Genomic DNA, 57,671 nt, shown 5'->3' with positions numbered 1-57,671 from the left:
AAATTCGGAGACGGCGTAAAATTCGATGGTGATACTTGGATAGATTTACCAAAAACAGGTGTATTTGGAAGAAACGAACGATTCAGTATTAGTGTCTGGGCGAATATACCTTCTGCAATAAAGAATGGAAACATATTTCACAAAGGAGATGGCTCGATTCTCTACAACTGGCGCGGATACCATTTAAAAATTGTAGATAACCAACTCGAGATTTTGCTTGCCCATACTGCGCCTGGCAATTCTATAACCGAAATTACAAAGAAGGAATTCCCTAGAGATCAATGGGTTCACTTCGCTTTCACTTACGATGGTTCTAGCAAAGCTTCTGGACTTAAACTCTATGTGGATGGAGAAGAAATGGAAACCGAGGTAAAAGTCGATCGGCTTTATAAAGATATTTTATTCCGCAGAAGTAACGAACCCTCACTTCAGTTTGGCGCTCGATGGAGAGGAAAAGGAATCAAAGGAGGGATCATAGACGAAGTAAAAGTTTACAACAAGGAACTTACTACCTTAGAAATCAGGCTTTTGAGTGAGCATAAAAGTGTTATTGATATAACTAAAAAAGTCCCATCGGAATTAAATGACGAAGAGAAAAAGCTCCTTAAAGATTATTATGTCGGTGCCGTTTCTAAGGAAGTAGCAAAATCTTATGACGAACTCGTTAAGCAAAGAAAATCATTAGTAGATAGCGTTGAAAATATACAAGAACTTATGGTGATGGAAGAAACTCCAGAACCCGTTCAAGCTTACTTATTAGATCGAGGTGTGTATGATGCACGAACCATTAAGGTTTTCCCAAATACGCCTGAAGCCATCATGCCTATGCCTGAGGAATATCCTAAAAATCGACTCGGCTTTGCCCAATGGTTATTTGATAAGGATCATCCACTCACCGCACGAGTAGCAGTTAACCGTTTCTGGCAAAATTACTTTGGTCGTGGATTGGTAAAAACGAGTGAAGATTTCGGAAACCAAGGAGAAATGCCAAGTCATCCAGAGCTATTAGATTGGTTAGCTTTACATTTTATAGAGTCAGGATGGGATATGAAAGCGCTTCAGAAAATGATCGTGATGTCTAATACCTATAGACAAGAATCATTAGCTAGTCAGGAGATGTTAGAGCGGGATGAAGATAATATTTTACTGGCGCGAGGACCATCACAGCGACTTTCTGGAGAAATGCTTAGAGACAATGTGCTTCTAGCATCTGGTTTGCTGAATGACACCATCGGAGGCAAAAGTGTAAAACCATACCAACCAGCAGGACTCTGGAAAGTGAATGGTGCTGCCTATCAAGAGGACAAAGGAGAAGATTTGTATCGGAGAAGTATGTATACGATATGGAAACGTTCTGTTCCACATCCGACCATAGCAACTTTCGATGCACCTGATCGCTCTTACTGCACCATTTTACGACAAGAAACGAATACGCCGTTACAAGCACTAGTTTTACTCAATGATCCCACATATATAGAAGCTGCTAGAGTGCTCGGCGTTCAGATGCTTTCTGAAAAAGATCCGCTAGAAGGAATCACTAAGGTATTCAGAAAATTGACAGGGAGACTTCCATTAACTGCAGAATTAGATGGACTAAATGCGCTCTATCAAGAAGAATATAATATGATTGCAGAAAATCCTAAAAAAGCAGATGGTTGGCTTAATTCAGGTCAATTTAGGATTTCGTCTGAAGAAGATCGCATCAGAGTTGCAGCTAATGCGGTGGTGGCAAGCACAATTATGAATACGGACGCAATGATTACCAAAAGATAAAATGTATGTGCAATAATCATGAAATAACAAAGTCTAACAATCCTGATCTACAGCAAGTAGAACGTCAGCTGAGTAGACGTAACTTCTTGACTAAGACCTCAATGGGCCTTGGTGCGATTGCATTAAGTTCCTTGCTCAATGCTGAAAAGGCATTTGCGAGTCCTAGCAGTATTCCAAATGGTGAATTACTGCTTCAGAATTATAATAAGAATAGACTTGGCCTTCCACATCATCTCCCAAAAGCTAAGCGTATTGTTTATCTTTTTCAAAGTGGTGGACCTTCTCAATTAGAAATGTTTGAATACAAACCTAAGCTGAGAGATATGTTCGGTCAAGATCTGCCAGCCTCTATTCGAAAAGGTCAACGACTAACCGGAATGAGTGCTGACCAGACTTCCTTTCCGATCGCACCATCAATTATGAATTTCGAGCAATATGGTGAATCAAGGACTTGGGTCAGTGAATTAATGCCTTATACCGCTGAAGTTGTCGATGAACTCTGCTTTATTAAATCAATGCAGACCGATGCGATTAATCACGATCCTGCGATAACCTTTTTACAGACTGGAAACCAGCTCCCAGGCAGACCATCTATAGGTTCTTGGTTAAGTTATGGTTTAGGATCTGATAATGATAATCTGCCTACTTTCATTACGCTGGTCACGAAGAATATGGGAGGTCAGCCTTTGTATTCAAGGTTATGGGGAAATGGATTTTTGCCAACAGAACATCAGGGAGTTCAATTTAGATCGGGAAAAGATCCAGTGCTTTACCTCTCTGATCCTGAAAATTATGATGGTAAGGATCGACGTAGAATGCTGGATTATCTAAATAAACTAAACAACGTACAACACGATACATATGGCGATCCAGAAATCAATGCTCGGATGGCACAGTATGAAATGGCCTTCAGAATGCAAACTTCAGTTCCCGAAGTGACGGACATGTCCGATGAACCGGATTACATCTTCGACTTATATGGAGAAGATAGTCGAGATCCAGGAACCTATGCAGCGAATTGCTTGATGGCAAGAAAGCTACTTGAAAAAGATGTGAAGTTCGTCCAGTTATATCACCAAGGCTGGGATCAGCACGCCGGGTGTCCTGGAGGAGTGAGAGCGCAGTGTAAGCGAACAGACCAAGCCAATGCAGCTTTAATTAAGGACTTGAAGCAACGAGGAATGTTAGAAGATACACTTGTTGTCTGGGGAGGTGAGTTCGGCAGAACAGTGTATTCTCAAGGAGAACTAACGCCTCAGAATTATGGTCGAGATCATCATCCGAAAGCTTTTACGATGTGGATGGCAGGTGCAGGCGTGAAGCCTGGATTTACTTATGGAGAAACAGATGACTTCAGTTACAATGTGGTTAAAGACCCAGTCCATGTTCATGATTTTCATGCAACTTTACTTCATCTTTTCGGGATAGACCACGAAAGGCTGATCTTTAAGCATCAAGGTCGGCGCTTCAGGCTAACCGATGTCCATGGTCATGTGGTTAAGGATTTGCTTGTGTAATGCTAAGGTTTTCTGGATTGGCAGACCGAGTGTAGAAACTGCATGCAATCTATTCTTCTAAATCCGCTATTACGAACTTATTCATTTTTAGAAACGCCTTCATTGCATAAGGTGCTTTGTCTGGATCACTCATCAGTTTCTCCAGAATCGCAGGTACAATTTGCCATGAAATTCCATACTTATCTTTTAACCAACCACATTGACTTGGTGAACCTCCGTCACTTATCAAAGCATCCCAGAACTTATCTATTTCTTCCTGAGTATCACATTGAACTACAAACGAAAAGGCCTCATTAAATTTGAACTTTTGCTCTTCGGAACTACTCATCGCATTGAATATATTACCATTCAGTTTATATTGACCAAATAGGACACTACCCTCCTCCATTGGAGAATCTGCTGGATATGGGACTTCCATTAAAGTCATCGAATTAGGAAAGACACTTTGGTAAAATGACATCGCTTCATTAATCAAGCTTCGCTGTTCATTTGCAAATAAAAACGTCGGTACAATGTTTTGATAGTTATTGATTGGATCTACATCCAATTGCCAAATCACACCGAACTGATCTTTGACCATTGCGTATTTCCTGCACCATCCATAACTTCCTAAAGGCATAATAACCGAACCTCCCTCCATCAACAATGGATACAAACGTTCAATTTCAGCATCGGAACCGCAGTAAACGTAGAGTGAAATAGAATCATTTAACTTAAACATGGGCCCTCCATCCAATAGATGATAAGTTCTACGGCTGATCGAAAGCTGAGTAATTACATCGCTAGAAGAAAGAATCTCAGCATGATTAAAAACACTAGCATAGAATGATGATGCCGCCTTAGCTTGACCGTCAAACCATAAACAAGGAATTATTTCGGATTTCATATCTTTTATTTACTTTGAATAGTAATATAAAAATACTGAATAATTTATGGAATAATCATTATGCTGTTTAATATGAATGATGCTTCAAAAATTGACTATAAATAAAGTTTATAAATTCATGATTGCAGTTTTCACGTGAGTTTCCTCCCCTTTCTCTGTCCAAGCAAAGACAATTTGATTTCTACTCTTCACCATTCTCGGGAAATTTCTAACATGATTTGCGGTCACATTGATCGTCAAAATCTCTCCCCTTATGCCATTAGGACTAACTTGAACAACATTAAGTGCCGTACCATCAGCGGTTTCTTCTTGCCAACTTACCAATGCTTTATTATTAGAAATCATGACCATATCTACGCGGCCTAGAGGATTTCCTCCATCTATTCGTAAAGGCTCAGCAAAATGAGCACCGTTATCATTTGAAAAAGCAACTTTCACTTGTGGTTCTTCCCCACTCATTGTAAACCAAGCCAATCCAACAACTTTTCCAATAGCATCTAGCGAAGGTCCATTCACAGGACAACCTTCTATGCGCCATAGATCATTAAAAACTGGTTTCGGTGTTGTCCACTTTCCATTTACTTTTCGAACCACTGAAATGTCACGGATTTCTTCATCAGACCGATCACGATATGCCACGATGATACCTTCCTCTGTTTCTACGGCAGCAGTCTGGCAACAATCGCATATTCGACTATCCAGTTCCGCTTCCTCTGAAAGATTTCCATTTTGATCAAAAACGGCAGCTCTGAGCGTCATTGCTCCATGCCCTCCATGTCCATGACCACCTTCCTCATGCCCGCCGCCCCCTTTGGTATTCCTTCCATCTAACCAGGTAGCAAAGAATTTCCCATTAGATTGCGGTAACATACTTACAAAACCATGTTCGGCAGAAATACTATCTCGATGTGGAACAAAAGAAGAACTCCAGTTTTCCCCACCGTCTGCAGACTGAGCAATCCGAATATCATAATCATAAGTGCCTTCATCGCTTTTCTGCAACCAATGTGCTGCTAAGTATTTCTCATTTTCACCTCCCACAACGAGAGAAGGGAAATCAGCCCAATTAACAAACCAATTACCTCCTGACGCAATGGTTTTCGGAGCAGACCATTGATCATTTTTAAGCTTTGAAAAAAGCAGGGCATTTGTGGAATCGCTTAAATATTCCACCCAAGAAAGATATACTTCACCTTGATCGGAAACGAAAAGATTAGGTTCACCACCGTTTTTGCTAGGCGAAAGGATTTCATTTACACTCAGTTCTGTAGAAGTAGAGCTATGCTCCTCACATGAAATTAAGAACATCGCAATAATACAAATGCTATAAAAGCTGGATACACTCATACGGTTTCACTTTTGGATTAAAATAGACGTTGCAAATTAAACAATATGAATCCAGTTCTAGAATAAAGCTTCAAGCTATTTAATATAAAACCTACCAACTTTACAAGGACAAAATGACAACGTTTTCTAGAATTTTAACTTTTACTAAATATAGATTTACCGTTGCTTTCAATAATTATTTGTAAATATGCTATAAGTATGTAATTTAAAAGTTGGAATTTTAGCATTAATGCAAAATTAAAAATCAAACCAATCGATCTATGAAAAGAAGGGAAATTCTAAAGTATGCCGCAGTTGCTACTGGAGCTGCACTCTCGGCACCTATCATTCTGTCACTAAATAGCTGCAAACCTGATGATTTTGTAAAAGTAGAGAATTACAAACCTACTTTTTTTAATGATGCTCAGTTCAACACGCTCCAAAGTGTAGTTGACTTTATTCTACCAGAAACGGACAGCCCTTCAGCAAGTGACTTAGGTGTTCATCAAATGATCGATAATATGGTTGGAAATGTCTATACAGAAGAAAATAGAACAAAATATAAGGAGTCCTTTGAAGAACTATATCGTCAATTGACAACAGGAAAAGATTTTGCGAAAGAAAATGAGACTTCGCAGAAAGAGATCATATCTGCATTGAATGGTAAAGCAGTCGAAGCTTTTAGAGAAATCAAACAGCAAAGTGTTGCTTACTATTTAAATACGGAAGAGATCGGAACTAAATTTTTAAATTATCTACCGGTACCAGGAAAATACGAGGGTTGTATTTCATTAGAATCCGTAGGCGGTAAAAAATGGGCAATATGAGTTTTAATCAGAAAGGAAAAGAGGAAAGAACTTACGATGCAATTGTAATTGGATCGGGAATTAGTGGTGGATTTGCTGCTATGGAATTATGCAAGAAAGGACATAAAACGCTAATGCTTGAACGTGGAAGAGATGTTAAGCATGGTGAATACCCGACTGCGAACAAAGATCCATGGGAGTTAGCGAATCAAAATACAGTGACACAAGAAGAAGTAGCGAAACATTATTTTAAGCAAAACAGATTGAGCTGGTGGGTTCACGAGGATAATAAACATTGGATAAATAAAGATGATGAATATCCATATGACGAGGTTTCGAGATTTGATTGGATTCGCGGACATCATGTCGGTGGAAGATCAATCATGTGGGGAAGACATTGCTATAGGTGGAGCGATATTGACTTCGAGGGAAACCTAAAGGATGGTGTTGCAGTTGACTGGCCGATAAGGTATAAGGACATCGAACCATGGTATGATTATGCGGAAACATTTGTTGGTGTAAGTGGTCAAAAAGAAGGTTTAAAGCAAGTTCCTGATGGTAAATTCCTACCACCATTCGAGCTAAATTGTGCAGAGCAACATTTCAGAGAATCCGTTGCCAAGAAATATCCCGATAGAGTGATTACGCCAGGTCGAGTAGCTAATCTTACGCAATACAATCCCGATGTGCACAAAGGTACTCGTGGTCAATGTCAGACAAGAGACCGTTGCGTTCGAGGCTGTCCATTCGGAGCCTATTTCAGTACACTTTCGGCAACGCTGCCTGTTGCGATGGACACTGGGAACTTAAGTTTAAGAGCAGATTCGATTGTAACTGAAATCATTTTCGATACGAAAACGAGAAAGGCAACTGGTGTTAGAGTAAAAGATCGAGTAACCGGTGAAGAGCTAGAGTTTTTTGCAAGAATTATATTTTGTAATGCAAGTACAATTGGAACCACAGCTATCTTGCTGAACAGTCGATCTGAAGAGTTTCCTGATGGCCTTGGTAATTCAAGTGGAGAATTAGGACATAATATGATGGATCATCATTATGGAATGGGAGCTGGAGGAACGTTGCCTGGATTCGAAGACAAATATTACAAAGGACGCAAGCCAATGGGCTTTTATATTCCTAGATTCAGAAACATAGATGAACGCACGCGCCGAAAAGATTATATCCGAGGATTTGGATATCAAGGTGTTGCAAGACGATACAACAACAATCCAGAAGGACTAGTAGGTGCTGATCTGAAGAAAGAGATTTTCAAACCAGGACCATATTACATTTCGATGACTTGCTTTGGAGAATTGCTGCCTTATCATGAAAACCGAATGTGGTTGAATTTTGATAAAACAGACCAACATGGTATGCCTATTATCACCTTCGATGCCAAACTGAGAGAGAACGAGATGAAACTGAGACTTGATGGTGTCAAATGCGCTGAAGAAATGCTAGAAGCTGCAGGATGTACGAATATCAATTCTCACAATGACCCAACCGCTGTAGGAGCTGCCATACATGAAATGGGTACTGCCAGAATGGGACGTGATCCTAAAACCAGTGTGCTCAATAAATGGAACCAGATGCATGATGTCGAAAACCTGTTCATTACGGATGGTTCTTGTATGACGAGTTCAGCAACTCAGAATCCAAGTATCACCTATATGGCGTTAACAGCGAGAGCGGTAGATTATGCGCATAAGCAAGTAGATGCTGGTGTGTTATGATAAAAGCACTGTTAATTATCGATATGCAGAAAGGATCTTTTACAGAAGAGACACCGAGATATGATACTGGTGGAGTATGTGATCGAATCAACTTAATTGCGGAATCGTTCAGGAAGTCAGACTTTCCTGTGATTCACATTCAGCACGATAGCAGTAGATTTAAAAGATTTATACCTGGCACAGAAGAATGGGAAATCATAGATGAAATACACGTAGATCAATGTGACCATAATATTCAGAAAACGGCAAATGATGCATTTTATCATTCTGAATTGGAAACTTTACTATTAAACCATAAGGTGAGCGAGATATACATAACTGGCTGTGCAACTGATTTTTGTGTAGAGTCGACTATACAATCTGCTATCGTTAAAGATTTAAATATTGTTGTCATTCAAGATGGCCATACGACTGCAGATCGACCTCATGCTAATGCCAAAACGGTTATTGACCAATACAATTTTGTATGGTCTAATATGATTCCTACGAAGGGTTCTTTAAAAGTACTTTCAACTGACCAAGTCCTGGAAGCAAATGCAAAATGAAAAATGATCGTAAAAATATTACTGTAATTGTTGTTGATGATCACCAACTGGTGCTCGATGGTATAAACTTAATGCTTAGCCAAAGTGAAGAAATTAAATGCATTAAGACATTTTCCGATGGATACGAAGCATTAGCATTCTTGAAGGACAATCAAGTCGATGTCGTCATTATGGATATCGAAATGCCTAAAATAGACGGCATTAAATTGTGTACTTTAATCAAGGAAGACCACCCCAAGCAAAAAGTCATCGCCCTTTCAATGCTCATTCAGCATAGCATCATTAATCGAATGATAAAAGCCGGAGTCAATGGTTTTTTAATTAAAAACGCAAGTGCTGATGAGCTGAAATTTGCCATCAAAGAAATTCACAAAGGCAATCAGTATTATAGCTCAGAAATTCAAGAAAGAATTGACAAAAACACCTTAGAATTACACAAAGAAGGTATCCGTATTCCTAGCCTTTCAAGGAGAGAAAAAGAGATTGTTAAATTGATAATGGAAGAAAAAAACACAAATGAAATTGCGGATTTGCTATTTATTTCCTCAGGAACAGTAGAAACTCATCGCAGAAATATCATGAACAAGCTGGGCTGTAAAAATACTGCGGGAATGGTCAAATTCGTATTAGAGCACAAATTGCTATAGATCATTTAGGAAATTCAATATTGATACTCGTTCCTTGGTCTATCTGAGAATCAATATTAAGACTTCCGTCCAGAAATTCAACTCGAGATCGAATACCATCTAAGCCGAGTCCCTCACTTCCATTCACTTCTTCTATTCTAAATCCAATTCCATTGTCCTGTATGACAATGTTTACTCGCTCTTCAAAAACATTAATTTGTATCAAAATTTCTGTTGCATGAGCATGTTTTAGTATATTATTCAGCGCTTCTTGAATGATACGGTAAACCATAATTTCACGCTGTTCATCCAGCGAAATAAGATGCCCATTCCATTCATAATCCACCTTTAATTCCGGAGATTGTATTTCATTAACAATATCTGAAATGGCGCTTTGAAGACCATTCAATTCTAGGCCACGAGGAGACATTTTATGCGTAATCCGCCTGACTTCTGTACTAGCTTCGTCCAACAAGCTCTCCACTTTTTTCCCGATATTCATTTGCTCTGGCTCATCAATATCTTTTTGGAGAATTCCAAAGTGAATTTTAGCGCTAGTAAGCAATCCTCCGATACTATCATGTAAATCATGAGCAATCCTTGATCTTTCCGATTCCTGTCCTTCTAGCATAGAGGACATGGACATAATTTTTTGCTCCTGCTCTAGACCTTCAATTTTTTTAGCTGACAATTTTTTGTTGAACCTATTTTTAGACCAATAAAATAAAACACCAAATAATCCAAACCACAAAACCGCTGCAAGCCCACCTAAAAGCAGCTTTCTTTGATAACTTGATTTCGCTAAAGCTTTATCCTTTAATGCAATTTGCTTTTCCTTCTCAGCTGTCTGGTACTTGGTTTCGAATTCTGCAATCTTCGTATTCAAAGCCAGGTTGTCTAAGGAATCCCTCATGGCTCGATAGTCTCCATAATACTTCAGCACATCACCTGCTTTTCCGAGCCTTTCAGCAATGTTATAACGAATCAGGTAGAAGTCCAGCTTACTTTGAATTGTTCCTTTTTTCAAGGTAATTTCTTCATTCTCATTTAATACACTTTCAGCCTTCACATAATCTTTCAGATCATAGTATACGAAAGTTTTATTCACTGCAATACTTGCAGTCATAACGGAGTCACCCATTTCTAAACCTTTAGCTGCAGCCTTGTCATAATAATCCAAAGCAGCCGTTTTATTACCGATTCTCTTTTCTAACAATGCCAAATTCACAAATGATTTCATCAAAAAAACCGGGTTATCTGGTACTAGGTTAATGGCCTCCGTGTAATAATATCTGGCTGAATCAAATTCGTTCTCATGCTTATAATAAATGCCATAACTGGCGAGTACGAATGCTTTTTGCTCATTACTATTAGCGTACTTTAAAGCGTCCTTAGCGTAAACAAAGCTTGTTTTGTAATCATTTTTGTCATTGAACAACTTAGAAATACCATGCAGGCAAATTGAAATGGCTGCAGAGTCGTTATGCTCCTTGAAGGTTTCCAAAGCTTCACTCTTTAGCTTAATGGCCTCCTCATACTTTCCTTGTAGACCATAAATGAGAGAAATCTCATCTTTCAACTTGGCAGCAGCAACTTGGTCACCTAGTTGATCATTCAATTTTTCAGCCGCGGCAAATTGATTCAGCGCTTCTACATAATCATACTTATTTCTATAGTATTGGCCTTTGATAATTCCACTTTGGATAAGCATAGAAGGATCTGCTTGATCTGAGATCATGTTGAGATATATAAGGGTAGAGTCTATATTTTCATTTTTAGCCTTCCTTGCTAATGCTAAAATTTCCGTATCATCTATTTGTCCATTAATAGATGAGAGCAGGAAAATGGAAAAAATAAATGTTGCTAGATATTTCATACGATGAACTTAAGTCAATCTTTTATGGATAATGCTGCAATTTAGCCTTTCGAATGCGTACAATACATCTAGGAAAACTGGTATAGAGATATCAATGTCAATTTATTTAACAGCAAAGTTTATATGTGTAAGCAATTCATTTTCAGCAGTACTTCCTGGATCATTTTTATAGGTTTCAAATGGAAAAATATCCTTTCTAACCTTGAATTCCTTAGATCGTTGCATATTACTCATTGTCGACCATGCATTCCCGAGGTGCCGGTATGGGCCCACGTGTTCTAAAGTGTAAATCTTAGTAGATGGAATCTGTCCCTGTATAAATTCTGCTGGAAGATTAGATGGAATTTCATCTACAAACATTCCAGCGAGATAATGTGCTTGATTCTTAACCATGTCCCATTTCTTATACATCATGAAGACATTAGACATATCGCCGAAGCCATGAAGTTTTTGTATATCTTCTCCCATTTTCGAAGCAGCTGTATCTAGATTCGTCTCTCTCTCAACACCGATATACTTAGATCCGCTAAATTGGTGCTCACCTATAAAATTCAGTTCGGAATGGATCTCCCCATCTTCTACATAATCCTTTAATAAGTTTAATCCGCGTTCATAGTCATTTCCTATAAATGCCATCATCATCTTCTTCATCCAAAACATAAAGAATGGTAGGCTAGAGTCCATATTCCAGGTAACATTCGTATTATTCCCTTCACTATTCAAGGTGAAATTCACCTTGGCATGAGATTTAAAAGGTTTAATAAAGTTTAAATCCAGATCTATGGTTTCATATTCGACTTCATTGATAATTCTCATATCTCCGGAGCCTGTTCGCTTTCCATTCCAATCGTAGGATTTCGCATCTCCAGATACATTTACCACTGTTGCTCGATCCATAATTAACCACGGCGACCATACTACCCAAGTATTCAGGTCATTTATTGTATTAAAAACCTTTTCTACAGGTGCATTTATGAGTATTGATCTGGAAACTGTAAATTTGGGCATAGCGGGAGTTGTTTAGTTCTGTACTAAAATAGTTAAAAATTTACTAAGTGAAAAAAATTAATACAAATCGTTTAATCATTAGAGAAGCTGACATCAGTGATGCGGCGTTTATCTTTAGATTGCTAAATAATCCTACGTGGATAGAACATATCGGTGATCGAAATATTAAGACGCTGGAAGATGCCGAAAAATATATTCAAAACGCGCTGATCAGTTCTTATAAAAATAATGGACACGGTATGTACCTAATCATTGAAAAAGAAACTCAAAAACCGATGGGCCTTTGTGGATTCTTGAAACGCGAAGACTTAGAATTTGTAGATATCGGATTTGCAATACTCCCTGAATTTGCAGGAAAGGGATATACTTATGAAGCAGCAAAGGAAATTATAGAACGGTCTGAATTTAAATCTTTCTATGGAATCACTTCTGAAGAAAATATAGCCTCACAAAAACTGCTCACAAAGCTAGGGTTAAAATTAGTTAAAAAATTTCAATTTGGAAACTATGAAGATGAATCACTGCTCTATTTATATGAACCCAACAAAACACCTAAATCCAATTAATGGAACCAAAATGTTCAATTATTAATTAATCATTGAGATTGAATAGTAATCACGTGATCATAACCAATGACGAAAAGTATGAAATTATTAATTTGGATTTTTTTGCTGTTGCCTATTTTAAGCTTTGGCCAAGAGAATGATTATGTCCGTATAGGCGGGACGAACTTATCACTTGTTCCACCTCAAGGATTTGAGCCAAGTACCAATTTTAAGGGTTTTCAAATGGAAGATAATCCATATGCAATGATCATGGTTGTAGAAATTCCAGGTCCATTTTCTGAAATCAAAAAAGGATTTACCAAAAAAGCTATGGCCGAAAGAGGAATGGAATTAATCAAGAAAGAAAATAGAGCACTTTCCTCCTATGAAGCCAATTATGTAGAAATGGAACAAGAAGCAAATGGTGTTGTTTTTGTTAAATCCATATTGATCTATGGTAATGAAACTCAGACTGTAATTGTGAATGGAATGTGTCTTAAAGAGAATCAAGACTTGTTCCCCTTAATTCAGGATGCAATTTCTACCATAAAGCTTGATGAAACATTAGATGTCGATCCGAGAAGTGAACTCGCATTTACCTTAAATGAAGAGTTAATCAACTTAGAATTTATAGGTGTTGTCGGTAATGGCATGCTTTTTAATCGGGATGGGAACATACCTACTGAAAGTGAAGATCAGCTAAATGTATTCGTAGATAAGTCTTTCGCCACGGTCAATGCTAGTGATAAAGAAGGTTTCTGTCTTCAGCGTCTAAGTCAATATGATGATCCTTATGAGTTAGATAACGATAAAGGCTTAGAAAAGGTGGCAATCGATGGCATACAAGGATATTCTCTTTTTGCCAAAAATGAATTGAATAAAGGAGAAACAATACGTCAAATTATTTTGTTTCCAGAAGACGGAAGTTATTTTATTTTCCATGCTTCCTATCAGGAGGGTTATGAAAATACAGAATCAGATGTCGATCTGTTTTTTAAAAGTTTTAAAGTTAAATAATGAGCAAAGAAGTTAAAATTATGTGTCCTAAATGTGATTGGGAACCCGACGGTGGTTCATGGTGGATGTGTGAATGTGGACATTCATGGAATACCTTCGAAACCACTGGTAGATGCCCCAAGTGTAAAAAGATCTGGCAAGATACGCAGTGCCCTGGACCAGGAGTGCCGAATGGTTGTGGTGAATGGTCTCCACATATCGATTGGTATAGAAACTTAGATGAAAAACTTAGAGCTGAGCTTGAAAAGGCTTTAGAGATTGTAGGTGTAGAGGTCTAGTAAGCAACTTTAATAAAGCATTCCTAATATATCATTTTAGAAAGTGCTGTGAATGAACCACAGATGTGAATTTAATATTAATTATTTGATATAGTTTTGTAACATTTTGCATTACTAATCGTCTGCTTAATATTAGCTTCTAGTATATTTCTAAACGGATCATTAAATGTGTATCTATATAAATCATTATAATCTAAGACTAGTATCCTTGCTTATCCAAGACTTCCCTGAATTCATTATCCAACAAATAAATGGATAAAAGAAATACATTTATCGTCTTGGTATTTTCTGTAACTAATATTCTTTTTCATTTAATATTTTCTTGCAACCTTGAATATCACAGAGATGAACTTTTGTATTTCTCATTAGGAGATCATCTTAGTACAGGATATTACAGTGTTCCTCCTATGATTGGATGGATTGCATTTGTTATGAAGAATCTATTTGGGAATTCTGTATTTGCTGTTCGGTTATTCCCCGCCATTTTATCTGGATTTCTAGTTTACTTAACTGCCTTGTCCGTCAAAGAATTAGGCGGTAAAACCTTTGCTATAATTGTTTCCTGCTTGGGAATCATATTCATGCCTGTGACTTTACGTGCATATCATCTTTTCCAGCCAGTTCACATAGACATTTTCTTCTGGACATTAATTTTATTCCTAACGATTAAGTATTTCAAGTATAAAAACAACACTGTATTGATCTACTTAGGTGTAGTCGTTGGATTATCTGTATTAAACAAGTATTTAGTAGTGCTACTTATTTTATCTCTCTTGCTATCTATATCCTTAACAGATAAAAGAAAGCTATTACAAAATAAATATCTGTACCTAAGTTTTATAATCAGTATCACTATCTTCTTACCCAATTTTTTATGGCAATATAATCATGGGTTCCCTGTCTTTAGTCATATGACGGAACTCAATGAAACTCAGCTTGCAAATGTAGATCGCTGGTATTTTTTATCTGACCAATTATTAATGGGTTTCACATTTAGTATTTTTACTGTAGCTGGCATCTTGTTTTTCCTTAAGAATAAATCTTATCGCTATTTAGGGTTGACATCAATATTTGTCATTGGTACTTTATTATTTCTACGTGGAAAAAGCTATTATACCATAGGAATGTTTCCGATCCTTTTGGCAGGCGGATCAGTCTATATTGAGAAAATTGTTAAAGATTGGCGTCTAAGGACATTATTTATTATTCTTCCAGTTCTGTTAGTACTTCCTATATTACCGCTAGGAGTTCCCATTTTTAAACAAGATGGCTTGGTGAATTTTTTTCAAAAATTAGAAGATAAACATGGGCTGATTATGGGAAGAAGATTTGAAGATGGTTCTATACATAGCTTACCTCAAGACTATGCTGATATGTTAGGTTGGGAAGAACTGGTGATGAAAGTAACTATTGCATTTAATGAAATTCCAGATAAATCACAAGCACTTATATATGCAGAAAATTACGGACAAGCAGGTGCAATCAATATTATTGGTAAGAAATATGATCTTCCGAGTGTAGTCAGTTTTAATGAATCATTTATTTATTGGATTCCAAATCGGCTAGAAAATGATATCAGGTACTTTATCTATGTTAATGATGAATTAGGAGATGATATTCAAGCTTTATTTCAAACAATTGTCCATATAGGAGAAGTGACGAATATACATGCTCGTGAATATGGAACAACCGTATATTTATGTTCAAACCCTAGATCAAGTTTTAGTTTATTTTATAAAGAAATATTAGATCAATTATAAAACTTACTTTAATTCCCTGATCATAATATTCCTAAAATCAATAGGTTGCCCTTCACTTTGTAAGGCAATATGACCTTCTGTAAGTAATTTCCCATCAATCTTAATGCTTGGATCATAGCCATTTGCAACTCCTCCGCCAATTTGTGGTTTAGAGTATTCCAGGACATTTTCACCGTTGATAATATGCGTAATTAGAGAATCACCACGAACGATTAATTCTGCTTTCACCCATTGATCGCCGAAATAAGTATCTGATGATGATTCAATGCAATGTCTAGGATCTAATTCACCTTCGAAAACAATATTCGTTCCTGGTGAACACATATTTCCTGTAGGTCGCTCTTTCCCCCTTTCCATTCCAGCTAGGAATTGCATTTCCACAGAAATCGGCCAGTCTTGTTCCTTAAGCATTGTTTTCGGATCTTGACTATGATACATTACACCACTATTCTTATAAGCATAAGATGGCGTTCCAGGACAAACCTCACCCACAAAACGATATTCCATTATCAAATGAAAATGTGAGTAGGACTTGTTAGTATAAAGATGTGCGAAACGGTTATTAAAATCATCTCCATATTGATCATATCTTACTTTAATCATTCCGTCCTCAGCGCGAAAAGTATCTCCAAAATTATCTCCAGTTTCATAATGATGGATTTTAGTAGTCCAACCATCTAAATCAACCCCGTTAAATAAATCTACCCATTCCGACACTTCATCCATCTTAGGCAGTGTTTTCTGACCAGTACAGGAAAATATTAAGAAACTAAATAATAAAATTGTTCTCATACAAAATTGATTTTATCTTTCATGTTAAATCTAATATATAGAAAATATGCTCCAAGTTAAAAAAACAGATGCCCTAGATCCTGATTTTATTTTTTTAGTGAAAAAACTCGATGAGGATTTAGCAGTAAGAGACGGTGATGACCATGATTTTTATGATCAATTTAATAAAATCGACCAGTTAAAATACACGATGGTAGGTTATGTGGGAGGACTTCCAGTTGCATGTGGAGCAATTAAAGCGTTTGATGAAGACACGATGGAAGTAAAGAGAATGTATGTGAATGTGGAAGCTAGAGGTCAAGGGTATGCAAGTAGAATTCTCAGTGCGTTAGAAGAATGGGCAAAGGAATTAAAGTATAGCAAGTGTATTCTAGAAACAGGGCGCAAACAACCTGAAGCAATAGCACTCTATAAGAAAAACAACTACCTAATTACTGAAAATTATGGACAATATAAAGGCATCGGAAACAGTGTTTGTTTTGAAAAAGCACTTTTATAGATAATTGTACTTTTCCAGCATCTCCATTTTTAATACAATTCACAATTTCCATCAGATCTGATGCATTCTTACTTGCAGAATATACAGTAAAATGCCAACCTTTTATGATGAAAATCGGTTAAATGAATGATCTAAGTCATATTGATCATTAAATCTAAATGATAGCTTTGATTCGGAAATTAACGTAAAATACTCACAGAAATCATTTAATATTGAAAAAAAGTAATCATGGGAGAAATCGAAACAAGTGATCAACAAATAACTTTATTCTACAACTCTAATTCGTCCAGAGCTAAGCAAGCATTGGCATATGCCAAAACCGAAGGCTTGTCAATATTAGAAATAGACATGTTAAAAACGACCCTTTCAGGTACTCAAATTGTAGAATTAGCCGAAAGACTCAAATTAAAAGTGAGCGACTTAGTAAACCAAGAACATCTTGCTTATAAATCGAAATTTGAAAATCATGATTTATCTGATATCGATTGGATTAAGATGATTCGGCATAATCCTGAGATTATGAAGCAACCGATAGCAATTCGCGGAGACGTAACGATCCTTGTGGAAACGCCTACAGATATTATTAAAATATAATAATAGCCTTTCTTCAGATCCCGATAGGTAAAACAAAAAGATATAACTATATTTCTAGTATGAGCAGAGCCGTTTATGTTTCCACCACTGAGCCGGATAGTGGCAAGTCCATCGTTTCGTTGGGTCTGATGCAATCACTATTGCAGAAAGTAGTCAAAGTTGGATATTTCAGACCGATCATTGATGATTTTGAACCTGGCAAAATTGATAATCATATTAATACCATCTGTACCTTCTTTAATCTTGATATCAAATTCGAAGAGGCATACGCCTATACAAGAAGTGAGATTCTCAGCAAAAAAAACGAAGGCAAGGAAAGCGAAATCATCAGTAGAATCATAGAGAAGTACAAAGCACAAGAAGAAAAATATGATTTTGTTCTTGTGGAAGGAACAAGCTTTATTGGCGAAGGCAATCTTATTGAATTTGACATCAATATATTGATTGCTAAAAACTTAGGTATACCTGCAATCATATTAGATTCAGGCGTCGGAAATACCATCTCTGAGCTTGTCGGAAATTTAAAAATAGCTTACGATTCATTCAAGGAGAAAGGTGTCGAAGTATTGTCCGTTATTGCGAATAAAGTAAATCCTCAGGATAGACCTCTTATTTTGTCAAATTTAGAACAAGTTTTCCCATCTGGATTGGTGTTAAGTGCGATTCCCATTAATCCTATTTTAGCGAATCCCTCTATGAAGGAAATCGTTGATGAACTAGATGCGACCATCCTTTTCGGAGGAAACGATCTCAATAATCAAGCTGCCTATTTTAGTGTAGGTGCGATGCAATTACGAAATTACCTCGGCCATTTAAAGGAAGGAAGTGTGGTTATTACACCCGGAGATAGAGCAGATATCATTCTAGGTGCGTTACAAGCAAATATGTCTGCTAACTACCCTACTATATCAGGAATCGTATTAACTGGTGGACTTATCCCAGAAGAAACTATCCTTTTACTAATCGAAGGGCTTAGTGATGTTGTTCCTATTATTTCAGTAAATGGCGGCACCTTCAGTATTACAAATAGAATCGGAGCCATCAAATCGAAAATTTACGCAACGAATATTAAGAAAATTAAAACTTCTATAAAAGACTTTAGTTCTTATGTAGATGTAGATATGCTTACAGACAGTCTTATCAATTTCCAACCTCAAGGAATAACGCCAAGAATGTTTCAGTATAAGCTGCTTAGAAAGGCACAATCCGCAAAGAAACATATCGTATTACCGGAAGGACATGACGAGCGTATTTTATTGGCTACTAAGCAATTGATTGATCTAGACGTGGTAGAAATAACCTTGCTTGGCGATCGAGCGCAAATCGAAAAACAAATATTTGAGTTCGATATCAACTTAGATTTAAGTAAAGTCCATATCATCAATCCGGTGACATCACCTCATTTTAAAGATTATGCCGCTACCCTCTTTGAGCTAAGAAAACACAAGAATGTAAACTTGGCCATGGCCAATGATTTAATGGAAGATGTTTCCTATTTCGGTACGATGATGGTTTATAAAGGTCACGCTGACGGAATGGTTTCTGGAGCTATTCATACAACATTACATACCATAAGACCAGCCTTACAGTTTATTAAAACTAAACCAGGCATTTCAGTGGTCTCTTCCATCTTCTTCATGTGCTTAGAAGATCGTGTTTCGGTATATGGAGACTGTGCAATTAACCCTAATCCAACTGCAGAGCAGCTTTCAGAAATTGCCATTTCTTCTGCTGAGACTAGTTTATCATTTGGTATAGAACCTAAGATTGCCATGTTGTCCTATTCATCTGGAGCATCAGGAAAGGGCCAAGATGTAGAAAAAGTTAGAAAAGCAACACAGATTATCTATGAGAAACGTCCAGACCTCCAAGTCGTCGGGCCTATTCAGTATGATGCCGCTGTGGATATCAATGTCAGGAATGCTAAAATGCCTGAATCTGCTGTGGTAGGGCAAGCAAGTGTCTTTATATTTCCCGATCTTAATACGGGCAACAATACCTACAAAGCTGTACAGCGCGAAACCAATGCGCTAGCTATAGGACCAATCATACAAGGATTAAAAAAACCAGTAAATGATCTTAGCCGAGGTTGCACCGTGGAAGATATTTTTAATACGGTGATCGTTACATCTATTCAGGCTCAGGAATTATAATATATGAGTAAAAACGTCAAAATACTGATCTTAAATAGTGGAAGTTCTTCGATCAAATATCAAGTGATCAATATGCCTAGTGAACAATTAGTTTGCAAAGGTATAATAGAACGAATAGGTCAAGAATCTTCGATAATAGAATATGAGTCTGAAAAAGCAAAATTTAAGACAAGCGAAAGCATTCCAGATCATAAAATCGGACTGCATAAGATAGTGGATAAACTATTAGATCCAGATTATGGTATTATAAAACGAACAGAAGAAATTGACATCGTCGGACATCGAGTTGTACATGGTGGAAATAGTTTCTCCGATACCTCAATCATTACTGACCAAGTAAAACAGCAAATAGAGCAATATGCTAGTTTAGCGCCTTTGCACAATCCACATAACCTATCCGGAATCAATCTCGCAGAAGAATTATTCCCCTTATCCAAACAAGTAGCTGTTTTTGATACTGCTTTTCATCAAACGATACCCACAAAAGCTAAAAAATACGCCATTCCCAATGAATTATACGAAAAACATGGTATTCAAGTTTATGGTTTTCATGGGACTAGCCATAAATATGTCTCGGAACAAGCTATTAAATATTTGAAATTAAAGAGTTCAAAAATTATTTCTGTCCACTTAGGAAATGGCTGTAGCATGACCGCTGTTGTCAATGGGAAAAGCGTGGATCACAGTTTTGGTTTTGCTCCAACTAATGGATTAATCATGGGAACTCGTAGTGGGGACATTGATCACTCCATTATTTTTTACTTAACGGAAACATTAGGTTACAAGTCGAAAGAAGTCAATGACTTGCTGATAAATAAAAGTGGAATGCTCGGTCTAACTGGACATTCTGATCTAAGAGATATACAGGCTGGAGCAATAGCTGGAAAGGAGGATTGCATTTTAGCATTGCAAATGAATGCCTACCGAATCAGAAAATACATCGGTTCCTATATCGCTGCGATGAATGGTGTAGATGCTATTGTTTTCACAGGGGGAATAGGTGAAAATTCAAGCGTACTCAGGAAGCTAGTCTTAGAAGATATGGCCTTCTTTGGTATTCATATGGATGAAAATAAAAACAAATTAAATACAGGTAAAATTCAAGAAATCGACGCTAGTCTTTCGAAAGTCGCACTACTTGTTGTACCGACCAACGAAGAATTAGAAATAGCGAGACAAGCATTTCTTAAATTCGAAAAATGAAACGTTATCTTGTTAAATAGGGTTATCGGATAAGTCATAGACTTTATTCACTTGACAAATGAATTCCTAATAATTGTTGAATAAAACATTGACAAATATGAGATTTCATGATGAAGTATATGCTTATATTAATTGCTAATAATTTTCAACAGTAATGAAAAAACAACCTACAATACTCACATATTTAAGAACATTCCCACAACATTTTGCTTACAGAATAATTGTCTTATTAATGGTTTCCGCCCTGATAAGCTGTAGAAATGAGCCAAAACAAAAGATAAATGAAAGTCAAGAGCAAAAGGTAGAAGACAACCATATTCCTAGCCCTGAAATCATTATTGAAAAGCCAGATCAGACTGTAAAAGTTATAGTAGTAAAAGATGTACCTATCCGAGAATACTTTAAGTGGATGGATAGTTTGGTAAATGCCCAAAACCAAGAAAATAATTATACAATTGATGAATATATTGTAGTTAAGGCGAATCCTTGGATCATAGATACGCTTGCACATACCGATTACTACTATCTTAAAGAAAAAGGAATTTTTAATGAAGACTCACAATCTTTGTTGGCATTACAGAAAGGGCAAACACTCATCATTCCTGATTCTAGCCAAACTGAAAGTTTAAGAAACCGAATGGCTAATACCTATATCGATGTTAACATTCCAGAGTACAAATTACGGATAATAGAAAATGGCAAAGTGCTTTATACATTTCCTACCCGTGTAGGGCAAAATACCAAACGCTACTTGGAAATGGCAAAGACTGAAGTTGACTTACGCACCAAACCTGGTATAGGTAAGATTGTCAGGGTTAATAAAGCACCCCAATTTATCAATCCAAAAGATAATCGCAGATATTATGTGACTAATCGAGATGACAAGAAAGTCACCAAACTACCTCTCATTCCCTGGATAGAACCAGAAGTTAATGGTCAGCGATACGGCCAGCTCATTCATCCTACCACTAATATTGCTACACTAGGCAAGGCTTATTCCAATGGTTGTATAGGTCTAAGAGAATCAGATTCATGGATTGTATATTATTATGCTCCTCTTAACACCAAAGTGGTCATTAGGTATGACTTACAAGGAAAAGATGAGGAAGGAAATGATATCAAATTTGCTAATATCTATCCTGGCTTTGAAAAGAAAAGTTATCAGAAAGAAGCTATCGAAGCTGGCTTGCAAGCATTAGATGGAAAAGCAATAAGTGTATGTGATTGCAGAGCGACACAATGATCATCGTCCAATCAACGAGTTCATTTATTGCTTGCCTCCTTATGCTCTTCTTCAATATTAATTTGTGGAATTTTTACAATTTCGAAAGTTGCAGAAGCTAGTATCACTTTATCATTTGTTTCAAGAATTGCCTTTCCTATTTTCTCATGCAACACGTGTTTCGTGAATCTTCTCTTTTTATAATCCACGATGTATCTAATGTTAAACTGTATCCAATTATCAGTCATGGTAATGGCTAATGATGGTTCTACTTGGGCATCTTCGATATAGTATTTATTGACAACCTCTCTCCATTTTGCTTTTGATTCAGAAACATATTCCGACAGGACTTCACTGCAAATACGCACGACGATGGACTTAGCAAGTTCCACGTCTGATCCATATCTGATCGGCAAGTTAAATTCATCCCAGACAAAAGGAAAGTCTTTAGAGTAATTATAAATCGCTCCTTTAAAGACAAATGAATTACTCAGCTTAACAATTCTTCCACTGTAGTTGTCACTAGAAACCCATTGACCGATTTCCATCATGGTGGTATAGATGCTATCAATGTCTATGACATCACCTTTAATACCATTTATTTCTATTCGATCGCCAGGTTTATAAACTTTGACAAAGAAAATATAGAATGACCCCGCAATGCTCAAAAATAATTCTTGAAGTGTAATTGCAATTCCAGCTGAAAGCAGTCCGATCGCAAGAGTGAAATCTTTAACATTACCTGTGAAATAGGACACACTTAGAAAGATGATTATGATATAGCCAATAATTTCGATACCCTTCTGGGATTTATATCGAATAGAATTATCAGGAAGGCTCTTCTTAATAAACTTCCTTAATACTGAAATGATTAGTAAAATTAAGACAACCCAAAATACATACTTCAGAATATTAGTTGCCAAAGTATTTTCATTCATCCATTCTACTAATTGTTCCATGTATTCATTTTAATCCATAAGAAGTTTATTTATTTCATAAAGATGCAGTCTAATTTTAATAAAAATACTGACTTACATCAGTATTAGATAGAATATAGATTTGGATATAGCTTAATGTTTCCCGGAAGATCGAACAGAATAAAGAACTGATTGTAAGCATTTTAAGAAGATAGCTCCTACAACATACTTGTACGGCAAGGTTTTTAAAATATAGAGTAATTATAATCGAATGAAGCTAGGTAAACTTTACTTTTCACTCATCAATGTAAATTCAAATAATTCTTCAAATTCCATCTTAAGTCTGTCTTTTACTTCTTCTATATCAACTTCCCTTCCCAGTTCTTGCTGAAGCGATGTCACCTCTTTATCGTCATCTGAAATTCCGCAAGGAATGATGTTGTTGAAATATTTTAAATCTGTATTTACGTTAAAAGCTAAACCATGCATCGTTACCCAGCGAGATAAATGGACGCCGATGGCACAAATTTTCCTTTTAGGCTTAGTGTCCGTGGCAGGAAGCCAAACTCCAGTAAAATCTTTGATTCTTAATGCCACTATATCATAACTAGCCAAAGTTCTTATGACTGTTTCCTCTAAAAACCTCACGTATTTATGGACATCAGTAAACATCTCGTCAAGGTCAAAAATGGGATATGCCACAATCTGACCAGGTCCATGAAAAGTGATGTCTCCTCCCCGATTAATTTTGAAAAACTCTATATCTTCTTGGATCAATTGTTCTTCATTGAGAAGTAAATGATCCATCTTTCCACTCTTCCCTAGCGTATAAACTGGATGATGATCACAAAAGATTAAGTAATGGCTTTGTAACAGATCTGTGTCATTTCTCCGATTAAAAATTTTAAGATCTTTTAATGAATTATGCAAGACCGTTTGTCTATCCCACGCTTCTTGATACGACACTCTCCCCCAGTCTTCAAAATTCACTTTGATATTATTCATATACGTATTGTCTTTTGCAAAGCTAAATAAGAAATATTTATTATGTAATTTTAAGGTATAATAGTTGTACTTCAACGATTAAAACCATTAATAATGAAACACTTATCTATCATAATAGTTTTTCTTTTAGCAAGTCTAGCCGCTATAAGTCAAGAAGCACCTAATTTTACAATTACAGATAGTGACGGGAATGAGCTTAGCCTATATGAAGATCTTTTGGATTCAGGAAAGATTGTTGTCATCGATATGTTTTTTGTGAGTTGTCCAATATGCAAACCCTATAATGCTCCAATGCAAGCGCTGTATGAAGAATTTGGCGAAGGGAAGGAGGATGTTGAATTTTTACTTTTAACCACTAGAACTTGGGATGACAATTCGGATGTCGCAGCGTATAAAATAGAGTATGGACTTACTTATCCTGCAGCAGGAAATGACGGTGGAGGATACGATGCAACCGAGCCTTATCGCGAAGGCGAATTTGGTACCTTCTTTGGGGCACCAACCTTCCTAGTTATCGAACCCAACAGAACTATTCATTTTGATTTAGCGACAAGTGGCGTTGAAGCCAGAATAAATAATGTACGCAAGAAAATATTAGAAATTCAGAATGGAGGAGTAGCTGCAGAAACTACGAAGGTTACCGTCGATGTTAGTGCTTATAAAGATAATGCTACCCTACCATCTTATATTCTCAAATTGAGATCAGGAAATAATCCAGATAGTTCTTACACCGTTCCTGACACTTTTAATTATCCAAGTGCAGAATATCCTAAACTTAGCGACCCTGAAATTTACATGGAAATTGCCGAGCATTCTACAAGCGAAATCACAACCATAGACCTCGTTTTAATTCAACGATACATTCTTGGAATCTATGAATTAGACAATATCCAGAAGATTGCCTCTGATGTCAATGCGTCAGGCGTTCTCACTCCTGCGGACTTGATAAGTATGAGAAAGGTCATTCTGCATATTCAAGACGGATTCTCTGTTGGAAAATCATACCTTTCGATAGATGCAACGTGTAATGACAACGTCGATAATTGTATAGAAGCGATTAAATTAAATACAGATTCCGAATCGCAATTGATCAACTTTAAAGTGATCAAGTACGGAGATATTAAGTAGGCATTTTACTTACTTAGGTACTCGTTGATTTTACACTTTAGCAATAGAACAAAGAGGCTTAGTCTCATGTATTATATAGGTATTCATTAATTGTTTTTAAAGTCAACTATTAAATAGCGCTTATGAAAAAAATACTATCTCTACTTTTTACAGTTTTTGTTGGTCTTCAATTAAATGCCCAGCAAGATACGATTCAAACAAATAATGGGAATGTGATCTTGACACCGATTTTTCATGCGACTACTGTTCTTGAATGGAATGGGAAGACGATTTATATGGATCCATATGGCGGAGCTGATGGCTTTGATCGTTTTCAAGACGCTGATATAATCTGCATCACACATGCACATGGTGATCACTTTAATAAAGAGACGCTGTCTGGATTAAATCTCTCTTCTACAACAGTTGTCCTACCACAATCTGTTGCAGATGAATTAGGAGATATCAAGTTTAAAGAAATGAAGATCTTGAACAATGGAGAAGAAATTTCTATATCAGGTATAAAGATTAAGGCTTTTCCTATGTACAACCTCCCTAACGATGATACTGCAAGACACAAGAAAGGTTGGGGCAATGCGTATATATTAACCATAGGAGGAAAGACCTTTTACTTTTCTGGCGATACTGAGGATATTCCTGAAATGCGAAATTTAGAAGGCATCGACTTTGCTTTTATCTGCATGAACTTGCCATATACGATGGATGTAGATGTAGCAGCTGACGCAGTCATAGAATTTTCACCTGCAGTAGTTTATCCTTTCCACTTCAGAGGAAAAAATGGTTTTGGCGATGTAGAAAAATTTAAGCAATTGGTCAATGCAGGAAATGAAGCCGTAGAAGTGAGATTAAGGGATTGGTACCCTGAAAAATAATTCTCATACGGCCATCTATATTTTCAAAATTTCCACACTTATAATAGTGCTGACTTATTGCTCGCTTATTATCAATATAGATATTCATAGTTAGGACTATTCACTAATCTGTAGACTCTTGGGAAACCACTTTTATTCCACCATTCAGTTAGATGCTCAATCAATAGAATTCCTCTTGAAAAGTTACCTATAGTTGATCAATCCTAGCAATTCAGGATACTTTTTTCAATTTTTCTAAGTGAAAACAGTTCGATTATTATAACATATTACACATTATCATAATATATGGCACAGTACTTGCAATATACCTTATAACCGCTGTAACGGTTAAAAACCAACCAACAAGGAGTGCTTCTGTTAAGGCACTCCTTTTTTTTCTTCTTGTAGAATTATGATTTCTTTTCTAAAGACGAGACAAGAAATTTATTATAATTTTCTCTTTACCACTACACATCATCCCTTTCCCCTAAAAACTAGTACGTTTTTAACTCGACTTTTTCAACGGTCCCCTTGTCCTCGTAGCTTCTGAAATCTACTGCACTCACGGAAGAAATTCCTTTTTTCTGCATAAATACGCCATAAAGTACATCGACCTCAGCCATCGTAGCTTTGTTGTGTGTTACAATGATAAACTGTGATTTATCAGAAAAAGCACGAATGATATTCGCAAATTTTTGAATATTCGTATCATCTAATGGTGCATCGACCTCATCAAAAATACAGAAAGGAGCAGGCTTCAGTAAATACAATGAAAAAAGCAGTGCCGTAGCAGTTAACGTCTTTTCCCCTCCAGATAGTTGACTCAATGATTTAGGTCGTTTCCCTTTAGGCTTAGCAATAATTTCTATTTTCGAATTTAGTGGATCATTCGGATCTTCTAGGATTAGATCACAATCGTCATCTTGGGTGAATAAGCTTCTAAATACCGTCACAAAGTGCTTTCTCACCTCGTTAAATGAATCCAAGAACAGCTGAGTCGCCGTTTCTTCGATTTCCGAGATCGTATTCATCAAGCTCACTTTCGCTTTATTGATATCATCACGCTGCTCCTTAATATGCACGAAACGCTTTTCCATTTCCTCATATGCTTCCAGCGCCATCGGATTAATTTCACCGTAGTTATCTAGCCTTCTTTTATACTTCTCTACCGCTAATTCCAACTCTGTCTCTATCCCATCTTCCGGAACTTTCACTTCGTAAAGGTCTGATAGTTTGTATTCGAATTCGATGCTCAACCTCTCCTTAATGCTGTTCTTTTTGAATTTGAAATCATTAAGTTTATCCTTAAGCTGATTAACTAAGAATTGCTTGTCGTTAATCTTCTTAGATATCTTTCGGATATCCTCCTCCACCTCGTTCGCTATGGCTCTAGCCTTGAAATAATCTTGCTCAGCCGTAGATAGTTGGTCTTGCTCCTTAGATTTTAATTCATATTGTTGTTGCAAATTCTGAGTAATCTCCACAAGCTTCGTATTGGCCTCCGTTAACTCCGTATTTTGCCGATCTAACAATTGGTTTCCATCGAAGATTTGCTTTTTTATCTCACGACTTCTTGTCTCTTGATATCCTATTTCTTTAGTCAGACTTTCTAGTAAATTCTCAGTTTGGATGAGCTTAATATTCTGCTCATTGAAAGCATTTCTAGCCTCCGAAAGCTTAGTTGTTAGCTCCTGCATGGTAGAATCTTGATCAGAAACTTGACTCTTTAATTCGTTAATTTCTGTTTCTAGTGCTTGTTTCTCTTTAGTATTTTCTCCGATAACAATTGAAGACTCTTCTTCCTTTTCCCTTAGCTCCGCTGATCTTTTATTTATTTTCTCAATGTTAGCGTCCGCATTTTCAAGTTTGGTTTTAATAACTTCGATCTCCTTTTCGGCATCTGTTTTATGACGCTCTTTAATCCTAATTTCAACGTCATACTTCGCTGATTTTGCATCCGCAAGTTCTTTCTGAAGGCCTAAGAGTAGGTCTTTTTCACTTTCAATGTTTGATTTCTCCTTTGCGATGACTTTGTCCAACTGCTCGATACGCTTCCTTCTACCTATTTTCTTTCCTTCGAATAGGCCTACGGATCCACCTGTAATTTCACCTTTGATTTTATATACTCCTCCACCAGATTCAATTAAGGCAATTTCTTCTTCATTGTTTTCATAGACTTTCTCTTCATCGGCTATAAAAACGTGACCACAAATTAATTCAATAAGTGGCTTATACTTCTCATCAGTTTCTATGACTGAAGCAAGGGAAGTAAGCGTTCCAGAAGTCTTAGGATTCGATTTTATTTCATCTAAAATGAAGAATTGAGCCTTACCTTTCTGTGAATTACTTAATAAAGTAATAGCTGACTTGGCTTCAGATAGATCATTAACAATCAGGTAATTAAGATAAGGTTTTAACACTTGCTCTGCTGCTGCTCTATATTTTTCTTCCGTGTTAATCACATCAGAAAGGAGTGTCTTTTTTCCGTCCCATTTACTATGAAGGAATTTAACAGATTCTGAAAAACCTTCCATATTTTCCACCATGCTTTGAAGTAAGTTACGCTCATTTGTAATGGCGTCTATGCTTCTATTCAGCTTAGCTATGTTATCTTTTTTAGCATCTAAAGCCTTCTCCGTTTTCGCGATATGGGCTAATCTATTCTCCTCTTTTTCCCGAATTCCGAGTAATTCTTTATCTAAAATTTCCAGCCGACCATTTAGACGAACCATGGCTTCTTCTTTGTCTTTTAAGCCATCCTTAATATTCAATATCTGCTGTTCATTCTGTTCTTGCTCTTTCTTGTAGGTCTCTACCCTATTTTCTGTAACGGCAAGAACCTTATCTACTTCAAATATCCGGTTCTGAATTTTCTGTAGATTCTTAAATTTCTCTTCCTGAAATTGCTTATTGAACTGGAATTGTTGATTTATTTCTTCTACGTTTTTTTGTAGCTTCTCCAGTGTTATTCGATGTGCCTTGTAGACCTCTTCTTTTTCTTTTCGCTGAACTTCTAGTTGATCTCTTTTTACCAAAGACTCTTTAAGTTGTGGCTCAGAAATTGCAATTTCCTGCTTGGCTTTATTTATATTATTTTCAGAGAATTTTATTTTCTGATTTAATAGATTTTTCTCATTCTCATTTCTTCTGATAGAATCAAGGAGATCATTCAATTTCTTCTGAAAATTAGAAAGATTTTTCTCTCCTTCCAGGTTTTTACGCTTTTCACTTTCTAAGACCGCCTCTTTGTTAGCTAGTTCCGAAGTCCACTGGTTATATTCTAATTTATGCTGCTCTACTTGATTATCTAGAGACACAACTCCTTCTTCTAATCTATCCCATTTCAGCTTGTAAAAAATGATACTCGCTTCTTTGTACTTTTCTTTTATTTCAAAATACCTTTTAGTCCGCTTGGCTTGTTTCTCTAAGTCTTTAAGGTTCTTTTCTATTTCGAAAAGTAAATCTTCGATTCTTTCTAGGTCGGCATTGGTCAATTTTAGTTTCTGAAGAGTTTCTTTCTTTCTCTTCTTAAATTTAGAAATCCCGGCTGCCTGTTCAAACATTCTCCTCCTCGCATTCTCCTTATCTTGTAGAATATCATCCACCATTCCTAACTCAATAATAGAATATGAATTAGAGCCTATACCAGTATCCATTAGAAGTAAATGAATGTCTTTCAGTCTACAAGCAACGTCGTTGATTCGATATTCACTGTCTCCACTTCTGTATAAGGCACGGGTTATTTTGACGGTATTATACTCAGTAGGAAGAATGTTCCGAGTGTTATCAAAGGTTATACTAACTTCAGCCAGATTGGCTTGTTGCTTTTTATCCGCCCCATTGAAAAGGACATCACCCATTTGCTCTAATCTGAGTTCCTTAGATTTCTGCTCTCCAAGCACCCATCTAAAGGCATCCACCACATTAGACTTACCACTCCCATTAGGACCTACCACTCCAGTCACATTCTCATCAAAGTATAAAACAGTAGGATTTCCGAAACTCTTAAATCCTCTAATCTCTAGTGATTTCAATCTCATAGCTCGGCAAAGATATTCAATTAGGAGGTTTTCATATCTGAAATTTATCCACATTTGGGGATAACTTATCAACGGTATATGTTGATTAAGCAATTTCGAAAAAGCAAAAAGAAAAGAAAGACTTTTATAAAGAATTAAATCTATAATTCTTTAATGCTTTAAATACTAGGAATCAATTTAATAAGGACGAATCTTTCCGTCTTCTAAGACGATGATCCGATCAGCTAACCTTTTCGCTTCTGCGGTAGAATGAGAAATATGCAAAATTGTAATGTTCATACTTTTCTTCAGATCTTCGAAAAGTAAGTATAAATTCTCCTTAGTTTCCTCATCTAAAGCGCTTACAGGTTCGTCTAAACAGAGGAAGTCAGGCTTAAAACTTAGTGCTCTTGCAAGCGCTACCCTTTGTATTTCACCTCCACTTAATCCTTCAGGCATACGATCTAATAAGTGTGAAATGGATAAAATTTTCGCCAGTTGCTCACATTGCTCTTTCATCTCAGTAGCATTCCATTTTCTAAGCTTCAGTGCGAATTGAATATTTTCGCGAACACTCATATGACTGAACACTGCTCCATCCTGTGGCACATAACCTACACCTCGATCTCCTGGAGCTAATTGAGTATAATCGCTTCCATTAACTAATATTTGTCCACCCGATATAGATCTGAGCCCGCATATCGCTTCTATAATTGTGGTTTTTCCGCTTCCAGTTTTTCCCATTAATACCACATATTCTCCCTTTTCTATGGAAAAATTGATATCAGAAAGCAAAAAATTTCCTTGCTGAATAGATATGTCTCTAAGTTCTATCATCGAGTTAAAGGAATTTTCTCTCCAAAAATCCTAACAATAAATAAAACTAGAAATCCAGCAAAAATCATGATAAGTGATACCGCAACCGCCGCTTCTATATTTCCAACTGACATTTCTAAAAATACAGTGGTCGAAAGCACTTCTGTCCTCATTCTCGTGGCTCCTGCAAAAATTAATATAGGACCAAATTCCCCTAATGCCCTTGCCCAAGCCAGTGAACCAGCCGTTAAGATTCCATTCCTAGCTTGTGGAAGCAATATCTTAAAAAAGGCTTGCTTTTTATTACAGCCTAGTGTTAATCCGACTTGTTCTTGTCGATCACTTATCTGCATAAAGGTAACATACATGGTTCTTACTGCAAATGCACAAGCTACCATAAACTGAGCAAGGATGACACCATATACCGTATAAGTAAAACGTACTTGACTTTCTATCCATTGACCTGGAATCGTCTGGAAAAGGATTAATAAACTTAAGCCAATTACCAATGGAGGAAGAACAATAGGTATATCTAGTATAGCATCGATCACTTTCTTGAATCTAAAATTGACCCTAGCCATAAAATAGCCTAATGGAATCCCAACGACCAGGCTTAGAACCATTGTTATGGTGCTCGTGATTAAGCTTAGTTTGATAGAGTATTGTATTTCTTTACTTCCTAAAGCTTCTAGAATATGATCGGTGCTGGTGTACGTAAAATCAGCAAGAATCATTGCAACGATCAGAATGATATAAGTAGCTCCGACAACTCCCATCACCAAATAAAATGGAAGATTAGGTCTTGTTTTATATGGCTTATTTTTTCTGATGATTCTAATACTTTATAATTGATTTACTGCACTATTTCATATCCCACCTTGCTCATTACTTTTCCGCCTTGCTTTTCAGACGAAAGATAGTTGATAAATTTCATGGCATCTTCAGAATGACTAGAAATCTTTAAAACTCCTATGGTTATGGTATGCTCATACTGGTCTAAGAAAGGATCACGAATCATTTCAACTTCATCATATTGTACGGCATTGGCATCCCAAACAATACCTGCATCAGAAGTACCTAACTTAACCGTATTCAATACTTCATTCACTGTAGGCATAAATGCAATGGCCTTCTGCTCAAAAGATCTGAAATCACGATATTCATTCAAAATAATTTCCGTCTGTCTTCCGATAGAAGCAGCATCTGGATTGGCTAGAACAAAGGTTACATCTTCACGTAGTAAATCCTCTAAACTATTGATACTTTTAGGATTGCCTGCTTGAACCACAATAACTGGTTTAATATGTGCGATTGCTTTTTTCTCCTTTATTAAATCGTATTGCTCTGCTTCCTTAATATATGAGTCGTCTGCAGAAAGATAAATATCACCCTGTTTTGATATTCTAACATTAGAAAGCAACGTTCCAGAACCTGCATACTGAACATCTATTTTAATTCCAGTTTCTTTATAGAAGTTGTTATTTACCTCTTGAATTACTGGCTTCATTCCAGCTGCACAATACATTAACAATGAATCACTTGCACTATTCGAATCACAACTCCACATCAATAAGAAGAGTAAAAACAAAACATATATTTCTTTAGAAACATTGACAAACATCAGTACATTAAAATTTACCAGCCAAATATAGAAATTAAATATTTACAAATAAGGAACCATATGCAGTGCAGAAAATAAGGCCCGCGAACCTTATATTTTAATTTTTTCCCAATTGTACTTATACAGAAACCAAGCGCTGATCACTAAGGTCAGGAACCAATAGAAGACTTCTGAAAACCAAGCAACTGTTAGATCTGATTGAAAATACTTGACAAAAATAAAAACGTAAGCAGTATAGAAAATAGTTAAGGAACCTTGAATCCATAGACCTAATTTAGTAGCACCTATTCCTAATATTCCATTGAACAAAATTGCACCAACTGCAAATAAGAGCAATATCAGTCCCAACACATATAATAAAGGCTGTGACGCATATATGATCGTCATATCTTCCCGTCCAAACAGTGGATAAAGCATGGTTTCCGGGAAAAAGATAATTGGTATAGATATAATAACGGTAATCAATAAATTGATATAAACCGTTTTCCAGATTACAGGTATAACGTCACCTTCATTCCCTGAGCCTCTTAAGTTACTCGCTAGAGTGTTAATCCCTGAAGAGAAGCCCCACGTAGGAATAGAAAGAATTAGGTAAACTATCCGCACGAGGTTCGAAATCTCTAATTCCTTACCACCCATATTTTCTATTAAACTAAAGAATACAAACCATGAACCTAAACCAATTATGGCTTGGATAACGATAGGAATAGAAACATTAAAGACTTGTAAGACCAGCTTGAAATTAAGTTTAGGAAAGAAAAACAGACCTCTGACCAATTTATTCTTTTCGAAAATCATATATATTAGAAAAACTACAAATGCAATAAATTCAGCAATAGAACTTGCCCATCCAGCGCCTGCTATTCCCATCTCTGCAAAGCCCCACTTTCCGAAAATAAAGGCATAATTTAAGATCATGTTCACTATCGCTAGGATGGCGACATCTACCACAATGAATCTCGTTTTACCAATTCCCGTATACAAGGCAACGATAATGACACCTAGATAACTAAAGAAAATCCCGTAGGATCTGGGTAAGAGATATTTTACACATCGATCGAAGGTCTCTAGATCCGAGACGATTTGCTTGAAAAACCAAGCGCCTCCAAATTGAATAGCAATGAATATTATAAAGGCAAGCGCAAGTTCAAAATACAAAAGCGCATAGAAACTTCGCACGAGATTTCTATTATCACCTTCTCCGAATCTCCTAGCAATAATGATCTGTCCTCCCCTCGAAAATCCATATCCGATGGCAGAAATGATCAAATAAAAGACACTTACAAGACCAATAGCTCTAAAATCAATATCATTATAATGAAATAAAAATACTGAATCTGTCAGTGCTATAATGTTCTGTACAGCACTGCCCAGCATAATAGGAACCGATATCGCGAATATCTGTTTGTATGTAGTATCTAATTTCAAATTGAGTCTTTCATCTTGTCCACAACATAAGAAATTTTGAATGGTTTATATTTGCGAAAAATAGAATTATGAAAAATATAAATATAGATCCTCCTAAGGCTTTGAAAAAATCACATGAATTAATTGCTCATGGTGACATTCGGAATGATGAATACTACTGGATGAAGCTTAGTGATGCTCAGAAAGATGCGGTAGAAAAAGACGATCAGACGCTGGATGTGATTAATTACTTGCAAGCGGAGAACACCTACACTAAGGCAATGCTGCAGCACACAGAAGATTTCCAAGAGACTTTATTCAATGAAATCATTGGCCGAATTAAGCAGACTGATATGTCTGTGCCATTCAAGTATAATGGATATTATTATATCACTAGATACGAAGAGGGAAAGGAATATCCAATCCATAGCCGTAAAAAGAGTTCCCTTGATTCAGAAGAAGAGATTATGCTCGAGGTTAATGAAATGGCAAAAGATTACGAATACTATGCTATAGGTGGAAGAAGTGTTAGTCCGAACAATAAAATTCTGGCTTATGGAGAAGATAAAGTGAGTCGAAGAATTTACGATCTAAAGTTTAAAAATCTAGAAACGGGTGAGCATTTAGAAGATGTTATTCTGAATACCAGTGGAAGTGCCGTCTGGGCAAATGATAACAAGACGATTTTCTACACACGGAAGGATGAGGCATTAAGATCTTATAAAATATATCGTCATGAATTAGGAACAAATCCAGAACATGATATTGAAATTTATCACGAAGAAGATGAAACCTTTAGCACCTTCATCTATAAAACGAAATCACAAAAATTCCTAGTCATCGGCTCCTACGCCACGGTATCACAAGAATATAGAATTCTAAATGCGGATACACCAACAGGGGAATTCGAAATCTTCCAAGAAAGACAGCGAGATCATGAATACGGAATTGCACATTTCGAAGATAGATGGTATATCAAAACCAATCATGAGGCGAAGAACTTTAGATTAATGGTGACTAGCGAGAAAGAAACTAACATGGAAAATTGGAAAGAGGTTATCCCTCATCGTCCCGAAATCCTGCTTGAGAATCTAGATATTTTCGAAAATTTCCTTGTGTTATCTGAAAGAATCAATGGAATTACAAAACTAAGAGTCATTCCTTGGGATGAAAGACCGGAACACTATATCACCTTTCCAGAAGAAGCTTGCATGGCTTATACCAGCACCAATCCTGAATTCAATTCGGATATTTTGAGAATTGGATACACGTCGATGAAGACTCCGAATTCTACGTATGATTATAACATGAATACGCAAGAAAAGACCTTGCTAAAGCAGCAAGAAGTAATAGGAGATTTTAATGCGGATGATTATGTCTCTGAGCGATTAAATGCTGCTGCACCCGATGGTGTGGAGGTTCCGATTTCTTTAGTCTATAAAAAAGGAACAAGGTTAGACGGAAGCTCTCCTTTACTCCTATATGCTTACGGCTCTTACGGACATAGCATGGATCCGTATTTCAGCAGTGTTCGATTAAGCTTACTTGATCGAGGATTTGTCTATGCCATTGCGCACATTAGAGGTGGTGAAGAAATGGGTAGAAATTGGTATGATGATGGAAAATTATTGAACAAGAAAAACACTTTCACAGACTTTATTGCTTGCGGTCAATTTTTAACGGAGCGTAAATATTGTAGCGTTGATAAATTGTTCGCAATGGGTGGAAGTGCTGGAGGCTTGTTGATGGGCGCTATTATCAATATGGCTCCTAAAATGTGGAGAGGTGTAGTTGCTGCGGTTCCGTTTGTAGATGTGGTTACGACCATGCTAGATGATACTATTCCGTTAACGACTGGAGAATATGATGAATGGGGAAATCCGAATATTGAAGAATATTACCATTATATAAAATCTTATTCCCCTTACGATAACGTGGTGGCACAAGAATACCCTAATATGCTTGTCACAACTGGCTATCATGATTCACAAGTACAATATTGGGAGCCAGCCAAGTGGGTTGCTAAATTACGTGATGTTAAAACAGATGATAACATTCTATTATTACATACTAATATGGGTGCAGGTCATGGTGGAGCTTCAGGAAGATTCAAGAGATTTAGAGAAACAGCAATGGAATATGCTTTTTTAATAGATCTAGCGGGAATAAAACTGGAGTAAAAACCTATTAATGCTTCTTTGTGCAATTGGCACTAAAGAAGCTGATAATTCTAGGAGCTAAATTCTGACCAGCATAAAATATTATTTTTATATTGCGGTCTATTTAGTAATGCTCAATTAACTCAGTTGGTTTAGAGTGTCGCCTTGACAGGGCGGAAGTCACTGGTTCGAGTCCAGTATTGAGCACACTTTTTTATTTCGATTAACAAGCTTTTCTTTCTATAATATCTTCACTTTCAGTCATTGGTAACACACACGTTAATGGCTTCCATTCGTACTTCGAATTTTAATCGTAAAACATTCTAAAACTACTCCATTATTTTCTGAACAAAAACTCCTCATTTAGCATTTCATAAAAAAACAATTATGATAAAAGATAAAGTGGTTCTCATCACAGGTGGATCAAAAGGAATAGGTTACGGGATTGCAGAAGTCTTAGTTAGTCAAGGTACTAAAGTTGCAATTACAAGCAGAAGCCAAAAAGCGGCTGATGAAGCTGCTGAAAGCCTAAAGTTGAGCAGCAATGACAATGTAATAGGAATTGAATCAGATGTTGCAGATTTCGACGCTGAGAAGAAAGCAGTTGAAAAAACGATCAAGGCCTTTGGTAAGTTAGATGTATTAGTTGCTAATGCAGGAGTCGGACATTTTGCAAATATCAAAGATTTAACAGCAGACCAATGGAATCAGACTATCGAAACCAACTTAACAGGCGTTTTCAATTCTGTGAAAGCATCATTGGATAGCATTATCGAAAGCAAAGGTTACATCATTACGATTGCAAGTCTTGCAGGAACAAACTTTTTCGCTCAAGGGACAGCTTACAATGCCAGTAAATTTGGATTAGTAGGATTTTCTCAAGCGCTTATGTTAGACGTAAGAAAAGACGGTGTGAAAGTTTCGACGATAATGCCAGGATCTGTTGCGACCTACTTTAACGATCATGTTCCTAATGAAGCAGATGCGTGGAAAATTCAACCAGAAGACATCGGTAAATTAGTGTTAGATCTCTTAACGATGAATCCAAGAACATTACCAAGTAAAGTTGAGGTTAGGCCAAGTATGCCTCCATCTAAATAATGAAAATATTCCAATGTAATAACTGCAACAACCCTGTATTTTTCGAAAATACGAGTTGTGAGAAATGTGGCGCTAACTTAGGTTATCACGACACAAGTTTTAATATGCTATATACTTTCGGCAAGGAATTCAGCCTTGCCGATGGTAGTAGCTATCAGTATTGCAGCAATCACAAACATGATGCATGCAACTGGCTTGTTCCAGCAAATGGGAATAGTGAATATTGCAAAGCGTGCTCACTAAATAATTTAATCCCTAACCTAGAAGATGAAATTAATCTGGATAAATGGCAGCAAATCGAAAGGTGGAAACATAGATTGATTTACAGCTTGCAACGTTTTAATTTACCACTTAACAATAAAATAGAAAATCCTGAAAGCGGACTTTGTTTTGATTTCATAGGTAGGAGAATAGCAGGTGACCAAAGCATTCCTGTAAAAACGGGTCATGCTAATGGTGTGATTACCATTAATATAGAAGAGGCAGATTCTGTTCATCGGGAATACATGCGTAAGGCAATGGATGAGCCCTACAGAACGCTTATCGGACATCTGCGCCATGAAGTCGGTCATTATTATTGGGATTTATTAATTAGCAAAAATCCACAGAGATTAGAAAGGTTCCGCCAGATATTTGGCAATGAAGAATTAGATTATGGTCATGCGCTAGAAAGGTATTATCAAGATGGAGCGCCGAATGACTGGAGCAATCATTTCATCAGTGAATATGCAACGTCTCATCCATGGGAAGATTGGGCGGAAACCTGGGCGCATTATCTGCATATCGTGGATACACTTGAAAGTGCATATGCTTTTGGGATGAAACTTAATCCCACATTGACAGGAATTACGACCATGAATATGGATGCCAATTTTAATCCGTATTTTGAAAAGGACTTTGATAAAATGCTAGAAACTTGTCTTCCGCTGACTTTCGCGGTGAACGCTATTAACCGTAGTATGGGACAACCTGATTTGTACCCTTTTGTATTTAATGCCTCTGTAATCCAAAAGTTACGTTTTGTACATGAATGTTTGAATTAAGATTTTCTATATTTAGCATTCAAAACAAAATCGCCATAATGAAAAAAATACTTACAGGTCTAATCGTTATGCTCACGCTAACATTTGGATATAGCCAAAAAAGAACGATCACTCCAGACTCCACCGTTGTTACTACACATCAGACTACAATTAATGGCAAATCTATTCCATATAAAGCAACCACTGGAACTCAGCCAGTATGGGACGATAAAGACCAAGTAGTTGCAGGATTATTTTACACATACTACGAAAGAACAGATATAAAAGATAATACGAACAGGCCACTTGTTATTTCTTTCAATGGCGGTCCTGGTTCAGCATCCGTGTGGATGCACATTGCGTATACAGGTCCTCGAATTCTAAAAATTGACGATGAAGGATATCCTATTCAACCTTATGGAATTAAGGATAATCCGTTTTCCATTTTAGATGTGGCTGATATCGTATTTGTTAATCCAGTTAATACAGGATATTCCAGAATGATCGGTGAAGAAACTGATAAAAAAATGTTTTTCGGTGTCAATCAAGATATTAAATATCTAGCGGAATGGGTGAATACCTTCGTTACTCGAAACAACAGGTGGACTTCTCCGAAATATCTAATCGGCGAAAGTTATGGAACGACAAGGGTTTCAGGTCTTGCTCTTGAACTACAAAACAACCAATGGATGTACCTCAATGGAGTGATATTGGTCTCACCAACAGATCTTGGTATTAAGAGAGAAGGTGCCGTAGAAGCTGGAAATCGACTACCCTACTTTGCAGCTGCGGCTTGGTATCATAAGAAATTATCGCCGGAATTACAGAATATGCCACTTGAGAAAATGCTAGAAGAAGTGGAAGACTACGCGATTAATGACTTAATTCCAGCAATTGCAAAGGGCGGATTTCTTGCCAATGATAAGCGAAATGAAGTAGCCGAAAAAATGGCTTATTATTCAGGCATTTCTAAAGAAGCAATACTTCAGAACAATCTAGATGTAGGTACCAATTTTTTCTGGAAAGAGTTATTAAGAAAAGAAGGATATACAATCGGAAGACTTGACTCTAGATATAAAGGCATCGATAAAATGGCAGCAGGAATGAGACCTGATTTTAATTCAGAATTAACTTCATGGTTGCATTCATTCACGCCTGCTATCAATTATTACTTCAAGAATGATTTGAATTATATCACTGATGCGAAATACAACATGTTCGGACCTGTTCATCCTTGGGACAGATCTGGAGATAATACGGGAGAAAATTTAAGACAAGCCATGGCGCAAAATCCCTACTTACATGTGTTAACCCAATCTGGATATTTTGATGGTGCAACAACTTATTTCAATGCTAAATATAATATGTGGCAATTAGATCCATCTGGAGTAATGAAGGATCGACTAAGTTTCAAAGGTTACGAAAGCGGACACATGATGTATCTTAGGAGAGTAGACTTAGAGAAAGCTAATAATGATATCAGATCTTTTATAAAAAGTACATTGCCAGGAGACAATGTTCCAGCGAAATATTAAAAAGAACGAATGAGTGGCAGAAACATCGGGACACTTGCATTAACCATCATTTCTATTGGTCTACTGATTCCAGGATTAATTCTTCCTATTTTGAGTATTGATATTGGTGCAAAAATTCCTATTTTAGGAGAAATAAGTTTGCATAATACCCAACAGAGTATTGTAGAAACTGTAAAAAATTTGTTTAAAAATGGAAATGGTTTAGTCGGTTTTCTAATTTTGTTTTTTAGTATTCTTATTCCGTTTATCAAGGCAATTTTAATCATTACGGGAATAGTTTCTAAAAATTCAACAAGAAAGCATCAGATTCAGCGTTTCTTAGGTGTAATTGGAAAATGGTCAATGGCAGATGTCTTCATTGTTGCTATTTTTATTGCATTTTTATCAACGTCAACGGATGATAATATACATGCCTTTATACATATTGGATTTTATTTTTTTTTAGCTTATTGTATTATTTCAATTTTGGCTTTTCAAATGTTCAAAATTGATCAAACAGAAAAATTATGAGTAGTATAAATGTCAGAGCAGAAGTAATGGGAACGATTGAAAAATCAATGGATGATTTGATTTCTACTTATCTGAAATCAATCGATACCAATTGGCAACCTTCCGACTTCCTTCCTGATTCCTCAAAAGAAGATTTCAAAGATCGCATCGATGAAATTCAGGAACTTTCTAGAGAAATGGATTATGATTTATTCGCCGTACTCATCGGAGATACGATTACTGAGGAAGCACTTCCCACATACGAATCTTGGTTAATGAGTGTACAAGGTGTAAACCAAGAAATAGGCGGTGGATGGTCTAAGTGGATTAGGGCATGGACTGCTGAAGAAAACCGTCATGGAGATTTATTGAATAAATATTTATATCTAAGCGGAAGGGTAAATATGAAAGAAATGGAAGTTTCTACTCAACACTTAATCAATGATGGCTTTGATATTCAGACAGGAACCGATCCCTATAAAAATTTCGTATACACCAGTTTTCAAGAATTAGCCACTAATGTTTCCCATAGGAGAGTTGCGACCTTAGCAAAACAATCAGGTAATGCACTTCTAGCGAAAATGTGTGGGGTTATTGCAGCAGACGAAGCACGTCATGCTCGAGCATATACGGAATTCGTTAGAAGGATATTTGAAATAGACCCTAGTGAAATGATGATTGCTTTTTCTGACATGATGAAAAAGAAAATTGTAATGCCTGCTCATTTCTTAAGAGAAACAGGTGGAAAAATAGGTGAATTATTTACCCATTTTTCAGATGCTGCACAAAGAACGATGGTATACACGACGCAGGATTACATCGATATTATGAAATCGTTGACTAACGAATGGAATATAGAAAACCTAACTGGATTTAATGATGCAGCAGAAAAAGCAAGAGATTATGTCGTAGCACTACCCGATCGACTTCAGAGAATTTCAGATAGAATTAAGGTACCTGAAAAAGGATATAAATTTGCCTGGATTGCTAGTTAGTTAGAATGATGTGATCGTATTAATGTTATCAACCAAAAAACCAAAATGAAAACATTACCTATTATCAATTTTATATTCCTGATTTTCTTAAATCACGGAATTGCTCAGTGTGACGCTTTATTGTTGCAAAGTCAGACGGATATTGAGACTTTGGGTTGTGAGCGGGTGATGGGTGATTTATATATCGTGGACGATAACGATGGTGTGGATCCGATCACATCACTATTGCCACTTCGAAATGCAGGCTTGAATTTTATCGCAGGTGATTTAGTGATCATGAATTGCCATCAACTAAAGCACCTAGACGGATTAGATTTGATTGATTCTATCGGAACACAATTCATCATTTCTGATAATGACTCGCTGAAAGTCTTCAATTCTGATACACTAAATTCCCCATTCCAATTTTCTCATATTGATTCTATTTTGATCGTAGAAAATAACCGAGAACTTTTAGAGATTAATGGATTGAACAATCTAACAACTCTGAATATTTCTTTATTTTTTAATAATCTAGATAGTTTAGATTCCATTGGGTCTTTTGATTTATTGAAAAGAATAGAGCGTCTCACCTTGCAGCGGAATCAAAACTTCAATAGTGCTATTGAATTTCCACTTTTACTCTCTATAACTGATAGTTTAATCATTACGGAAAATCCAATTTTGAATAATTGTTCATGGATCAAAGAAGTACTCAAAAGCGTTAAGAACCGGAAATTTAGAATTGAGGAGAATGGAATGGATTGTGAAACACAAATAAATGGAGATACAGATAAACCAGTTTATTCTAACTGTAGTGAAGATCAAAATATAGAAAATATTCCAGGAGAATGCATCGGAAGTTTTGAATATACAGATCCAATTGTAACAGATAACACTTCTATTTCCTCTTATATGCTATCCATATTTTCAAGCAAGGGGGAACTCTTAACTGAAAGAGAAGCCATTGCTGGAATGAGTAATAGCCAAGACAGCATGACGCTTGGCGAGAATAAGATTATTTATGAAGCAAAAGATGAAGAAGGGAATGTAGGCATCTGTCAGTTTATAGTTACATTAGTAGATGTAGAACCACCACAACTTGCACAAGAAATTCAGGATACCACAATCTTCACTTCTCCTCAAAATTGTAAAGGAAGTTTTTCTATAGAATTTCCTGCAGTAATTGAAAATTGCCAAATTATAGATTCGAGAATAGTGGTCATTAATCTAGCAACGCAGCACACGATTTATAATGAAAATGGTTCGGAGGGAATGACTTATAACATTGACCTAGATCCCGGAAATTATAAAGTAAGCTTAATGGTAACAGATGAATCGATGCAGTCAGATACTTCTAATGCTGATATAAATGTGATTGTAGAAAGCGATGTCCAGTTGGGTGAATGTCCTACTGACATTACGGTAGAAAGTAATATTTCTTGCATGAATAACTTCACTTACACTACCCCTGAATTAATCAATGGTTGCGATAACTTAAAAGTGCTAAGAGAAATAATTGATGCCAATGATTCTATCATTATCAATGACTTTGTTCAGCCTGGTCAAGATTACACAAGTAACTTTTCACCTGGGATTAACCAATTAGTTTTTACTTATATTAATGGTGATAGCTTAACTAAATGTACGACGACCATTACTGCTCAAAAGCACCAACTCGAAGCTATTTCCCTGTCTATGGAAGAGTTAGACTGTAATACTTTTACTGGAAAAATAAATGCTGACGTAGATACGCTTACCGGCACCTATTTCTGGAACGGACCTAATAATTTCACATCTGATGAACTAAGTAGTGAAGTAAGCTTCCCTGGATTGTACACCTTTACTTTTACTCAAGAAAATGATTGTGTCTCGGAATATTTCATCGATGTTTCAAGTAAAGGTAATAATGTAAATTTTGATTTATTACTGGGGGAAATTAATTGCGAAGAAGGCGAACGAAAATTGATACTAGATCGGAATCTAGAAAACTTTACTTATCAATGGAATGGACCAGATTCATTCACATCTAATCTTGAGTCACCCTATATTCAATCCGCTGGATGGTATCATTTAAATGCTTATGGAAATTTTAATTGCATTGGTAACGATTCTATTTTTATTCCCAATGACATTCATTATTCTTATGACTTATTAATAGATGGAAATTCTGCCGAAGTTATACTGGAAGGAGGAACACCACCTTTTACTTATAGGTGGGATGGTAAGACTGGGAGCACCAATATTTCAGATTTAGAGAATGGAGAGCATACTTTGAGAATTGTAGATGGACTTGGATGCTTGAATGATATTAACTTCGAAATTATGGTATCGAACACAGAAACGATAGAAGAAGAACAAATACTTATCTATCCCAATCCAGTTTCTGACTACATCCATCTTGGAATAAGTTCCGATAAGTCGATTTCGATTTATAATACACAAGGGGTATTCTTCATGACAGATGAAAGCAAAGATAAAATAGACGTAAGTGCTTGGCCGAAGGGAATTTACTTTATCAAAGTGAGCAATCGAGACCAAGCTGAAGCGTATCGATTCTTAAAAATATAAAGTCCATTTGTAATCAGAAAATGGTTTATGTCAATTTTCTTCTTCTTTAAATTCAATAAATATAAATAGTGAGAGAATAATTTATGGTTAAGATACCTTTCAGATGCCAATAAAACAGCGATAATAGATTTATATTATATAAATATTTAATATATAAAAAATATTAAGAAAGTGTCAAAAACGTAATTAAATGAAAAATTTAATTTACCTTTGTAACATTAAATCATATATAAGTATTATTCACAATGAACAAAGGTACAGTTAAATTCTTCAATGATACCAAAGGTTTTGGCTTCATTAAAGAAGATGGTTCAAACGAAGAGCACTTCGTGCACGTTTCTGGATTGGTAGATGATATCAGAGAAGGAGACGCAGTAGAGTTTGAATTAAAAGAAGGTAAAAAAGGATTAAACGCGATTAATGTTAGAGTAATCTAATCATCCGCTTAAGATATTTATTTACATGCAAGCTCGTCTATTAGACGGGCTTTTTTTATTAATTTTGGATTATGAAAGCAGCTGGTATACGAGAATTAAAAAAAGAACTTGGTTTAAGAACCCACAGTGAATTAATGGAAATTTGCTTGAACTTGGCCAAATTCAAAAAAGAGAGTAAAGAGTTACTGACTTACTTGCTGTTTGAATCTGGAAATGAGGAAGCTTATCGCGATACGATCAAAGAAGAAATAGAGGAGCGATTTAAAGAAATTAATGCTTCCTCCTACTACTACATAAAAAAGGGTATTCGAAAAATCTTAAGAGAAACTAAAAAATACATCCGATATTCTAAGAATAAGGAAACTGAAGTAGAATTACTCTTGTATTTTTGCAACCAAATGGTAGAATTTTCACCTTCGATTAGAAGGAGTTCCGTTTTAAGAGGATTACTGGAAAGAGAATTGGCTTCTATTAAGAAGAAATTGGAAAAACTTCACGAAGATTTGCAATATGATTACGGAAATATAATTTTAAACCTAGAAGAAAAACTATGATTAAAAGTGTAGATTGGTTACATGCACACCTGAATGATGAAAACATTATTATTCTAGATGCAAGTTTAAAAGCTAAGAAAGAAAGAGTTTGCCAAATTCCAAATGCTCGATATTTCGACCTTCCCGGAAAATTCAGTGATATATCAAGCCAATTCCCGAATACCATGCCCTCTGCAAGTCAGTTCGAAAAAGAAGCAAGAGCACTAGGTATCAATAATGATAGTACGATTATTATTTATGACAATATGGGAGTTTATTCTGCTCCTAGAGTCTGGTATATGTTTAAGTCTATGGGACATCAGGATGTTCATGTCTTAGATGGTGGTCTACCTGCTTGGGAAGATCGACAATTTACAACTGAAGACTTGTCCAATGAGAAATATGAATCTGGTGATTTTACTGCTAAATTTAATGAGGATTCTATAAAGTCAACATTTGATATACTACAAAATATTGATTCTCGAAAATCACAATTGATTGATGCGAGGTCAGAAGGCAGATTTAATGGAACGGCGCCGGAACCTAGAGCTGAATTAAAAAGTGGAAGTATTCCAGGTTCAGTAAATATTCCATTTAGTCGCGTTCTAGAAAATGGTAAGTATAAAAGTAAATCAGAACTTGAGCAAATATTCAATCCAGAAAAACCCATGATATTCACATGTGGTTCTGGGTTAACAGCATGTATATTGCTGCTTGCTGCTGAGATCGCTCATGACCATCCGAAGTCAGTATATGATGGATCTTGGACTGAGTGGGCACTTACCCATAATTTGGTGACTAATTCTTAAGGATTTTATAATGCTGACCGTTTATAATCAAAAGGTATAAACCTGACGCATAATCAGAGAGATCTATTTGATTAGTTGTATTATGAAATAGTTCAGCGCCACTTACTGAAATCAGACGAGCAAACACTGGTTCTTTCGAGTGAATGGTAAGAATATCGTCCACTGGATTAGGGCTTACAAATATCGTTGAGGACTGTCTTAAATCAATAACTCTCGTTTCAGAATAGGAATAATCGCCATTAAAATCTACTTGCTTTATTCGATATTCGAGTTGACCATTAGGAGCATTTCGATCTTGGAATTGGTAAGAACCAGATTGGCTTCCTAATACATTACCGATTGTTTCATAATCTAATGTTGATTTTCGCTCAATTTCAAAAACTTCTGTATCCTTCTCATGACCTACTGACCATGAAAGCACAGGAATTTCATCTTTTATCAAAACATCAAAACTCAGCCACTCTACAGGCACAACTGCAGATTGGACCGGTTCATAGGCTACAATAACCGGCGGGTTAGAGTAAGTACCTTGTTCTCTATCTGCTCCGTTAATAGAAAGATAAAGGATATTGCTTTCCGGATCGTAACTCCCTCCTCCTATAACTTTGAATCCATTTTGAAAAGGAGTATTAAATTGACCGTAATCATAAGGCTGAACATCATAAGCAACACGTTCACCATTCATCACTTCTATTAAATCATTCATATCCCACAGCCAGTAATATTGATAATTATCTGCAGCAACTGGTGTACAATAGCCACCACATAAATTACCATTGTCTTGCGTACATTTATAGCAAACTCCTGATTCATGTCCCCCACTCTTCCCGATGGTCAAATAAGTTCTCGTTCCTGGAACGATAAATCCATAAGTTGCTTGTGATAGATGCGTCCACTTATCATTTTCGCCCTCCGAATTCGATAAATCCTCATGAATCCCATTGGGATAACTAAAGTCTAAAAGTTGACTCGTTTCCACAGGATTTTCAATTTCACCTGAAAATATTCCTGCATCAAAACTATAAGCAGTGGGCCCAACGCTGGTTCTCGAAATGATCGGAATTCCACTAGATTGTCCTGTGATGTGTGTACCACTTAAGATTGATTGCCATTCTTCTGGAATAGGAGAAATCCAACCAGAGGTATTTCCTGCTCTTGCGTCATAAGAATAAAACCCTTTAACGGTAGCATTTTCAAGATCATCACTATCATCGACCATGATTGTGGAGACAGTCACATTGCCACCTGCATCGTAATATTGATAACCATTAACGATTAAGGTATGATCAATGTACTCCATACCTCCGATGCGATCAATATTATCGACATTACCAGTTTCTGCTCGGCCTAATACGGAAGAAAAGTTCTGAATAGGATTCCCTGCCATGTTCAGTTCTGAAAGAACATCTGTCGCTATCATTTCTGGAATAGCAAATTCAGCGATCGCCTGCTGGTAGGTATGACTTACGATGTATAAAGAGTGATTATCCTTATTATATTCGATAGGACCTTGAGAGTAATTTAGACTTGAAACTCCAAATGTACTTGCAGGTAATCTAAATCCACCTTTATATTGCAATTGCTCTATTGAAAAAAGTGGTAATTCCGTCGGATCTTGACTAGACCCAAGTACCGCAGTCAGTATAAAAATTGAAAATAATAAGCCTTTCATCCTGTTTTTGAAATGAAAATAGACTTTAATTCAATGTCTAGAGTTGCTGACCACGACCAATTCAAACTTAACTTGATCATCAAGTAAATTAAGATGAACTAGATTATTTAGAATATCAATAAAACGACAACCAAAATTATCGTTTTTGCTGCATTTGCTGCATCATTCTTTCCATTCCTTTTCCTTTACTCATCTGAGTCATCATCTTTCTCATCTGCTCGAATTGCTTAACGAACATATTGATTTCATGAATATTATGTCCACATCCCATCGCAATTCTACGCTTACGACTCATGTTTAATATCTCTGGTTTCAATCGTTCATCTTCAGTCATAGAGTAGATAATAGATTCCACTTTAGAAAATGCTCCATCATTAATATCTATATCTTTAATGGCTTTTCCCATTCCGGGAATCATTCCCATAAGTGATTTCAAATCACCCATTTTCTTAATTTGATTAACTTGCTGAAGGAAGTCATTGTAATCAAATTTGTTTCTTTTTATTTTCTTTTCTAAACGCTTCGCCTCTTCTTCGTCAAATTGATCTTGTGCTTTTTCTACGAAAGAAACGATATCTCCCATTCCCAAGATTCGCTGAGCCATCCTTTCTGGGTGGAATACATCAAGTGTATTTAACTTTTCACCTGTAGAAGCGAACTTGATTGGTTTTCCTACTGTGTACTTTACAGATAACGCAGCACCACCTCTCGTATCACCGTCTAATTTCGTTAGAACAACACCGTCATAATCGATTACATCGTTGAAAGCTAAAGCTGTATTAACAGCATCTTGCCCTGTCATAGAATCTACTACGAATAAAGTCTCCGTCGGATTGATACCAGATTTAATATTTCTGATCTCTGTCATCATCACTTCATCGATCGCTAGACGACCAGCTGTATCGACGATCACTACATCATGACTATGTCCTTTCGCATATGCAATTGCATTTTGAGCAATAGAAACAGGATTTTTATTTTCCGGCTCTTTATAAACTGCAGCACCGATCTGCTCTGCTAATACCGTTAACTGGTCTATCGCGGCAGGTCTATATACATCACAAGCCACTAATAGCGGCTTCATAGATTTCTTTTCTTTTAAAAACAGGGCTAATTTCCCAGAAAATGTCGTCTTACCAGAACCTTGAAGACCGGCAACTAAAACAACTCCAGGATTTCCCTTTACGTTAATACCCGTAGCTTGTCCACCCATCAGTGTTGTCATTTCATCCATGACAATCTTAACCATTAACTCACCTGGCTTAACTGATTTCAGTATGTTCTTAGAACCTAGCGCTTCGTCTTTTATTTTATCCGTAAATTCCTTTGCTATTTTATAATTAACATCGGCAGCAACTAATGCTCTTCGAATTTCTTTTATAGACTGCGCTACATTTATCTCCGTTAACTTCCCTTCACCTTTAAGATTTTTAAAGGCGGATTCCATTTTATCCTGTAAACTATCAAACATTTTTTTCTATTCTAATTAGACCAGCAAATATAAAGGTTATAGGCAGAAGCCAATAACTAAATACCGTGAACTTGACTTTTATCTTAAAAATAATTTAATTTTGTCCTAGAAATAAAACGCAATGCGACTAAAATTTGTTCTTATTTTTATTGGTTTAATTACACTTTCTTTTACAAACCACAATCCTGAAGTGGGCGCTGTACTTGATAATTACAATGGTGTGCCAATCTATTACAACGGTTTTTTCAAGAACACAAATGGCCGAAATCTCACAAAAGATGGATATAATTTAGGTCTTAAATGGCAGTGTATTGAATTTGTAAAAAGATATTATTATCTGAAATATGGACACAAAATGCCAGATTCTTATGGTCATGCTAAAGATTTCTTCGACGATGATCTTTCTGATCAGGAATTTAATGAGGCAAGAAACATGTTACAATTTAGAAATACTCGAAGACATAAACCTCAAGTAGACGACTTAGTCATATACGGACCATCTAAGGATAATCCATTTGGTCATATGGGCATCATTAGCGCCATAAAAAACGGGAAAGTTACCTTGGTTCAGCAAAATATGGGAACAAAAACCCGACAGAAATTAATACTCGCTGAATACGATGGAATTTACACAATTGCTGATTTCAATATAAAGGGTTGGTTACGAATCAATAAATAATTACATTCTGCATAGGGAATCATTTGCTTTTTTACACCATTAATAGTGTAACAGTCTTGATAAAATACAATTATGCTAAAGCACCTCACTATTCTCCTTTTCGTATTTACAACCTTCGCTATTCATTCACAAGATGAATTTAGGCTTGAAAGGGTTAAAACAATTCCAGATAATGCCACTGTTAATGATATCTTGGTACATAAAGAAGCGCTTTATGTTGCAACAAACGTCGGTTTGTACAAAATAGATACGGATGATCTAGAGACTAGACTGCTCAGCAAAAAAAACATAGATGCGGTTACTCATGTCGTAAAAGATGAAATATGGGCATCCGTAGATGGAAAGTACATACAGAATATGTCTACTGGAGAAACCACTAATTATAACTCTCCTGGCCTTCAAGTTCGGGACTTAGAATACGCTAAAGGCAAAATATGGATTGCAACGAATCAGGGAATTCTGACAGTGCTTACCAGAACAAATGAATTAGGAAAGATTGTTTATGAAAAAAAATCTGGTCTACCGTCTAATGAAATTTCATTTATTCACATAGACGATCAAAAACAAATGTGGATCGGAACGGACAAGGGAATCGTATTCATTAATGCTAAGGATAAATGGAAGACTTATGAGAAAAAGCTGAGCATGGAAGCGATGCATTATAATCATGAGGGACTTTGGTTGGTATCTAATGAAGAAATGTGGGTAGTCGATCCATATAATAGATGGTATCCAGCGGCTATTGATAAAGGCTTAAGAAAAGGAAAGATAAGAGATATCACAGCGGATTCAACTGGAAGACTATATATGGCATCAGAAATATTAGTTCGATATGATCCATATGATGAAACCATAGAGAGTTACGCAGAAAATACTGCAATCGTCAGTAAGGTTTGTACCCAAGTGGAAAGTGATCGAGATAACAGAATCTGGTTAGGTACGAAAGAAGGTGGACTTTTCTTATTTGGTTATGCCGATCAAGCAAGAACAATAGAAGAAATGGTGGTCGCAAGAGATAAGAAAATGGAAGGCAATAATGAGCCTAGCGTCGAAATAGCAATTGTAGAACCTCTTAATCAACCTGAAACTGTTGCAAGTGGAAGTACACCTTCATCAGCAAACAGTTCTAATGAAACAGTGTCCACTACAAAGGAAGAAAATACATCTGATGCAATTGCTGATACCGAATCCTCCACTGCATCTGTAGCATCTACAAGTGGAGTATCAAGGGTCATCGGAGATCAAAAAGCATCCAGAGAATCCGATAAAACAACAAGAGATTCGCAAGGATCTGTAGTAGAATCCTCAAGCCAAAGTGCTAGTACTGTTGTCGATCAAGAAAACTCTGAAGAAAGTAGCCGACCGCAGAATAGCACTAGCAAAAAGGTAGAAATGGTTACAGGAACGAAGATCAATATTCTAGCACAAATAGAAAGTGATTTAAAATGCAATGGCGACCTAGCAACCGTTAATGTAATTTTAAATGGTGGAAATCCTCCGTATAAAGTAATCTGGAGTGACGGAACCACAGATCAATTAAGTAGACAACTTCCTTCTGGTAATTACAAATTAAATGTATCAGACAAAGATGGACAATCTGTTTCCTCTAATATTATCATCAAGGACGTTTCACCGCTAGCACTAAGTGTGTTATCACAATCCTCTCCTACCGCACTAGATAGAAAAGACGGACAAACTAAAGTCAAAATATCCGGTGGTGCAGCCCCATACAACATATCATGGGAAAATGGAGAAAGTGGTGATAAAGCTAGAAGGTTAGAAGGTGGTTTAGATCAATTAACCATCACGGATCAAAACAATTGCGAACTGGTTACTGCAGTTAAATTGAAAGGCGCTAGAATACTGCCTGAGTTGCAGATTGCCTCTGTGAAAATAGGTCAGAAACTGGAGATTAAGAACATCTACTATGAAGCGGATAGTACTGACCTTAGTGATAATTCCTTTGAAGTGCTAGATGAAATTTATGAATTTCTTGAACAGAACAAAGGTGTAAACATTGAAATAGGTGGTCATACGAACAACCTACCTCCTGATGAATATTGTGATAATATCTCTACTGCGAGAGCTAAATCAGTAACGGACTACCTTTATGCTAAAGGAATTACAGAAGACAGAATTACCTATATCGGATACGGAAAGCGAAATCCTATTGCCTCTAATACGACGAAAGAAGGAAGGAAAAGAAATCAAAGGGTCGAAATAAAAATTACGAGTATAAACTAGCAAGCGTTCAGAAAAATCTATTTATAAATTAGACATTGACATAAAGCATTAAACCTTTTTTGTGTCCAAAAATATTGATTGCACAGACTGGAAAAACGTCCCATTTATCTCAACCCTTTAAATGCACACGAGGATTTTCCAACTTTCAAGCTGTCAGAACATATCAAGTTGACTGGCTGACAACGTATCGAGAAATATTCTGGTGTTAGAATGCTTCCTCAAAATAGTAGCTGGACATGCGGTGCTTATTTTAGCAAATAATGCATTTTTCACCGCCTCAGCTTTCCGCTCATCTGGCACTACACAACAGATCGTCTTGCATCTCATAATTGCTGGAATTGTCAAACTTAGCGCCTTCTTAGGTACCGCTTCGAAAGAAGGAAACCAACCTTCACCGAATTGTTGATTCCTACAAGCATCATCTAACTCAGCTATCTTTACAAGCTTAGGGTCATTAAAATCGGCAATCGGTGGGTCATTAAAAGCAATATGTCCATTCTCTCCAATACCGATACATGCCAGATCAAAGGATCTATCACTCAGTTCCTGCGAATACCGGTCAATTTCTGCCTCAATATCCTCCGCATCACCATTTAATAAAAAGACTTGGCTTGGTTTTACTTCATCTAGAATTCTATCTTTCAGATACTTTCTAAAGCTCGCAGGATGCGAATCCGAAAGTCCTATGTATTCATCCAAATGGAAAACCACAACCTTTGCCCAATCAATCTCTTTCTGCTTCAACGCCTTCAGGAAGGAAAATTGCGAAGCTCCAGTAGCCAAAATAAGATTTGCTAATCCTCTATCATCAATGGCCGAATTGATCTTATCTGCTGCAAAATCAGCAGCAGCTTGCCCCATTTCTTCTGTATCCTTATAAATCGAAACTTTCAGTTGGTCGATGTCAATTGTTTTCATGCTTCTTGTCTTTTTGAAACGCTAATTTGCAGAATAGACTAGCTCTCCAGCGACATACGTTTTTTCAATTTTCATTTGTTTGTCTTCTAGAGAAAACAAAACAAAATCAGCTCTTTTACCTTGCTCAATTTCACCTAGCTGATCTAGGGACATCATTTCCGCAGGATTTGTACTTGCCATTTGGATCGCCTCTACCAATCTACATTGGGTATAATCCATTACCACACCAACACAAAGACTAATTGGTGAAGCAGCTCCTGCCAATACGTTTTCTTTAGGAAGCTTCACGACGTTAGGCGTTAGCAGTAGTTTCCTTTCACCGCGAATATATTCTCCAGGAGGTAACCCAGCCAAGTCCAGCGCATCCGAAACAAGAATAAGCTTATTTGCCCCCTTTACCTTGTAGAAACTTCTCACCTCTTCTTTGGTGAGATGAAAACCATCAGCGATAATGCTTGGCGTAATTCGATCATCGGATAATTGCGGCCACAATGGATTGTGATGGCGATTAATTTCATTAGCGCAACCATTTCCTAGATGGGTCGCCATTTTAGCACCTGCATCGATGGCTAACTTAATTTGTTCGGCACTACCATTGTGGTGCCCAAGCGAAACAAGTACGCCACTTTCCACACAGTTACGGATAAAAGGAATAGCACCTTCTAGCTCAGGTGCCAATGTGATGATTTTAATTCCATTGTTTGCTGCCTTTTGAAGCTCCTGAAATTCCTTCCAATCAGGATTTTTAATGTATTTTTCTAAATGTGCCCCTCTGAACCCTTTTACCGGAGAAATATATGGGCCTTCTAAATGAAATCCAGGAATGGATTTACCAATTTCAGGATCATTCATTGCCTGAGCCAGAACCGCAAAATTTTCCTTCATTCTGCTGAAGTCACTGGTAATGATCGTTGGGTAATAAGTAGTTACACCTGCTTTCCATAGTGCCTTGGTTGCTTTCCGAACGCCTTCCAAAGTCAGGTCGGGCCCTGAAAAATCTACTCCCAAATATCCGTTGATTTGTAAGTCAATAAGTCCTGGAGCTATATAGGTCTTATGGTCTGAATTTTCATTAGTGATGTGCTCTATTTTGGAAATAACGCCATCGGTGGAAGTTATGACCACCTCTTCCTCATCCAGGTAAAAGATTCCCTCTACCGAAGTTGAATTATCCTTAGAATCCATCAACATGTTAAAAGAAAATAATAGTGATGCAATAAGTGCCATTGTTGTTTTCATAAATTTTTAATTTCTCGTGGTTTCATTTTTCGGTATGTCAATGTTTTTTTAACATTTTCATGGATTATAAACTAAAAGTTGCAACATCCTCCCACTGGCCGCTTGTCACAGATTTTTCAAGCGCTTCTAAAACGGCAACTCCTTTTAATATACTTTCATGACTTCTTGGTTCTTTACCAGTTTGAAACATGGTCACCATGTCTACATAATTTCTTGCTGGATTTTCAGACTCCACTCTGGATTTTAATTCTTCAATTCCATTCTCCGTTTCTACAAATGTCTGCCATCCATATTTCTTCGTTGTGAAGACCAATGAAGCGAGCATACCATTCGCAAAAATCAAATTCGCACCACTGTTCGCACCATTTTTGGTGATTCTTACTTTCTTCACATCATCTCCGAAAATGTACATAAGTGGTTGAATGGTGTGGGCTCCATAGAAGAACACGCCTCCATATTCAGAATTGTAATCCAGACGACCACTGCGGATCACTTGGTTGATCTGGCCCATCTCTTTGACTTGTTCTTTTATATCAAATGTCTCATCACTATGTGCAATAGAACTAAACGACGTCACTGGTGCGCCATGCTTGCGAGCCATTTTTAGGAATTCGATACCTTCGTCTAGTCGATAGCAAAATGGTTTATCTATGAACATTGGAATCTTTTCCTGAATAAAAGGTCTGGCGGCATCAAGGTGATATTTTCCATGGCGATGATCTACGATTAAAGCATCAATTTTTCCAATCATTTCTATGGGATCTTTGACCATATTAGGAATTCCTCCTCTTTCCATTGCATCCTTAGCAAATGCTTCCGTTTCACCCCAGACATATTTGACTTCCATTCCTGGAAATTTCTTGTCAATGTTAAACATCTTACCAAATCCCCTTGTGTGAGAATTTTCAGCGCCAATAATTCCTATTTTCATTTTCTTTAATTGAGGCTTTTCTACCGAAATCATGTGCCCTGCAAGACCCGTTGGAGTAGACATAGCTAGTGTCGAAAAAGCTGCACCTTTACCTACAGTTTTAATAAATTTTCTTCTTGAACCCATAAATTGTCTTTTATTTCTTATTTAATCTTCTGATATAAATTCTGACAAGCAATGCCCTCTTCTTTCGATACCATTAATTACAGTTTCATTTCCCAACCTTTTTCATAAGACCTGCTCCATAATTTCAGAGCTTCACTATCATCAATAATGTGGCCGTTACTTGGATCAATATTTAAGGAGTTACCAGTTCTCTGGGCGATGTTACCAAGCTGAACCAGTAAGGTGCTTTTATGGCCAGAATCTATATCTGCATTCAGTGAAGTTCCATTTTTAATTGCACTAAACATATTTCTAATGTGCAATGCATCGAGATGTTCAGCCGGATTGGTAGCATTTCTTGGGTCGATTTCTTTTGTATCTTTTACTTCCTTCACCAGTTTTCCGTTCAAGTCAAAAATGCTATAACTGTTTCCTCCAGGGATGAAAAGACTTCCATCTTCACCATAAAAAATAGCACCTACAGAACTATCTTGAATGTCTTTCCCATTGCAACTTCTTCCTTCCCATGTCATTGCCATCTCCGATCCAAATTCCAAATTGATGACCTGAGTATCTGGCGTTTCCCAATCATCTTTGTACCTATACCGCCCACCATTTGAACTGACTTTAGTCGGATAGTCAACTTCCATACCCCAACGGAGTAAATCAATCATGTGCGTTCCATTATTTAAGGCCTCCCCTGTGCCCCAATGCCAGTGCCAATGCCAATTGTAATGAAGTAGGTTGTCCTTATAATCTTTTCTAGGTGCTGGACCTTGCCATAAATCCCAATTTAACCAATCGGGGACTGGTGTGATTTTTCCGATCTCTATAGAAGGACGATTGTTCGTATACCAACTTTTGCCAAAATATACACGACCTATTTCGCCATTTTTCACTGCATTAATGCCTTCCACCACATTTGGCCAAGAACGACGCTGGTTTCCCATTTGAATGACCTTACCATATTGCTTAGCTGCTTGTACCAAAATTTCGCCCTCATGTGGATTATGGCTACATGGTTTCTCCACATAGATGTGTTTGCCAGCTTGCATACCTATTAATGATGCAGGTGCATGCCAATGATCAGGAGCAGCGATTACTAATACATCTACATCTTTACTTTCGATTGATTCTCTAAAATCGGTAAACCCTTTGGCATTTATAGATTGTCTTTCCTTGAGGTTCGTGAGACAGTTTGTAATGGCTCTGCTATCTACATCACATACATGAATGACATCACAAATATCCTGTTGAGCAAAATTTGTTGCTAGTGAATTCCCTCGGCTATTCACTCCCATAACAGAGGCTCTTATTTTCTCATTTGCACCCAAGATCCTGTCATAACTTTTAGCACTAAATTTTGGTAACACTCCTCCTGCCATCATTGCAGCTGATGAAAGTGCAGCTTTTTTCACAAAACTTCTTCTTGAATTTGAGTCGATAGTCATATAATTCGTCTTTTTTATACTTCTAATAAATATATAAGAATTACAATGAACTTAGCTAAGAAGTGGAATTAAATTGTGTTATGAAGTACTTGCTGAAATGAAGCACCTTAGAAATTTTGGATCAGTATTTAATCGAATGTACATTTTTCAGAATTCTCAGGTAATTAGAAATTAGATTTTCTTGAGTACACTAGACTATATAGACAAAGCAAAAATAGTCTCTTGTAGCCTTGTATAAAATCAAGGCTAAGTGTTAAAATCAATTTCTCTTAAAAGTATATTCTACAGCACGAGGTTGTTAATGAATCAGTAACCAAGGATCTATACCAAAAGCTTCTTCAACTTCTCGAAATGCAGCACCTTGAATCTCATTACAAGGCATTGAAATACCAACTCTGTAAAACTCGTGATATTCCTCTGTAAAAACCTCATATCCAGCAGTTATTGCTTTCTCTTGAATTTCATCCGCATTAGACTTTCTAGAAAATGAACCAATTATTAAAGCACAGCTTGCTACGTGCTCTTCTGGTTCTACTATTCCTGGAATGAGCTCAGGAATGAATTTTTCACTGACTAGTAATTTTTCAGGATCTTTGTTTAACCTTTCTTGGTCAACTTTCAAATGACTCAAGTGATTCACCTTTTCAGATGGCCAATAATAATGATAAGAAAATACCAATAACATAAATAATGCAGCTACAGCAGCAGTATTCAGTAAGAAATTTCTATCAGATTTGTCTTTGATTCTAAGTGATTTGACAACAAGGTCTTCTTCTATCTTAGCAACAACGGGAGGTGTAACTGGAGTCAGACGACTCAATTTTAGAGCCGGTAGACCAAATGTATTTCCTGCTAGCGCAGCATCTTCCATTTCGAATGTAGACTGATTGCCTCTTTTGATAAACTTTCCCAATCCACCTAAAGCTACTTTACCTTTCGTCTCTAGGTCAAAGCTAAGTTCAGCACACCATTTCTTATAAATCACTTGTGCGTCTTCTAAAGCAATGTCCATCTTATTAGACAGAAAATTAATGAAGTTACCATCAGAAGTCGAATGACTACTCTCTAACTCCAATGCACTAGCACTTGGCAATATAAAATTGGACTCCTTATTTAAAACTGTGCTTTTATTCCTTTTAACTAGTCGGCCAATGCCTACTAAATCTAAAGAATTGTTAAGCTCAATGTAGTTCCTTATATTTGGACCTAATTCTAAACGATCTATACTCATCATTCTCTTAATTGGTTCACAAATATATAATATAAAAGTAAAGATACATTATATTATTATGTATATGAAAATTCGTAATGCAAATGGGGTTATTAATTAGTCAACTATGGCGACAAGGAAGGAAAAAAATAAGAATTTTCTCTATGCTCATTATCGGCTATATGTTAGCTGCTCTTGCTT

Annotated in this window: 49 protein-coding genes and 1 tRNA gene (2 of these 50 running past the window's edge); 31 read left to right on the top strand and 19 right to left on the bottom strand. The window is 36.6% G+C overall.

Annotated elements, in window-relative coordinates; genetic code table 11:
- Positions 1-1,773, top strand: the 3' portion of a protein-coding gene (locus L2586_RS12440) for a DUF1553 domain-containing protein (protein ID WP_235293231.1). The gene continues 1,443 nt to the left of window position 1, outside the view; only the last 1,773 of its 3,216 coding nucleotides appear in the window; its start codon lies off the left edge, out of view; it ends in the stop codon at positions 1,771-1,773.
- A gap of 5 nt (positions 1,774-1,778) precedes the next feature.
- Positions 1,779-3,290, top strand: coding sequence for a DUF1501 domain-containing protein (locus tag L2586_RS12435; protein WP_235293230.1), 1,512 nt, complete (start codon positions 1,779-1,781; stop codon positions 3,288-3,290).
- A 49-nt stretch (positions 3,291-3,339) separates the two neighbouring features.
- Here L2586_RS12435 and L2586_RS12430 read toward each other — a convergent pair whose 3' ends face one another.
- Together L2586_RS12430 and L2586_RS12425 are read right to left on the bottom strand one after the other, a co-directional pair.
- On the bottom strand, positions 3,340-4,176 hold the full coding sequence (locus tag L2586_RS12430) for a VOC family protein (protein ID WP_235293229.1): 837 nt from the start codon (positions 4,174-4,176) through the stop codon (positions 3,340-3,342).
- Between the two features lie 108 nt (positions 4,177-4,284).
- Complete coding sequence (locus L2586_RS12425; protein WP_235293228.1) at positions 4,285-5,523, bottom strand: hypothetical protein; 1,239 nt, start codon at positions 5,521-5,523, stop codon at positions 4,285-4,287.
- Between the two features lie 260 nt (positions 5,524-5,783).
- Here L2586_RS12425 and L2586_RS12420 point away from each other — a divergent pair, with 260 nt between their 5' ends.
- Genes L2586_RS12420 through L2586_RS12405 form a run of 4 tightly spaced genes read left to right on the top strand, consistent with a single transcriptional unit; the run spans position 5,784 to position 9,230 of the window.
- A complete protein-coding gene (locus tag L2586_RS12420; protein ID WP_235293227.1) occupies positions 5,784-6,329 on the top strand; it encodes a gluconate 2-dehydrogenase subunit 3 family protein in 546 nt (181 codons plus the stop codon).
- Positions 6,326-8,038, top strand: coding sequence for a GMC oxidoreductase (locus L2586_RS12415; RefSeq protein ID WP_235293226.1), 1,713 nt, complete (start codon positions 6,326-6,328; stop codon positions 8,036-8,038). Before L2586_RS12420 ends, L2586_RS12415 begins: the two co-directional genes overlap by 4 nt.
- Entirely contained in the window at positions 8,035-8,583 is a 549-nt protein-coding gene (locus L2586_RS12410) for a cysteine hydrolase family protein (RefSeq protein WP_235293225.1), read from the top strand. Before L2586_RS12415 ends, L2586_RS12410 begins: the two co-directional genes overlap by 4 nt.
- A complete protein-coding gene (locus L2586_RS12405; protein WP_235293224.1) occupies positions 8,580-9,230 on the top strand; it encodes a response regulator transcription factor in 651 nt (216 codons plus the stop codon). The genes L2586_RS12410 and L2586_RS12405 overlap by 4 nt, the downstream gene beginning before the upstream one ends.
- Before the next feature lies 1 nt (position 9,231).
- On the opposite strand, the gene L2586_RS12400 is transcribed toward L2586_RS12405, so the two are convergent.
- Together L2586_RS12400 and L2586_RS12395 are read right to left on the bottom strand one after the other, a co-directional pair.
- Positions 9,232-11,085, bottom strand: a complete 1,854-nt coding sequence (locus tag L2586_RS12400; RefSeq protein ID WP_235293223.1) for a tetratricopeptide repeat-containing sensor histidine kinase — start codon at positions 11,083-11,085, stop codon at positions 9,232-9,234.
- Positions 11,086-11,187: 102 nt separating this feature from the next.
- The gene (locus L2586_RS12395; RefSeq protein WP_235293222.1) at positions 11,188-12,093 is read right to left on the bottom strand and encodes an SRPBCC family protein; all 906 of its coding nucleotides are present in this window, start codon (positions 12,091-12,093) and stop codon (positions 11,188-11,190) included.
- Positions 12,094-12,140: 47 nt separating this feature from the next.
- Here L2586_RS12395 and L2586_RS12390 point away from each other — a divergent pair, with 47 nt between their 5' ends.
- The 4 genes from L2586_RS12390 to L2586_RS12375 all read left to right on the top strand — a co-directional run bounded on the left by L2586_RS12390 (position 12,141) and on the right by L2586_RS12375 (position 15,693).
- Positions 12,141-12,659, top strand: coding sequence for a GNAT family N-acetyltransferase (locus L2586_RS12390; RefSeq protein ID WP_235293221.1), 519 nt, complete (start codon positions 12,141-12,143; stop codon positions 12,657-12,659).
- Between the two features lie 78 nt (positions 12,660-12,737).
- Positions 12,738-13,655, top strand: coding sequence for a hypothetical protein (locus tag L2586_RS12385; RefSeq protein ID WP_235293220.1), 918 nt, complete (start codon positions 12,738-12,740; stop codon positions 13,653-13,655).
- Positions 13,655-13,933: a hypothetical protein gene (locus L2586_RS12380; RefSeq protein ID WP_235293219.1), complete on the top strand. Its 279-nt coding sequence runs from the start codon at positions 13,655-13,657 to the stop codon at positions 13,931-13,933. Before L2586_RS12385 ends, L2586_RS12380 begins: the two co-directional genes overlap by 1 nt.
- A gap of 251 nt (positions 13,934-14,184) precedes the next feature.
- Positions 14,185-15,693: an ArnT family glycosyltransferase gene (locus tag L2586_RS12375; protein WP_235293218.1), complete on the top strand. Its 1,509-nt coding sequence runs from the start codon at positions 14,185-14,187 to the stop codon at positions 15,691-15,693.
- A gap of 3 nt (positions 15,694-15,696) precedes the next feature.
- Here the strand turns inward: L2586_RS12375 and L2586_RS12370 are convergent, their stop codons facing one another.
- Entirely contained in the window at positions 15,697-16,485 is a 789-nt protein-coding gene (locus L2586_RS12370; RefSeq protein ID WP_235293217.1) for a 3-keto-disaccharide hydrolase, read from the bottom strand.
- Between the two features lie 46 nt (positions 16,486-16,531).
- Here L2586_RS12370 and L2586_RS12365 point away from each other — a divergent pair, with 46 nt between their 5' ends.
- The 5 genes from L2586_RS12365 (at position 16,532) to L2586_RS12345 (ending at position 22,177) form a co-directional block, all read left to right on the top strand.
- A complete protein-coding gene (locus tag L2586_RS12365; protein WP_235293216.1) occupies positions 16,532-16,984 on the top strand; it encodes a GNAT family N-acetyltransferase in 453 nt (150 codons plus the stop codon).
- Between the two features lie 228 nt (positions 16,985-17,212).
- Positions 17,213-17,578, top strand: coding sequence for an arsenate reductase family protein (locus L2586_RS12360; protein WP_235293215.1), 366 nt, complete (start codon positions 17,213-17,215; stop codon positions 17,576-17,578).
- 59 nt (positions 17,579-17,637) lie between these two features.
- Positions 17,638-19,731 (top strand): phosphate acetyltransferase, encoded by a 2,094-nt coding sequence (pta, locus tag L2586_RS12355; protein WP_235293214.1) that lies wholly within the window; start codon positions 17,638-17,640, stop codon positions 19,729-19,731.
- A 3-nt stretch (positions 19,732-19,734) separates the two neighbouring features.
- Positions 19,735-20,934, top strand: a complete 1,200-nt coding sequence (locus L2586_RS12350) for an acetate/propionate family kinase (RefSeq protein WP_235293213.1) — start codon at positions 19,735-19,737, stop codon at positions 20,932-20,934.
- Positions 20,935-21,088: 154 nt separating this feature from the next.
- Positions 21,089-22,177, top strand: a complete 1,089-nt coding sequence (locus L2586_RS12345; protein ID WP_235293212.1) for a L,D-transpeptidase — start codon at positions 21,089-21,091, stop codon at positions 22,175-22,177.
- Positions 22,178-22,197: 20 nt separating this feature from the next.
- Here L2586_RS12345 and L2586_RS12340 read toward each other — a convergent pair whose 3' ends face one another.
- Positions 22,198-23,115 carry a mechanosensitive ion channel family protein gene (locus L2586_RS12340; RefSeq protein WP_235293211.1) on the bottom strand — a complete coding sequence of 306 codons (918 nt, stop codon included), beginning with the start codon at positions 23,113-23,115 and terminating at the stop codon, positions 22,198-22,200.
- A gap of 246 nt (positions 23,116-23,361) precedes the next feature.
- Entirely contained in the window at positions 23,362-24,078 is a 717-nt protein-coding gene (gene lipB, locus L2586_RS12335) for a lipoyl(octanoyl) transferase LipB (protein ID WP_235293210.1), read from the bottom strand.
- Positions 24,079-24,171: 93 nt separating this feature from the next.
- Between lipB and L2586_RS12330 the strand changes: the two genes are divergently transcribed.
- The gene (locus L2586_RS12330) at positions 24,172-25,206 is read left to right on the top strand and encodes a redoxin domain-containing protein (RefSeq protein WP_235293209.1); all 1,035 of its coding nucleotides are present in this window, start codon (positions 24,172-24,174) and stop codon (positions 25,204-25,206) included.
- Positions 25,207-25,328: 122 nt separating this feature from the next.
- Positions 25,329-26,078: an MBL fold metallo-hydrolase gene (locus L2586_RS12325; protein WP_235293208.1), complete on the top strand. Its 750-nt coding sequence runs from the start codon at positions 25,329-25,331 to the stop codon at positions 26,076-26,078.
- Positions 26,079-26,551: 473 nt separating this feature from the next.
- On the opposite strand, the gene smc is transcribed toward L2586_RS12325, so the two are convergent.
- The 5 genes from smc to L2586_RS12300 form a co-directional block, all read right to left on the bottom strand.
- Positions 26,552-30,097, bottom strand: coding sequence for a chromosome segregation protein SMC (smc, locus tag L2586_RS12320; protein WP_235293207.1), 3,546 nt, complete (start codon positions 30,095-30,097; stop codon positions 26,552-26,554).
- A gap of 177 nt (positions 30,098-30,274) precedes the next feature.
- A complete protein-coding gene (locus L2586_RS12315; RefSeq protein WP_235293206.1) occupies positions 30,275-30,913 on the bottom strand; it encodes an ATP-binding cassette domain-containing protein in 639 nt (212 codons plus the stop codon).
- The gene (locus tag L2586_RS12310; RefSeq protein WP_235293205.1) at positions 30,910-31,668 is read right to left on the bottom strand and encodes an ABC transporter permease; all 759 of its coding nucleotides are present in this window, start codon (positions 31,666-31,668) and stop codon (positions 30,910-30,912) included. The genes L2586_RS12315 and L2586_RS12310 overlap by 4 nt, the downstream gene beginning before the upstream one ends.
- A gap of 77 nt (positions 31,669-31,745) precedes the next feature.
- Positions 31,746-32,513, bottom strand: coding sequence for a molybdate ABC transporter substrate-binding protein (gene modA / locus L2586_RS12305; protein WP_235293204.1), 768 nt, complete (start codon positions 32,511-32,513; stop codon positions 31,746-31,748).
- A 90-nt stretch (positions 32,514-32,603) separates the two neighbouring features.
- Positions 32,604-33,941 (bottom strand): MATE family efflux transporter, encoded by a 1,338-nt coding sequence (locus tag L2586_RS12300; RefSeq protein WP_235293203.1) that lies wholly within the window; start codon positions 33,939-33,941, stop codon positions 32,604-32,606.
- Positions 33,942-34,009: 68 nt separating this feature from the next.
- On the opposite strand from L2586_RS12300, the gene L2586_RS12295 reads away from it, so the two are divergent.
- The 11 genes from L2586_RS12295 (at position 34,010) to L2586_RS12245 (ending at position 45,550) form a co-directional block, all read left to right on the top strand.
- Entirely contained in the window at positions 34,010-36,100 is a 2,091-nt protein-coding gene (locus L2586_RS12295; RefSeq protein ID WP_235293202.1) for a S9 family peptidase, read from the top strand.
- Positions 36,101-36,211: 111 nt separating this feature from the next.
- Positions 36,212-36,286, top strand: a tRNA-Val gene (locus tag L2586_RS12290).
- A gap of 180 nt (positions 36,287-36,466) precedes the next feature.
- The gene (locus L2586_RS12285; protein ID WP_235293201.1) at positions 36,467-37,180 is read left to right on the top strand and encodes an SDR family oxidoreductase; all 714 of its coding nucleotides are present in this window, start codon (positions 36,467-36,469) and stop codon (positions 37,178-37,180) included.
- A complete protein-coding gene (locus L2586_RS12280; protein ID WP_235293200.1) occupies positions 37,180-38,223 on the top strand; it encodes a zinc-binding metallopeptidase family protein in 1,044 nt (347 codons plus the stop codon). Before L2586_RS12285 ends, L2586_RS12280 begins: the two co-directional genes overlap by 1 nt.
- Before the next feature lie 38 nt (positions 38,224-38,261).
- Positions 38,262-39,737 (top strand): S10 family peptidase, encoded by a 1,476-nt coding sequence (locus L2586_RS12275; protein ID WP_235293199.1) that lies wholly within the window; start codon positions 38,262-38,264, stop codon positions 39,735-39,737.
- Positions 39,738-39,746: 9 nt separating this feature from the next.
- Positions 39,747-40,247, top strand: coding sequence for a paraquat-inducible protein A (locus tag L2586_RS12270; protein WP_235293198.1), 501 nt, complete (start codon positions 39,747-39,749; stop codon positions 40,245-40,247).
- Positions 40,244-41,221 carry an acyl-ACP desaturase gene (locus L2586_RS12265; protein ID WP_235293197.1) on the top strand — a complete coding sequence of 326 codons (978 nt, stop codon included), beginning with the start codon at positions 40,244-40,246 and terminating at the stop codon, positions 41,219-41,221. Before L2586_RS12270 ends, L2586_RS12265 begins: the two co-directional genes overlap by 4 nt.
- A 45-nt stretch (positions 41,222-41,266) precedes the next feature.
- The gene (locus L2586_RS12260; protein ID WP_235293196.1) at positions 41,267-43,771 is read left to right on the top strand and encodes a T9SS type A sorting domain-containing protein; all 2,505 of its coding nucleotides are present in this window, start codon (positions 41,267-41,269) and stop codon (positions 43,769-43,771) included.
- 245 nt (positions 43,772-44,016) lie between these two features.
- A complete protein-coding gene (locus L2586_RS12255) occupies positions 44,017-44,208 on the top strand; it encodes a cold-shock protein (RefSeq protein ID WP_235293195.1) in 192 nt (63 codons plus the stop codon).
- 71 nt (positions 44,209-44,279) lie between these two features.
- Positions 44,280-44,762, top strand: a complete 483-nt coding sequence (locus tag L2586_RS12250; protein WP_235293194.1) for a hypothetical protein — start codon at positions 44,280-44,282, stop codon at positions 44,760-44,762.
- Positions 44,759-45,550 carry a sulfurtransferase gene (locus L2586_RS12245; protein ID WP_235293193.1) on the top strand — a complete coding sequence of 264 codons (792 nt, stop codon included), beginning with the start codon at positions 44,759-44,761 and terminating at the stop codon, positions 45,548-45,550. The genes L2586_RS12250 and L2586_RS12245 overlap by 4 nt, the downstream gene beginning before the upstream one ends.
- On the opposite strand, the gene L2586_RS12240 is transcribed toward L2586_RS12245, so the two are convergent.
- The gene (locus L2586_RS12240; protein WP_235293192.1) at positions 45,540-47,222 is read right to left on the bottom strand and encodes a T9SS type A sorting domain-containing protein; all 1,683 of its coding nucleotides are present in this window, start codon (positions 47,220-47,222) and stop codon (positions 45,540-45,542) included. The two genes, L2586_RS12245 and L2586_RS12240, sit on opposite strands and share 11 nt — an antisense overlap.
- A gap of 136 nt (positions 47,223-47,358) precedes the next feature.
- A complete protein-coding gene (ffh, locus tag L2586_RS12235) occupies positions 47,359-48,693 on the bottom strand; it encodes a signal recognition particle protein (RefSeq protein ID WP_235293191.1) in 1,335 nt (444 codons plus the stop codon).
- Positions 48,694-48,814: 121 nt separating this feature from the next.
- Between ffh and L2586_RS12230 the strand changes: the two genes are divergently transcribed.
- A complete protein-coding gene (locus L2586_RS12230; RefSeq protein ID WP_235293190.1) occupies positions 48,815-49,372 on the top strand; it encodes a CHAP domain-containing protein in 558 nt (185 codons plus the stop codon).
- A gap of 72 nt (positions 49,373-49,444) precedes the next feature.
- On the top strand, positions 49,445-51,616 hold the full coding sequence (locus L2586_RS12225) for an OmpA family protein (protein ID WP_235293189.1): 2,172 nt from the start codon (positions 49,445-49,447) through the stop codon (positions 51,614-51,616).
- Positions 51,617-51,769: 153 nt separating this feature from the next.
- On the opposite strand, the gene L2586_RS12220 is transcribed toward L2586_RS12225, so the two are convergent.
- The 5 genes from L2586_RS12220 to L2586_RS12200 form a co-directional block, all read right to left on the bottom strand.
- Complete coding sequence (locus tag L2586_RS12220) at positions 51,770-52,534, bottom strand: glucosamine-6-phosphate deaminase (RefSeq protein ID WP_235293188.1); 765 nt, start codon at positions 52,532-52,534, stop codon at positions 51,770-51,772.
- Positions 52,535-52,555: 21 nt separating this feature from the next.
- The gene (locus tag L2586_RS12215) at positions 52,556-53,773 is read right to left on the bottom strand and encodes an N-acetylglucosamine-6-phosphate deacetylase (RefSeq protein WP_235293187.1); all 1,218 of its coding nucleotides are present in this window, start codon (positions 53,771-53,773) and stop codon (positions 52,556-52,558) included.
- A 64-nt stretch (positions 53,774-53,837) separates the two neighbouring features.
- Entirely contained in the window at positions 53,838-54,830 is a 993-nt protein-coding gene (locus L2586_RS12210; protein ID WP_235293186.1) for a Gfo/Idh/MocA family protein, read from the bottom strand.
- A 77-nt stretch (positions 54,831-54,907) separates the two neighbouring features.
- Positions 54,908-56,260, bottom strand: a complete 1,353-nt coding sequence (locus tag L2586_RS12205) for a Gfo/Idh/MocA family protein (protein ID WP_235293185.1) — start codon at positions 56,258-56,260, stop codon at positions 54,908-54,910.
- A gap of 298 nt (positions 56,261-56,558) precedes the next feature.
- Entirely contained in the window at positions 56,559-57,491 is a 933-nt protein-coding gene (locus L2586_RS12200) for an SPOR domain-containing protein (protein WP_235293184.1), read from the bottom strand.
- An 83-nt stretch (positions 57,492-57,574) separates the two neighbouring features.
- On the opposite strand from L2586_RS12200, the gene L2586_RS12195 reads away from it, so the two are divergent.
- A protein-coding gene (locus L2586_RS12195) for a sensor histidine kinase (RefSeq protein ID WP_235293183.1) crosses the window boundary here: on the top strand, positions 57,575-57,671 show its beginning. 869 nt of this gene lie beyond the right edge of the window; the window shows 97 of its 966 coding nt (coding positions 1-97); the start codon lies at positions 57,575-57,577; its stop codon lies off the right edge, out of view.

The sequence above is a fragment of the Portibacter lacus genome (assembly GCF_021533215.1).
In the GTDB taxonomy this organism is placed as follows: Bacteria; Bacteroidota; Bacteroidia; order Chitinophagales; family Saprospiraceae; genus Portibacter; species Portibacter lacus.
This window is presented reverse-complemented; position numbering and strand designations above follow the sequence as displayed.

What these genes read in the sequence shown, in the direction of transcription:
- L2586_RS12400 (WP_235293223.1), bottom strand. Translation starts at nt 11,085, where the DNA reads ATGAAATATCTAGCAACATTTATTTTTTCCATTTTCCTGCTCTCATCT.
- L2586_RS12285 (WP_235293201.1), top strand. Translation starts at nt 36,467, where the DNA reads ATGATAAAAGATAAAGTGGTTCTCATCACAGGTGGATCAAAAGGAATA.
- L2586_RS12295 (WP_235293202.1), top strand. Translation starts at nt 34,010, where the DNA reads ATGAAAAATATAAATATAGATCCTCCTAAGGCTTTGAAAAAATCACAT.
- L2586_RS12260 (WP_235293196.1), top strand. Translation starts at nt 41,267, where the DNA reads ATGAAAACATTACCTATTATCAATTTTATATTCCTGATTTTCTTAAAT.
- L2586_RS12265 (WP_235293197.1), top strand. Translation starts at nt 40,244, where the DNA reads ATGAGTAGTATAAATGTCAGAGCAGAAGTAATGGGAACGATTGAAAAA.
- L2586_RS12225 (WP_235293189.1), top strand. Translation starts at nt 49,445, where the DNA reads ATGCTAAAGCACCTCACTATTCTCCTTTTCGTATTTACAACCTTCGCT.
- L2586_RS12340 (WP_235293211.1), bottom strand. Translation starts at nt 23,115, where the DNA reads ATGGAACAATTAGTAGAATGGATGAATGAAAATACTTTGGCAACTAAT.
- L2586_RS12220 (WP_235293188.1), bottom strand. Translation starts at nt 52,534, where the DNA reads ATGAAAACAATTGACATCGACCAACTGAAAGTTTCGATTTATAAGGAT.
- L2586_RS12275 (WP_235293199.1), top strand. Translation starts at nt 38,262, where the DNA reads ATGAAAAAAATACTTACAGGTCTAATCGTTATGCTCACGCTAACATTT.
- L2586_RS12375 (WP_235293218.1), top strand. Translation starts at nt 14,185, where the DNA reads ATGGATAAAAGAAATACATTTATCGTCTTGGTATTTTCTGTAACTAAT.
- L2586_RS12255 (WP_235293195.1), top strand. Translation starts at nt 44,017, where the DNA reads ATGAACAAAGGTACAGTTAAATTCTTCAATGATACCAAAGGTTTTGGC.
- L2586_RS12270 (WP_235293198.1), top strand. Translation starts at nt 39,747, where the DNA reads ATGAGTGGCAGAAACATCGGGACACTTGCATTAACCATCATTTCTATT.
- L2586_RS12250 (WP_235293194.1), top strand. Translation starts at nt 44,280, where the DNA reads ATGAAAGCAGCTGGTATACGAGAATTAAAAAAAGAACTTGGTTTAAGA.
- L2586_RS12245 (WP_235293193.1), top strand. Translation starts at nt 44,759, where the DNA reads ATGATTAAAAGTGTAGATTGGTTACATGCACACCTGAATGATGAAAAC.
- L2586_RS12360 (WP_235293215.1), top strand. Translation starts at nt 17,213, where the DNA reads ATGGGAGAAATCGAAACAAGTGATCAACAAATAACTTTATTCTACAAC.
- L2586_RS12380 (WP_235293219.1), top strand. Translation starts at nt 13,655, where the DNA reads ATGAGCAAAGAAGTTAAAATTATGTGTCCTAAATGTGATTGGGAACCC.
- L2586_RS12315 (WP_235293206.1), bottom strand. Translation starts at nt 30,913, where the DNA reads ATGATAGAACTTAGAGACATATCTATTCAGCAAGGAAATTTTTTGCTT.
- L2586_RS12420 (WP_235293227.1), top strand. Translation starts at nt 5,784, where the DNA reads ATGAAAAGAAGGGAAATTCTAAAGTATGCCGCAGTTGCTACTGGAGCT.
- L2586_RS12410 (WP_235293225.1), top strand. Translation starts at nt 8,035, where the DNA reads ATGATAAAAGCACTGTTAATTATCGATATGCAGAAAGGATCTTTTACA.
- L2586_RS12330 (WP_235293209.1), top strand. Translation starts at nt 24,172, where the DNA reads ATGAAACACTTATCTATCATAATAGTTTTTCTTTTAGCAAGTCTAGCC.
- L2586_RS12435 (WP_235293230.1), top strand. Translation starts at nt 1,779, where the DNA reads ATGTGCAATAATCATGAAATAACAAAGTCTAACAATCCTGATCTACAG.
- L2586_RS12205 (WP_235293185.1), bottom strand. Translation starts at nt 56,260, where the DNA reads ATGACTATCGACTCAAATTCAAGAAGAAGTTTTGTGAAAAAAGCTGCA.
- L2586_RS12345 (WP_235293212.1), top strand. Translation starts at nt 21,089, where the DNA reads ATGAAAAAACAACCTACAATACTCACATATTTAAGAACATTCCCACAA.
- L2586_RS12230 (WP_235293190.1), top strand. Translation starts at nt 48,815, where the DNA reads ATGCGACTAAAATTTGTTCTTATTTTTATTGGTTTAATTACACTTTCT.
- L2586_RS12310 (WP_235293205.1), bottom strand. Translation starts at nt 31,668, where the DNA reads ATGGGAGTTGTCGGAGCTACTTATATCATTCTGATCGTTGCAATGATT.
- L2586_RS12280 (WP_235293200.1), top strand. Translation starts at nt 37,180, where the DNA reads ATGAAAATATTCCAATGTAATAACTGCAACAACCCTGTATTTTTCGAA.
- L2586_RS12210 (WP_235293186.1), bottom strand. Translation starts at nt 54,830, where the DNA reads ATGGGTTCAAGAAGAAAATTTATTAAAACTGTAGGTAAAGGTGCAGCT.
- L2586_RS12200 (WP_235293184.1), bottom strand. Translation starts at nt 57,491, where the DNA reads ATGAGTATAGATCGTTTAGAATTAGGTCCAAATATAAGGAACTACATT.
- L2586_RS12395 (WP_235293222.1), bottom strand. Translation starts at nt 12,093, where the DNA reads ATGCCCAAATTTACAGTTTCCAGATCAATACTCATAAATGCACCTGTA.
- pta (WP_235293214.1), top strand. Translation starts at nt 17,638, where the DNA reads ATGAGCAGAGCCGTTTATGTTTCCACCACTGAGCCGGATAGTGGCAAG.
- L2586_RS12385 (WP_235293220.1), top strand. Translation starts at nt 12,738, where the DNA reads ATGAAATTATTAATTTGGATTTTTTTGCTGTTGCCTATTTTAAGCTTT.
- L2586_RS12350 (WP_235293213.1), top strand. Translation starts at nt 19,735, where the DNA reads ATGAGTAAAAACGTCAAAATACTGATCTTAAATAGTGGAAGTTCTTCG.
- modA (WP_235293204.1), bottom strand. Translation starts at nt 32,513, where the DNA reads ATGTTTGTCAATGTTTCTAAAGAAATATATGTTTTGTTTTTACTCTTC.
- L2586_RS12370 (WP_235293217.1), bottom strand. Translation starts at nt 16,485, where the DNA reads ATGAGAACAATTTTATTATTTAGTTTCTTAATATTTTCCTGTACTGGT.
- L2586_RS12405 (WP_235293224.1), top strand. Translation starts at nt 8,580, where the DNA reads ATGAAAAATGATCGTAAAAATATTACTGTAATTGTTGTTGATGATCAC.
- L2586_RS12215 (WP_235293187.1), bottom strand. Translation starts at nt 53,773, where the DNA reads ATGAAAACAACAATGGCACTTATTGCATCACTATTATTTTCTTTTAAC.
- L2586_RS12365 (WP_235293216.1), top strand. Translation starts at nt 16,532, where the DNA reads ATGCTCCAAGTTAAAAAAACAGATGCCCTAGATCCTGATTTTATTTTT.
- L2586_RS12415 (WP_235293226.1), top strand. Translation starts at nt 6,326, where the DNA reads ATGAGTTTTAATCAGAAAGGAAAAGAGGAAAGAACTTACGATGCAATT.
- L2586_RS12430 (WP_235293229.1), bottom strand. Translation starts at nt 4,176, where the DNA reads ATGAAATCCGAAATAATTCCTTGTTTATGGTTTGACGGTCAAGCTAAG.
- L2586_RS12240 (WP_235293192.1), bottom strand. Translation starts at nt 47,222, where the DNA reads ATGAAAGGCTTATTATTTTCAATTTTTATACTGACTGCGGTACTTGGG.
- smc (WP_235293207.1), bottom strand. Translation starts at nt 30,097, where the DNA reads ATGAGATTGAAATCACTAGAGATTAGAGGATTTAAGAGTTTCGGAAAT.
- L2586_RS12325 (WP_235293208.1), top strand. Translation starts at nt 25,329, where the DNA reads ATGAAAAAAATACTATCTCTACTTTTTACAGTTTTTGTTGGTCTTCAA.
- lipB (WP_235293210.1), bottom strand. Translation starts at nt 24,078, where the DNA reads ATGAATAATATCAAAGTGAATTTTGAAGACTGGGGGAGAGTGTCGTAT.
- L2586_RS12425 (WP_235293228.1), bottom strand. Translation starts at nt 5,523, where the DNA reads ATGAGTGTATCCAGCTTTTATAGCATTTGTATTATTGCGATGTTCTTA.
- ffh (WP_235293191.1), bottom strand. Translation starts at nt 48,693, where the DNA reads ATGTTTGATAGTTTACAGGATAAAATGGAATCCGCCTTTAAAAATCTT.